Source organism: Planctopirus limnophila DSM 3776, from assembly GCF_000092105.1.
Lineage (GTDB): Bacteria > Planctomycetota > Planctomycetia > Planctomycetales > Planctomycetaceae > Planctopirus > Planctopirus limnophila.
In genome coordinates this window covers 2,998,085-3,040,000 of sequence record NC_014148.1, presented here as the reverse complement: position 1 = coordinate 3,040,000, position 41,916 = coordinate 2,998,085, and the positions used below count along the sequence as shown (strand labels likewise).

Genomic DNA, 41,916 nt, shown 5'->3' with positions numbered 1-41,916 from the left:
ATCCCGTGACGGGGCGAAGGCTCTGGAAGCAGCCACTGGCATTTGCTGATCAACTCGTGAGCGAAGAGCGAGATCGTTTTTTTCAGGCGTGCCTGCCTGCGGTCAGTCGGGGGATTGCTGTTTGCCCCACTCGAACGGGAGTGATTGTCGCTTTCGATCTGGCGACGCATCAACTGCTGTGGCACGCGAGGGAATACGAAGCGAATGCCGAAGTGAACGGTCGCTTCGGGAATTCGGCCAGCCACCGCCGTGGTGCCAGGGGCATGCTGGATGGCCCCCTGATTTCCGGCGATCGAGTGGTCTGCCTCCCGGACACATCGGATTTTATCCGCTGTTTCCAACTTGAGAGTGGTGAAGTTTTATGGGCCAAACACCGGATGGATGCGGAGTACATCGGGGCCATCGATGGTCAGGTTGTGCTGGTGGTTGGCAGGCAGCAGACTCGCGGTCTCAGTCTGAATGATGGCAGCGAACTCTGGAAAATAAATACGGGTTTACCCAGCGGCACTGGAATTCTCCTGGGAGATCGATATGTCTTGCCGCTGGATGACGGGCGGTTTGGCACATTTGAAATTGGGACAGGGGTTTATCGCACTCACAATCTGCAAGAAGATGATTCTGGCCTGGGGAATCTGATTCCTGCAGGAGATCTGGTTTTATCCATTGGTCTGAAAGAGGTGAAAGCTTTCCCACAGGCACAGGCCAGGCTTTCGGCTTTAGACCGAGAGTCGCAAGAGGCTGTCAGTAACAATGCAGAAAGAGACCTCGAACGTGCGGAACTGGAGGCCGTCCTGGGCCGGGCAGATCGAGTGGAGGCGGCTGTCATGCTGGCCTTGCGGGGTTCACTCTCGACCGCCAGTCGCGAGCGTGCTCAAAGACTGTTAAGAAGCACGTTGAGCCAGCAGTTGTACGAAGGCAAGCGGAGCTCCAAAGAGATTCTGGCTTTGCTGCGTCCGCTGGCATTGTCGCCCAGTGATCGACTGCATGACGTGGCGTGGCTTTCCAAAATCAGCCTCGATGAAGGAGACCGACAGACGCTCGAACAGGCTCTCGATATTCTCATGAACCTTCCGGAGGAGGCACTGACATTGGCCCCGGGCGAGAATGTCCTGCAGGTCTCTGCCACAGCCTGGTTACAGCGATTGGCAGAAGTCATTTCGGGAACTGGTGAATCCCGAACAACTTTGAAAAGCCCGGCACTAAAGGCCATGCTGTCGGAATGTCTCGATCGCTGGGCACAAAAGGCCACTGATGCCGCTTCGATCGATTTTTCCCGAAGATGGCTGGCGATTGCCGGAGATCATGGCGAACGGGCCAAGGTTGTGGCTCAATTGGCAGATCGACTGATCATTCAGGGAGATTTGCATGCTGCGGAATGTCTTTTGAAAGCCGAGTTCACTCAGAGCGCGACAGCAGTCAATGCTCGTCACTTATCAAGTCTGTACGAATTGGCGGGGTATCCCGCGAGTGCGAGGCAAATTGAAAGGCAGTTTTCGCAGACTGGCGATTCATCGCGCATGCCGCTGAAAAATATCACTTTGCCAGCAAAAAAATCGATCAAAGACGCGAGTGATCAGGACGTTCAGGAAGTACGAATCTCCGTACGAAACGGACAGGGGCTGGGGAGTGCTCAACTGGAATGGAACGGGCTCCCTGCCAGTGTGAACTCGCCTCAATATGAGGTGCTGAAGAGCCCGTATCTGGAAAATCGCCGGCGCTCATTTCCTCCCGCCGGATTTCCTGTGGATTCATTGGTGACCGGTGATGAACAGGCATCGCGGCTGATGCTGTTTGATAAATCGACTGGTGGAAACTCCCGCTGGACAACGATCGAAGGGCGTTATAGCGCACCTTCGGCTGGAAGTCAGGCGTTTTATGGTCACACGGCGACTATGGCTTGGCCGGGGGGAATTTCGCTCTTGTCTTTGCTGCAGCAGGGTGATGACGGGCTGGTGTGGAAATGCCGCCTGCCTGATCGAAAAGGGCAGAGTGTCACCCCGGCTTATGGACCGGCGGGTGCCTCATTTTTGACAATTCAAAGCCAGCAGCGTCTGTATATGATCGATCCGGCAACAGGTCTAGTAACGTGGCGTCGAGACGATCTGGAGCCTCTAAGTGGCCTGCAAGCCGACTTGAGCAGCGGGATTTTTGGCGATGATCGAGTGCTCGTCGTACGTGGGACGGATCGACTTAGTTATACGCTCCTGGAGACTTCCACAGGCCAGAAGCTGGAGACTGGGCGTATTGAACAGGAGTTGAGGCAGCCTTCGTTTCTCTTTGGACGCAAACTGTTTTGTGTGGTCAGTACCAGAGAGCAGGGGACATGGTTGAGATTGTGGGATCCGATCGGTCAACAGATTCAGATTAACGAGCCAGCCGGCGAACGTGTGCTGTTCAATCGGATCGGTGATCACGAAATCGCTTTGATCAACGCCCAGAAAGAACTCAAAATCTACGACGTTCGCGGCCCTGTGCTGAAAACCACAATTCCTTTAAGCAAAGGCGAGTTTGAAGGGATTGTGCAGATCCGCGGATTTGTGGATCGAGAACGATATTACGTCAATTTTGGCCGCAGCATGATCGTGGTGACTTCGCTGCACCACAACAATCAGATGAACGATGGCTATATTCCTGCCATTGGGCTGAGAGACGATCTCATGGCGATTGATCGACAGACCGGGGAGAGCCTGTGGGTGAGAGCTGTTCCCAATCGATCTGTGCTTAACCCTCCCGAAATGCCAGACGATCTGCTCGTCCTGGCGAGTCGAGTTCGTGACCGGGATGATGGAAACCTGGAATGGCTGCTGGTGGAAGTTCTGGATGCGAGAACTGGGGCAACGCTGGCTGTTAAAGACAATATCCGTCTGAAGTTCGGGATATTCTTGCCGGATCGAAACGGCGGGAGTTCGGAAAATGATCGACTGATTACGTCATTCCATCACGTCGATCAGCAGAAGTTAACGCTTTACGGGGTCGATAAGACCATCGAGATTGATTACCGGCGGTTGAAAGCGAATGCGTCCGAAAATCTGTTGCCCAGCCGATGATCTCGTCTCGTGAGTTTTCTTTTGTCTCGAGTTGATCCTGTTCTCGGGCGAGTCGCTTTCGATATGCTTGACCTGTGCTCATTGGCTGATGTAGCCTTATAGCCACGCGGGTGTAGTTCAATGGTAGAATGAAAGCTTCCCAAGCTTTAGGTGAGGGTTCGATTCCCTTCACCCGCTTTTCTTGGTCGATGCCGTGCTGTGCGGCAATTCCTGATGTTATGAAACATCACCATCTGACCAGTGCTACGACTGTACTAGTAACTCGGTACCAGCCCCGCTGATGTGAGTGGATTAGTGCCGACGATCCATTTCGATCAGCCGTCCGACAAAATCACGCTCTTGTGATGAGTTTTGATCTTCAGCCATCCCAGGCTTGCCAGTCAACTTTTGATGGCGTGGGAACAGATCGCACGCACATGCTGCCCTTGGCTGTCATAGTGACCGAAGAAGACCCGTCCAGAAGTTGGACTTTCCGACAGTCCATAAGCGATGCCTGAAAGAGCCCGGTTTCTGAGGATCGTTGGTCGTCAATCGTTGCAAAATGGCCAAAAACCCGCATGATACAACAAGATATTCTTGCTCGTTGATTTGAGAGGGTTGTTCATGATTCGCCCCTTAAGACTCCTGTTGCTGGTCACAATCTGTGCGACCAGTTCCCTGGCCTGGGCTGCTGAAGAGACTGTGTTCGTCGAAGCAGAAAGTTTTCGCGAGCCGGGCGGGTGGTCGCTCGATACTCAGTTCATTACAGAGATGGGATCACCCTATCTGTTGGCACATGGGCTGGGAAATCCTGTCGCAGATGCCACAACCACTTTCAAAGTGACTGAGGGTGGGAAATACCGTGTCTATGTGCGGACTAAAGACTGGGTGGCTCGCTGGAAAGCCCCAGGCAAACCGGGCCGGTTTCAATTACTGATTAATGGCCAACCTCTGGCCACTGAGTTTGGAACAGAATCAGCAAACTGGTTCTGGCAACCTGGTGGGGATGTCGAACTCAAACCCGGCGAGCATCGATTGGCGCTGCATGATTTGACAGGTTTTGACGGTCGCTGCGATGCGATCGTATTGACGAAGTCCTCTCAGGTTCCACCGATAGCCGCAAAAGAATTAGCAGCCTATCGCGCCAAAGGTTTAGGACTCAGTGAAACTCCAACGATTAAGAAGGGTTACGACCTTGTCGTTGTGGGTGGCGGTTATGCCGGGGTCGGTGCAGCACTCTCGGCAGCTCGGATGGGTTGTAAAGTGGCTCTGATCCAGGACCGTGGTGTGTTGGGCGGAAATGGTTCGAGTGAAGTTCGTGTCTGGTCGATGGGCCTGATTCGCCGCGGCAAATATCCCCGAGTGGGCGAAATCGTCGAAGAGTTCTGCGATCACGCGAAGAAATCGCCCGGCACAGCAGACGAATTCGAAGACGCCAAGAAAGAACGAATTGTCAGTGCTGAAGACAAGATCGATCTTTTTCTCCACACGTTTGCCAACGGGGTCAAAAAATCTCAGCCAGCACGGATTGACGCCGTCAAGGCGTTTAATGTCAAGACCGGCGAGCAATTTGAGTTCTGGGGTAAGCTCTTTGTCGATGCGACAGGTCATGGAACCATTGGGGCTCAAGCGGATGCCGCCTGGGAGATGACCGACAAGGGCCGCATGGGCATGAGCAATATGTGGACATGGGATGAAGTCCGTTCACCTACGACATTCCCGGAGACTCCGTGGGCGTTGCCACTGACCATGAAGGATTTTCCTTACCCTGTGGATCATCACGGCCAGTGGTTCTGGGAAAGTGGTTACGACAAAGATCCTCTGCAGGATGCTGAAGGGATTCGCGACTGGAACCTGCGAGCCGTCTTTGGTGCGTTTAATGCCATGAAGAATGGCGATGGAGCTGAGAAGCATCGAAACGCCATTCTGACCTGGGTGGCATTTATCGGCGGGCCGCGAGAATCGCGCCGGTTAACAGGTGATGTGGTGCTGACTCAGGAGGATATTGTCAGTAAGCGAGAGTTCCCGGATGGCTGCGTGCCGAGTACCTGGAGCATCGATCTGCACTATCCCAAGAAACAGTTTGCCGAGAAGTTTGTCGACAATCCTTTCATTTCAATTGCAGTGCATGATCAGCGGATCGATCGGGCTTACGGTTATCCCGTTCCCTATCGCTGCTTCTATTCGAAGGATATCAACAACCTCTTTATGGCAGGGCGGAATATCAGTGTTACCCATGAAGCCTTAGGGACAACCCGCGTCATGAAAACCTGCGGCATGATGGGCGAAGTTGTCGGCAAGGCGGCCTATCTGTGTGCTTTACATGACTGTCAGCCACGTGATGTTTATGAAAGCTACTGGAAGGAGATGGACAAACTGCTCCAATTGCCCGGCAAAGCCCGCCGGCAATCGCTTTCGAGCGATGTGGTGATTCCAGCAGATGCGATGTCATTACCCGGCCCACCGGGACTCGATCCAGCCCGGATGGAAGGTGTGGTGATTGATAACCGTGATGCCAAGGTCTCTGGCAACTGGACGAGTGGCAGTGGTCTCAATGGATACGTGGGCTATGAGTACCTGTACGCTTCTGCCAATTCCGGTGCCAAGGTGAAGTATTCCTGGAAGACGGCTGAAGAAGGGCTGATTTCCTTCCGGCTGATTTATGGGGCTCATGAAAATCGGGGCAAGGCTGTTCCGGTCACCATCCAGATTGGCAATTCGACCAAGCAGGTGTTGGTTGATATGACCAAAGCTCCCGCCGGGAAAGATGGCTCGCATGAGCTTGGTCGCTTCGAGGTCAAGAAAGGTGAGGAAGTCTTCGTCGAGATTGGAACTGAGAATGCTGGAGGGGTTGTGCATGCCGATGCACTTCAACTGGTGAAGATCGTTCCGCCCGTCAAGACTCCTGCCCCATGAGTGGCGTTCGCCACGACCTGCTGCCGATTGTCGACCGGGAAGCTCTTTCAAAACCAATGAGAGGGCCCGGTCGATTCTTTTGGAATACAGTCATCCATACAGGCCGGGTTCTGCTGCTGGTGCTGCTGATCCTCATGATTCGCTGGCAGGCTGAGCAGATCAAATCTCGGGCGCAAGCGAAGGACCTTACCGCACGATATCTGCCAGTAGTGCAGAAGTTCTGGCCGGAAGCACAGAGGTTGGTACCGCGGGGAAAGGCCGAAGAGATTTCGGACGGTGGATTGCCCGGCAGCAATTCCCCGAAGTTCGACCAGCTTGTCGATTTTGTCGTGCTGGGTGCACAATCTGAGCCTGTGGGATTCGTCACACAGACCACACCGGCCAGTGATCGTTATCTGGGGTTTTCCGGGCCAACCAACGTATTGGTGGGCTGGGATGTCGAAGGCAAGGTGGCGTGGGCTGAGATCGCAGACAGTCGAGATACTCGTGACCATGTTGAGCTGATTGTCAGGGATGGAAAATTCCTGGCCCAGTGGAATGGGAAGGGCTTTCAGACAGTCAGTGAAGACATCGTTGATCAATCAGCCATGCGGCATGTGGCTGGGGCAACTCTAACATGTCTGGCCATCCTCCAGGGGTTGGAAGCTCGACTGAATTCACAACAGGTGGTGGCTGCCAGACCGGCGGATTCGACGCGCTTTCCTTTGGCTGTGACAATTGAGGATGTGCAGAGGCTCTTTCCAAAAGCTTCACGATTTGAACCTCATGCCGAGACATCTTTGCTTCTGGATGTCTTTGCTGCCGATGGCCAAACGTTAGGCCAGATTTTTCGCACTGTACCAGCAGCCGATCAATTGATTGGTTATCAGGGGCCGACGGAAGTGCTGGTCAGTCTGCTCCCTGATGGACATCTGGGCCAACTGCTGGTCGGTCGCAGTTTTGATAACGAGCCCTATGTGGGATATGTTCGCGACGACGCCTGGTTTGCCGAACTCGTTAAGGGCAAGACGGTGAAGGGACTTGCCGAGACGACTTTTGAAGAGTGGGGTGTCGAAGGAGTCTCTGGTGCCACAATGACCAGCCAGACGATTGCCCGGGGGTTGCTGGCTGCTGCGATCGAATTATCAAAAGAGATGGAAGCTCAGCAGAAACAGCCGTCGATTGACTCGAAAAATCAGGCGACGGGCATCTTTGGCTTGATCAAAACCATCAACTGGTCGTCGCCGCGACTCTGGCAACAAACGTTGACGGGACTTGTTGTCCTTCTGGCTTGTCTGGTGGGGTTAACCCATCTGCGGGGAAACCTATGGGTCCGACGGGGATTGCAGCTTTTGGTACTGGGATATCTGGGAGTGATGAACGGCGAACTCCTGTCGTTAGCCATGTTCAGCGGTTGGGCTCAGAGTGGGATCCCGTGGAATAGTGCGGGAGGATTGATTGCCATGTCGATGGCTGCTGTGGCATTGCCACTGGTGGCTCGGACGAATGTCTATTGCTCGCATCTCTGTCCACATGGTGTGCTCCAGCAGTGGATGGCGGGTCATCGACACTGGCGTCCGAAATTACCAGCCAGGGTGGTTACGGTACTGAAACTGGTGATACCGGCTTTACTACTGGTGGCGTTGTGTGGATCGATGGGAGTGCTCTCGATCAGTCTGGTTGATCTGGAACCATTTGATGCTTATTCGTGGAGAGCCGCTGGCTGGATCACGACAGTATTGGCGATAGGAAGTCTGGTGATCTCGTGGTTCATTCCGATGGGATATTGCCGGTTTGGCTGCCCGACAGGAAGTTTGCTTGAGTATTTGCGTCGGAATGCCCGGAGTGGCCAGATTCAGCCGGGAGATTTTCTGGCGATGGCCTGCCTGATCATTGCGGGTGGCTTGATGCTATGGGATGTGGTGGGACCATGAGAGGGACGCCATTTCAGACAGAGAGGGCGATGGATGGTCAAATGCAGATCCGCATGGGCCGACCATCTCTGAATAGACTGCTCGTGGTGCTGGCCTGGTGTTCGCTGGCTGTGATCTATCGTTCGTCAGAACCTGATCATGCGAATCACCTTGTTGGGGTGGCTTCTGATAAACGCGAATCAAAGCCATCTCCAGATAGCACGCTTGGCGTGCAGCCCCTTCACTCGAAAAGGAACTCGTCTCAGGTTCCAATGGCAGTTTCAGCAGAGACAGGGGCGCCTATCGCTTCTTGTGAGCTATCCGGAATGGCCATGGGGATGGGGTGGAAGGTTCACGTCTGGTATCGGGATGACGTCGCCTTCGATCGACTGGCTCTGAAGCAGCAGTTACAGGCGGAACTGGAGAGGCTGGAATCCATCTTTTCGCTGTATCAGAGCCAATCAGAGATCAGTCGGTGGAATCACCATAGGGCGACCGATTGGCAGGTTGTCTCGCCTGATTTTGCACGACTCGTGCAGGAAGCGTTGCGGCAGGCCAGACAAAGCGACGGAGCCTTTGACCCAACGGTTGCCGGCGTCATGGAAGCCCGAAAGTTTCGCTCGATCTGGCCCACTTCCCGTTCGAAGAATCCTCAGCCTCGTCAACAGAATTCAGAGGTCATTCCCATTATTGATTGGCAGGCTGTGGAGGTGACGACTGAACCACCACAAGTTCGAAAAAATCATCCAAAGATCCAGCTCGATTTGAATGCTCTGGTCGAAGGTCTGGCGCTGGAGAAGATGAGAGGCTGTTGTCAGAGAGCAGGCGTGTTGGCTTGCCTGCTCTCCTTAGGTGGAGAGTATTTGATCGATTGCGAGCGATTATTCTCGCAGACCCAAAATCAGGCCGGAGTTAAGATCTTTGTCGAATCGCCCGTTGATGCGACAAAAAGCCTGGCCGTTGTTCGTTCTCTCAAGGGCTGTGTGAGCACATCGGGGACATATCGACAAACATGGCCCGATATCAAATCACCTGATCAGGTTTCTCATCTGATTGAACCACAGACTGGGCAGCCACTGAAAGCCTCAGCCTCGCTGGTGAGTGTCTATCATGAAAACCCGATTCTGGCAGATGGCTGGGCGACATCACTCATGGTCGCTGGTCGAGAAAAAGGGCTCAGGCTGGCGGATGAATATCAATTGGCGGCTTTGTTCTATTCAGCCGAAGAGGATGAGCCTCTGATCATCAGCAAGGCAGGGAAGGGAATCTTCGAGCCATGGGAAACTGCTCTGGTATCTGCAAATCCATTCCAAGCTTGCCCCTCGGACGACGGTCGAACTTCCAGAGAGAATTCAAGTCCCGTTGTGAGTGGATGGTCGTGGAGTTGGAAAATCATCCTGTGCATCGCAGGAGTTATCGCCCTGATCAGGTTCGCGCGTTTCGCTGCCGGACGTGTGGATGGATGAGCGGCCGAAACATGATTCTTCAGCTCATCTCAGGCGGCTTAAAGTCGTGAGTTACTGTGCTGAAGGATCGTTGGGGCGAGTATAGAAAATATCTCCTTCGAGCGAATTGTAGCGCAGCAGGGCATCGCCATCGCTTTTGTGTTCACCAAAAGGAACGCCGAGTGATAACTCGTGGTCGGTGACTTCGAGAATGGGATCAGCCCAGACATGTCCTGGCAGCACCTTTTTGAGCCAGGCTTCATGCTGTTTGGCCAGTTGCTGATTTTCTTCGGGAGCCTTCATGAGCCACTCGTGACGATGAACTCTGGCGAGTGCACGCGCATCGCGGAGAATCCGATACCGCTCTTCAGGCGTCAGCGTGGAGAACATCCGTTCGTCGGTTTCCAGCTTACGCAGTGACAAAAGTGCCTCTTTGCGGAGATGATCCGACAGATTGCGAGGGCTGGCGACATTTCTCATGGCCGCTAAAGCGAGGGCCTGTGTCCAGGCGGCAAACTGTTCGGGAGTCACCTGCTCGATCCGTAGTGCCCGCTGAAGTGCTGTGGAACGATTCCATTGAGCTCCCAATTCTGTCGGGTTCCATTTTTTGGCCAGCAGGCCCGTTTCCTCCTTGAGCAGATCAGAGATCGAAATGGTCCGCTGATCTTTCCATTGAGGAGGCGGTGCGAAGAGCGGGCCAAAGGCCGGGAGTTTTTCGCCCGGCAAGGATTTAACAATCCGCTCGAAGGTCGACCAATCTTCCGGGGCCAACGGTTCGTCCGGGCGAATTATCACAACCGGCCCAGGTGGTGCAGATTCGCAACCCAAGGCGGTGATCGTACCAATGGAAAGGAAGAGCACCAGAAACTTCATGGCTGCCCAGGTAAGCGGGATGAACAACGTGGGGCAAATGCAGCGAAACATACAGACTCCTCCAGTGTATGCTTCAGCTTGCCCTCATGTGCGGCGATGGGCTGGCTTCTTTCGGCAAGAGTGAGCGATGATGGCCCTGCACTCTGCCAGATTTGCCGGAAAGTTCGAATACGAGGGCGGGCAGACAATCCATATCTGTTGCGAAATGTCTACATGTTGATGGGCAGGAAGGAACCTTCAAAGTCTTTAATCAAACAAACCGCCACCAAAGTCGAATCCCGAGATGCGCCAAACGGTCAACAGGCAGACGATGATCTGCGCCGTCAGCCAGATGGCGGGGCCGGTTGGTTCCCACCACGCAGATTCGGGTTTTGGCAAACCAGGTGTTCTTCCCGTCCACTGATCGGCTCTGGCCAGCGTGGGCACCCAGAGCAGAATCGGCATGAGAAAAATCCACAGCCGAGCTGCTTCGCCACTGTTTTTCCCGGAACACCAGAGCCACAACCAGACACTCAGGCAACAGGCTGCCAGGCGCCATCCATCGGCAATACGGGTGGGCTTGGCGAAGGATTGCCCAAGCAGTTGCCAGTGACTTTTGAGGGTTTGTTCGTTACCAGATGAATCCGGAAAACGCATAGAAATAAGAAATCGCAAAAAGACAGGCCAGCCCACGGCAAAAGCCAGTTCAACTGGTGAAACAATGAACCATAACCATGTGGTTCTCGGGGAGACTTCATAAAAGCGGCTGTGATTGATCGAATTTTGCCACCAGATGAACCCCAGGTTGGCACCTGAGAGGACTGAAAAGAGAATGGTCGATCCCAGGAATCCACCAAGCACAGCCAGACCGGCGACGAGATTCCTTACGATATGCGACCACCCATCGTGATCGCTCCGGTGGATGTAACAGGTCGCAATCGTGACCAGACCATAGAGGAAGCACATCAATAGAACCGGAGCGAAGGCCAGCGATTGCAGCATTGAGATCATGGCCAGAATCCCCCAGAGGAATCCGACAATCGTGAATTGCCAGACGGGTCTTGTGGATCTGATCTGGCAGAGCCAACTGATCCCCAGGAGGAGCATGGTCGAAAGCCAGGGAAATGCGGCATCAGACTTAGGGATAAAGACCAAACTGGCAGGTACCAGCGGCCAAAGAGCAGCGCTGAGCCATGCACAGCGGGGTGATGAAAATTGTGCACAAAGCAGGTACAGAGGGAGCGTCGTCCCCGCAGCCATTATGAGGACGAGCATGGTGGCCAGCCAGAGAATCGCCGCATCTTTTGACGTCATGGGGTGAGGCGTGTTTTGCCCATTCTCTTCAATGATTCCACAGGCGTCATGGAATGAAACGGGCATGGTGGCAATCGCGAGATTCCTGACGAAAGGTGCGTTTTCCACAACGTACGAAATCGCATGAAAGACCAGAAACAAGCCTGGCGGATGAGTGCCGACATGCAGAACATCACCTTGCCGCACGCGCTCAGGGTAAGTTTGCAAAAACTGATCGACTTGAGGACTCTCGTGCCTGGCAATGGTGAAGTACCCGGAAGAAGCCGGGTAATAGAGCACAAAAGGGGCTTTGCCGAACCGCGCAGAAGAGGGGGCCAGCTCAATCACCAGGAAACTCCAGACGAGAGCTGCGATCAGCAGGCCGCCGATCCAGAGTTGTTTTCTGGCGGATGATAGGTGATCGATTCGGCGTGCGCCGGCCAGCACAAAGGCCAGATAGGCCAGGCCAGCGATCAATCCCAACAGCAGATTGATCCATCGATCGGGTTCATTCCAGTCGATTCGCCACCAGACCCATTCACCGGGAATTCCTAGCGGCCAGCGAAAATACCAAAGAATCATCCATGTTAAACAGATGGCGATTCCTGGCAGAAGAAATGATTTGGCAAGTTTCTGTGGAAGCGAATCATCTTTCGTCGCTCGTTGAGTGTGTCGGATCGCACGCTCGCTCTGGCTGGAAAATTCACTGGATTTCGTCGGCTTGTTCACCATGCCAGAAGTTTAGCCCATCCCCCTCCATGCTGCACGGTGTCGGGCGGGAGTGTGTTTGGCCGGAAAGTGTTCGACCAGTCAGCAGTCAACCAGACACTCTCTGGCCTCACTGATACTTCCAGTGAAGACAACAATCTCCTCTCCGGTCGAACAGGCTCATCGCCAGTCGATCGAGTAAAGAGATGGTTTCGTCTCGCCTGATGGATGAATCATCGCAAGGAGAAACGCTCTTCGATCAATGAGGGATGAGGTGCATCGACCGATGCCACCGCGTTAAGTGACTTTCGGGCTGTGGCCCAGGCCGCATCCTGACCTTCGTCGAAGCCTGCCTGATAACCGGCGGCCCAACACATAAAGCAGCCCCAAGCGAGGGCTGGAACACTCCAAATCATCCAGGGTCTCGTGAGCATCTTGCCACTCCTACCACACAGACAGATTCGGCGGGCGGCGTCTTGCCGTTCGTCGATAATTTATTATTCGTTCATTGTATTTTCATAATGTGTCGAACTATCGTCAACGTTACTTCGTCGGAATTAACAATTCTGATGCCGCGAATTCGAAGATGTGATGAAAATTGAAAAATTTTCAGCGTTTTGCCTCAGTTGTGAGTCCTTGGCATGGCAGATCGATAGGTTGGTTCCCGTTAGCAGCTATTGAGGATCGATTGTGAAGATCCTTTGACGATGCAGATTGCCAGACTGCTGGGCACCATGCTCGCTCGTTGAGCGAGTTTTTGGGCAATATGCGGATGCACATGCGGGTGTGCAACTCGCGAACTTCAGGTGAGATGATCGTTGTTGGTGGGAAAGTGGGCGGGTGACTGGGGTTGAGTCTTCGAACCCCCGGCGATCTTTGGCACGAACTGGGGGTTCGCGAAGACGCTCAACCCCGGTCACCCCATATTCGCGAGCGCAGTTGATGATCTGAACTGCCATCACCATTTGCGAGACAGTCAGTCAGTTGAATCAATGTTCGTCTTCATCGAGAGGGATGGGCCCGGCCATGCGAAAAATCGCTCCCAGAGTGGGGAGGGCATCGCGATTTCCGTGGTGGCTGCATTTGATCGCTCCAGCAGCGCAGGCAAAACGAAGTGTGTAGTCGGCAGGCCAGTTTTCAAGCCAGCCATGCACAAAGCTGCCACAGAAGACATCCCCCGCACCATTGGTATCCCGCGTCACAACGTGGAACGCTTCCTGCTCGACAACATGGCTGCGGGTATGTAAGACCGCCCCCGCTTCCCCAAAGGTGGTGATGACCCAGCGTGGCCCCAGAGCCTGTAATCGCGCAGCGGCATCTTCCAGCGAATCCGTTCGCAAAAACTCCTGGATCATTCGTCGGGAAGCATTAAGCACATCAACATAGGGCAGCAGATCCTCCAGCCCAGGGCGATAACTTCCCGCATCCAGAAAGACTCGTAATCCACATTCTCTGGCAAGTTTGGCGGCAGCAATCGAGGAATTCACAGGCCAGCCGTCGAGATACAGACACTTGGCTCCTACAAACATTGGACGCTGAAAGTCTGCTGGTTCGAGATGTTGCCTGGGGCGGTGACTGACCACTGTCCGTCGGCCAGTCTGCTCATTGATCCAGATGTGGGCTAAACCCGTCTCGCGTTCTGCTCCCACCAGAGCGTACTGTAGATCGATCCCTTCCGATGTCAGCTGCTGGGAAATGAATGCGCCGGCATCATCTTCACCCCAACTACCAATCATGCGGCAGGAATGCCCCAGGCGCCTGAGCATCGTAAGGCCTGTGGGAACAGGCCCGCCCACCTGACGGGGTAAAGCCTGCCCCGAGATTTTCGTATCTTCCTGAGGATAGTCAGGGACAATCATGCGGTAGTCGGCCACAACGAGGCCTGTTCCTACGATTTCGACCTGATTGACCACGCTGCTTTCCGATGCCGACATAACCCGGGATTCCTCGATCGCCTCATTTGTCCGTGTGATGAGCACAGAAATTGAGGCTTTTATGTGAATAACAATCGACGTGATTACTGATCTTCGTTGATAAGTTTCCAGAAGGGGTCGTCATCGGCCAGAGAGGATTTCTGGGTTTTCACTGATGTCCCTGACTGAGGGGTGGAATTCACCACTCTGGCTTGTGCCTTAGGCTCCTGGATCTCGGAAACATCAGCGTCTTCCAGAAGAATGATTTCTTCTTCCTGAGCGGCCCGCTCGCCGGGAAGTGCTGTTTTTTTGATGCTTTCCTGACGGATGACTTCGGTATGGGCTGAATGACCCGTCTTGCGGACTTTGGCAGAGACCTTCACGCGGGCATCGGCTCCGTATTCCAGCTTGACATCGATTACTGAACCTTCTGGAAGACCGGGTGGGAGCGAACTGATCTCGCATTCACCCACGGGGACAAAATCGCGATCGACGGCATTGCCGCTTTCGACAAGCCGCAGGGTGACTTTGCTCTGATTGGCAATCACAGTTCCATAAGTTTGAGTGCAACTGGCCGGGAGTGGGGTATTGGCGGGAATGAGCCAGTTGGGCTCACGCTGACCCGAGGTTTCATTACGCACGAGGATCCCGAGAGATCTTGAGTTGACATCAATCTGTTTGAATTTGGAAAGTTTGGAAATGGCCTGAGAATTCAGAACCGAGCGGGCAAAATCCTGATCGGACATCAGCATGCCCGCAAAGTAGGTCGCACCGTGGGCAATCGACAGATCGGGAGAAAGTGTCGAATTCAGAGTCTTGTAGCCCGCCATTTTCTTCAGCAGTTGCTGAACCATGGGCATACGCGACGCACCTCCAGTGGCCAGCACCACATCGACGTGAGCCCATCCCAGTTTATTGTCGCGCAGTAACCCTTGGGTGATCGATTCGATCCGCTCCAGCAGCTTGGCAGAGAGTTTTTCGAATTGTCCCTGCTCGACAAGATAAGTCTTGCGATAACCTTTATGGGCCACGTTCAGGGCAGCCTTGGGGCGTACGGAAAGACTGCGTTTGGTCTGTTCAACTTCGAGTGCCAAGGCCTGCAGGCTTTCGCGGTCATTGCGTGGATCGAGTCCAAATTCCTTCTGAAACTGACGGGCCAGACCATTGAGCAGCACCTGGTTAAAATCAAGACCACCGAGATTGAGATCGCCCGATGAAGCGATAACGCGGACTTCGTTCTTGCGATAAGAGACCAGCGAAAGATCGTAAGTGCCGCCCCCCAGATCGACGACTAAAATCCGCTGGTCTTCAGCAAGCTCGGTAAACCACATCCCTTCGCTGCCAATCACATAACATAATGCGGCAGCCACAGGCTCGTTGATGATATCAACCTGTTTCAGTCCCGCCTTGAGGCCGGCTTCAGCAGTTCGCGAACGTGAAAGATCTGTGAACTGGGCGGGAACTGTAATTACGGCGTGTTCAATTTCGCCAATCACCTGGCGAGCCTGCTTCAGCAGCGATTCAAGAATATAGGCGGAGACATCGACGGGGGTGATTTGTCGACCATCAATCTCCCAGGTTTTGGTCGGGTCGCCCATGTATCTTTTGGCAGCCGAAATCACTCGCTGCGGGGCACGGATCGAATTGCGAAGAGCTTCTGTCCCGACAATCACCTTGCTCTTTTCAAACAGCACGACCGAAGGGGTGGTCATCTCTCCATCAACATTGGGAATGGTGACGGGTTCACCATGTTCATTGAGATACGCAATGGTTGAATAAGTTGTTCCCAGGTCGATGCCGACGGCGTGGTGTCCAGCCATGGATGTTCACTTCATGAAAGGATGTCTGCTGCAGAGGGGTTTTTCAAGAACAACATCATACGCAATCAGGCAGGTTGCAGCGATGAAAATCAGGAGACGTTCGCGGAGTCAAGTTTGAAGCTTCGGCCTCGACTCAATTGTCATGAATCTGCCGTAGGAGATCCCGAATTCACCGGATGAATTGCACAGCAATTCATGAGATCGGGGAACCCTGTTTCAGCCAAGGTATGCTGTTACAAGGGAGTTGGCGGGCATAGCACCAGTCGATTTGCGGGATGTGTCCCGCCAGTCCGGGAAAATAAGGATCGACAATGCCTGTTCGAGAGGCTTCGAGAACTGGCATCTTGTCTGGCACAGGAATCGATTTGCAGAGGAGAAGATGTCGGGCTTGCCAGCGGCAGGCAAACCAGGCGGCAATCGAGTCGCTGGTCACATCCCAATGATGAGGAAGGGGTTCCGGTTGTTGGCCATCCTGTGACGAACTCTCTGCGAGCTGCAGAGCTCTGCTGGTTCGCAGTACAGGGAAAAGCCCCCTTTTCCAGGCCTCCAGTGAGTGTTCGAGATGATCCACCAGAAGAGATTCAGGCAGCAGGGATTGGATCAGGCGGGCATTCAATTCGAGAGACTCACAAGCCAGCCAGTGAGCCGCTTCCTCCTCCACGTGATGTTGTTTCTGCCAGTCACGGATCACATCAGCGGTCGCACCGCCTCCAGGAATCAGCAGTGGGCTGCCATCTGAATAAGCTTTCCCCGGTTGAAACCAGCTGCGAATCGAAGCCAGCACTTCCCGCAGACTTTCATAATCATAAAGGCTGCCACCGACCTTAATGACCACCAGCATTTGGGAAGGATTCTCCACCAGCATTCAATCAAATGATCAAGGGACGCTAGTCGATGATTTTATTGATGGGATATTCGACAAGCCCGCGAGCCCCGGCCTGTTTCAGCCTGGGAATGACAATCCGGACATACGATTCATCGACAATCGTATTCACGGCGACCCAATCAGGATCAGAAAGCGATGAGATGGTGGGCTTTTGCAGAGCGGGAAGTTGCCCGAGGACTGTCGGCAGATCTCCCCGGCGGACATTCATCATCAGGCCGACCTTCCCCTCTGCAGCGAGACAGGATTGCAGCATGAGTGCGATGTTTTCGAGCTTGCCACGCTTCCACTCGTTGGCAAAAGCCACTTTGTTGGCGATAAACCGGGTCGTACTCTGGAGGACTTCATCCAGAATCCGCAGATTATTGGCCCTGAGCGAACTGCCGGTCTCGGTCACTTCGACAATCGCATCAGCCAGTCGCGGCGGTTTGACTTCCGTCGCTCCCCACGAAAACTCAACATCAGCAGTGACATTATGTCGTGCCAGGTAGGCTTTCGTTAAGCCGACGGCTTCCGTCGCGATGCGTTTCCCTTGAAGATCCTGCACCGTCTTGATTTCAGAATCGTTGGGCACACAGAGAACCCAGCGGACAGGTCGGCGGCTGACCTTCGAGAAAACGAGTTCACAGATTTCATGAACGTTGGCCTGAGTTTCAAGGACCCAGTCGTGACCGGTCATACCCGCATCGAGAATGCCCTGTTCGACATAGCGCGCCATCTCCTGAGCACGAATGAGCATGCACTCAATTTCAGGGTCATCAATTTCAGGGAAGTACGATCTCGACGAAAACTTGATGGTATAACCTGCCTTCCGGAACAGTTCGGCTGTCGCTTCCTGAAGGCTGCCTGCGGGAATCCCTAACTTGATGACTTGTGACATCGCATTTCACTCGGCTGTAAGTAGATCACTGAAAAGTTGATGTATTGGAACAGATCACTGGCTTCAAGGGGAGACCTTGAAGCTCAAATGTTCGCAAATTCACGGTCTGACAACGTTTTGGAGAGTCTGATGACGATTTGCAGGTCTGGAATGCCCGATTACTTGTGATAGACAACTTTCGGGTCAAAAACACGTTCGCCGATGACGGTGACAGCACCGGTCTCAGGCTGAATCTGGCGGAAGAAACAACTGCGGTAACCTTCGTGGCAAGCCGCCCCACCAATCTGTTCGACTTTTACCAGCAGAGTGTCGGAGTCACAGTCGAAGTACAACGCTTTGAGAAGCTGCACGTTGCCGCTCTCTTCGCCTTTGCGCCAGAGCTTGGAGCGACTCCGGCTGAAGTAGACGACTCTGCCTGTGGATAAAGTTTCCTGATAGGCCTCGGCATTCATGTAAGCCAGCATCAGGACATCGCCCGTGGCGTGATCCTGAGCGATGACAGGAATGAGCGGATGTTTTTCAAAATCCGGGCCATTTGGATTACCGGTGCTCCCCATGCTGAATGCTCTTCTCCCAGTCAGTCGATTGACCACAAATTTTCAGTGATTCTGGTGATTTCCTTGCGAAAGTCAGCGAAGCGATTCTAGCGAACGCATTCGCACCAGAGGCAAAATGTGAAAGACCATGTTCTGCCAGAGAAACTCGTGCAGGATCGGATTAAGATCGTAACTATCTGCGCTGTTCGAGGCGAATGATGCAGGCAAAATTGATGCCTGTGCATGTCAAAGATTGATCTGCCGCTCAAGTTGACCTGATCGTCCCGACACAGTGGGGAGAAGACAGTGGAGACGACACCGTTCAGCAGGGGGAGGTTCTGCGTTCGTCACCGAATTTCGGGAAACTCGTCTCTTCTGACAACCCGCATCGAGGGAATTTTGCAGCTAAACCGGTGGCGTTTCCCGGGGGTAACGATGTTTGGTGAGAGTGACTTCGTTCCCCTTTTTGCTGTAAGTCACTTCATCCATAAAGGCACGCATAAGGAGCACCCCGCGACCGCTGGGCCTTTCGAGGTACTCGGGATTTGTGGGATCGGGAAGTCCCGCAGGGTTAAAGCCCGGGCCTTCATCATGAATCACGAATTGTGCCATGGTCGGCTGAATTCTCGATGAGATGCGGATGACTCGATCGCGCCAGGGGGATTCTTTGCGACGCATCTCGGACATTTCATGGAAGGCATTGTGATCCTGCTCTTTGAGAGTTGAACTGACTTCCAGATTTCCATGGTAATAGGCGTTGAGCAGGGCTTCTTCAAGGGCTGTGCCAATCCGTACACGCTCGGTGGTATCACATTCCCAGATATTGGCCAGCGATCTCTGGAGGTGATGAGAAAGGGACATGATGAGAGGTAGGTCGTTCGGCAGTACGAACTGCTCGATTTGCTCGGTGAGTCTGCTGAACAGCGCGACTCGTGACCGATCTTCGTCTGTGGCAGCGAGCACACGGGTGACGACACCTGTCAGTTCCTGAGCGAGGAGCCTTTTCGGAACGTAGCTGGCTGCCCCTTGCTGAAGAGCTTTGACAGCCAGTTCCTCGCTTCCCTGGGCGGTCATCAGGATGACAGGAATCTGCGGGAATTCTTTGCGAACCTCGGTCACGACGTCGAGCCCGGTTTTGTCGGGCATTTGCATGTCGGTCAAAACCAGTTGCGGATGAAAGTGTCTCACCTTCTGGAGACCTTCTTCACCATCGGCAGCATACAGGACAGTCCAGTCCGATCTCCCGGCCAGAAGCTTACCAGCCAGTCGCCGATCAATTGGAGAATCATCGATCACGAGGAGCGTGGTCATGGTCGTCTCTCGCGTATCTGTTCAAAAGGCAGTTGTCATATTCGCACGATAAAATATCGGCTGCATCAGTTAAGGCCTGATGTTCTGCACACAGTCTGGCGAGAGTATCCCGCGACTTTCAAGAGACAGTTTGTTTGCATGAAGAATTCATCATGACAAAGTCCCTGCGGGTGTCCCCAGTTTTCCATCCCGAATGCGGACAATGAAATCATCCTCGTGGACGTATTCCTGCTCGTGCGTGACGACAACCACGGTGGTTTTCAACTCCTGGCTGCAATTGCGCAGTAATGCCAGAATCTGCTGACTGTTCACCGAATCAAGTTCGCCAGTGGGTTCGTCGGCCAGAATCAGTTTTGGTTTTTTGAGTAAAGCCCGGGCGATAGCGACACGTTGCTGCTCGCCGCCGGAAAGTTGACTGGGGCGATGATCAAGTCGATCCTTCAAACCAACTCTTTCCAGCAATTCGATGGCTTCCTGACGCTGCTGGGTCGAGGCACCGCGGGCTAAGTAAGGGACAAGAACGTTATCCACCGCATTGAGATTGGCCAGCAGATTGAAGCTTTGAAAGATAAAACCGACGTCATTTCGTCGGTAGGCGTCTTTTTCGGTGGCAGTCATTTTTTTCAGCGACTGCCCATTGACGAAGATTTCTCCCGTCGTCGGTTCATCCAGGCAACCGATAAGGTACAGCAATGTGCTCTTTCCGCTGCCAGAAGGTCCCAGAATAAAACTGAATGCACCGGCGGGAATCTGGCAGGTCACTTCGCGAAGTGCGTAAACCTGCGTTTGTCCTCGAACATGAATCTTGGTGACCTGCTGGACTTCGATCATCAATCCACTTTCAACTTACCTGGCGAAAGTCATCACTCTTTGAGTCAAGTCGCAATACGCTGAACTTGCACCTCCGGGAAGAATAGCAGAGTTCCAGCCAATCTGCGAAACGCCAGCGAGTTTCATCGTGAAAACGGGGAACTTACTCGGGGCAGCCAATGGGAAGAACTCCAGAAAGGTGGCAACTTCACTCGAATTTCACAATAACTAATGAGGCTGACCGATCAGAATGTGGCGATTGAAGATGATTTAAACTGGTCTGGTCTTTTCCTTAACCCGTGGCAATCAGCCTGCATTCATCGCCGGGAGTACGCCATGAGTTCTCCATCAATTTCCAGTGTTCGGCTTCCCTTATGGGCACTGGAGAGCAATCCTTCGGTCTTTGGGCGACTGCATGAATGTCTATTGAATCTCAAGCCGGGTGCCCAGGTTTCGTCACTGCCACTGGATGACTGGCAGGTCACCGCACAGACGCTGACCTGCGAAGTGGTTGAACTCTTTGAGAAGACACCTGAGTGTATTGGCATCATGGTCATTGAAGACCAGGAACTGGTCGGAGTCATCTCTCGAAGTCAGTTGCTTACGTTACTGAGCCGGCCTTTCGGGCTCGATTTGTACTTGAAACGACCAGTCCGCCACATGATCGATTCCATCGATGTGGTGCAGGCTGTGCATCCTGGCAGCCTGCCGATTCCGCAGGGCGCACAGATCGCTTTGAACCGTCCCTGGCCGCACAGCTACGAACCATTGGTCATACAGATTTCTCCCAGTCAGTTTCGGTTACTCGATTTTCATACGTTGTTGCTCGCTCAATCACGGCTTCTCGAACTGGCCAACAACGAAGTACGGCGACAAATGGAAGTAGCCGATCGTGCGAATCGTGCCAAAAGTGATTTTCTGGCTCATATGAGTCATGAAATCCGCACACCGCTGACGGCGATTCTCGGCTTTGCCGAGTCTATTCAGAAAGAAGAAGTTTCAGCTGCAGAACATCGCAGTGCGGTCGATACGATTTTGCGCAATGGCGAGCACCTGTTGAGTTTGATCAACGACACGCTCGATCTTTCAAAAATCGAGGCCGGGCGACTGACCATCGAACAACTGGAATGTCGTCCTCTAGTGATTGCAGCGGAAGTCCTGCAGTTGTTTCGCAGTCGCTTGAAATCCCAGCGTGTGCAACTGGAATTGAAAGGCGAAGGCTTACTCCCGGAAATGATTGTGAGCGACCCTACACGGCTGCGGCAGATCCTGATGAATCTGGTGGGCAATGCCGTAAAATTCACAGAATCCGGGATCGTTCGCATCGTGGCCAGAGTACGCAAGCCACCGTCAAATCCTGTGACGGGTGGCTCAGAGAAATCGGCGAATCATGGACATGACAATGCGCCTGCTCGACTCGTACTGGAGGTTCAAGATAGCGGGATCGGTATGACAGAGGCACTGTTGGAAAAACTGTTTACGCCCTTTACACAGGCAGAAACATCGACGGTGCGGCGGTTTGGAGGGACTGGGCTCGGGTTATCGATCAGTCGGCAATTGGCCCGATTGCTGGAAGGGGATCTCACGGTACGCAGTGAGTTTGGTAAAGGAAGTGTCTTTACGCTGGAACTCCCGCTGATTGGATCCAAAGAAGAAAACTGGCTGCCGCTGGAGCAGTTGGAAAAAACGCATCAACTTTCCGGTCGATATCCAGCCATCAAAGAACGTCAATTACCCCGATGTCGGATCCTGCTGGCAGAAGATGGGCCAGATAATCGATTGCTGCTGAGCTCCTGGCTGGGGCGATTGGGCGTGGATTTGCAGATGGTGAGCAATGGTCGAGAGGCCATTGAAGCTGTGCAGGGAAGTTTGCAGGTCAACCGGCCATTTGACCTGATTTTGATGGATATGCAGATGCCGGAACTGGATGGTTTAGAGGCGACGCGTGAATTGCGGAAGCGAGGTTGGTCAGGCCCGATTATTGCGTTGACGGCCAATGTCATGGCCAGTGATCGTCAGCAGGCACTGACCGCGGGTTGTACTGATTTTGCGACGAAGCCGATTCATCGCGAGCAACTATTCAGCCAGATCGAACAGGCATTGATGCAGAATTTGCAAACGACGCACAGTTCGTCGGTTGCAGCTCCGGGGGTTGATCGGCCCGTCGATTTGAAAAGTCGGGAAACATCACATTCAACAGGAGCCAGGCGGCATTCTGGTCAGCAGGCAACTCCAGTACCCACTTCGAATAGTGATCTTTGGCTGGATCGTGAAGCTGGTCTTGAAAGAGTCGCTTACGATGAAGAACTTCTGGATGAGTTGCTGGTGCTGACGCTGGAGAATCTTCCAGGATGGCGGCGGGATCTGTGTCTGGCTGTCGAGGCCATAGATCTACGGGCCATCAAGCGGATTGCGCACACGTTGCGAAACACTGGGAGTAACATTGGCTGCGAGAAATTGCAGCAGGCGGCAGGTGTGCTCGAAACTCGGATTGCGAGAAACGAAGCTTTGGAACCGATTCGCAAAGAATGTGCTCAGTTAGATGCGGTGGCGGCTGGATTATCGCAGCATCTCTCGCAAAAGTTTCATTCCCAGAGTCGAGCCCAGCGATAGGCATCTGTCGCTATGGCTGGGAACCAGAAGACTCACCGATCGTGAGCACTACTCTTCCAGCTTGAGAAGTTCTGGAGGAGTCTGGGGTGGAACCAGTTTTTCGAGTGTCTTTCCTGACATTCTCAGCAACGTCCCGGGGCCTAAAGCATCCACCGCTTCTCGATTCAATTCCGATTGATACGCCACGACAGCCCCCGCCGACGTGTCAAAGGTCAGTTCTCCAGTCACAAGGAAGGGTGTGAGCCTGGAAATGATTTCTGGCTCAGAGTGTGGAACTGCCGGTTCGACGACAAAGCCAATCTGCACCAGTTTCTGATTGTTTGGAGTCACTGAGATCGAAGTGACCTGGAATTTGCGGGCGAGTTGAACGGTTCGCGGCTGGTTATCAACACCCAGAACTTCGACTTGAAATGTTTCCTGCCAGGTACTCCCTCTCTGGACGGGACTTGCCGGAAATGAGGGAAGGACATCATGCCGGGGTGTGGGACCGGCTGCAGGAATCGCGACAGGCGTCCCGTCCGGCTGCAGGGCGACGGCTTTAATGATTCGACCATCAGGTGACAAGGTAATGCGAGAAGTCGTTTTTCCAATGCTCTCAGCAGCCATTCGGAAAGGGAGGGGCACTGGATCAGTTTGACTGCTGTCGTAATCCAATTGGCCACCGCCCGGAAGTGTCGCCTTGATGAGAATTCGCTTGACGCTGGACTCGATCGTAGCGAGGCCTTGTTGATCGACTGCGACGATTTTCAGTTCTTTGATGGAACTCGACTGATTGGTGGAATCCTGTTCGGCATTCTGCACCTTGGTGGTCGCCACCATCTGCGATGCCACCAGATAGTTTAAGGATTGCCCCGGTTGAAACTTGTATTTCAGGAGAGCTGATTCCTCCTGAGCGAGCAGCAAAGTCGGGAAGAGCACCCAGAGAAGAGGACTCAGACTGCGAAAAGGACTCAGACTGCTCTGGAGCATGCATCGCCTGAGGAACTGCCATTGTTTTGGTGCGGCGATCATTTTCAAACGGGATGATCGAGTTTTCATCAGGGGAGATCCGTTCCCGGGGACAAGACCGTTTTATTGCGAGGGACTTTTGAAGATTCAAGAGCCATTTATTCCATGAAGTTAGACTAATCGTAACAGCAACTTGATTGTGGACAAAGGCCACTCTGTTGCAGTCCGTCGTGGCAATACTCATGCTCAGCAAGTTAGACTGATGGATATGAAATTCCGTTCCAAATGCTTCCATCGATTGAACAACACGATCCATGAAGTTCAGAATTCCTGATGAAATCATCTGAGCTGATCCACTGGTTTCACCACAGCAGCAGAAAGTAGCAAACTATGCACACCATCTCCCGAATTGTCGTTGGTGTTGATCTGCATGAAGGGGATCGTCTGGTTGGTGATGAACTTCCTGCACCCACCCAGGCCGCGATTTCGCAAAGTCTGGAATTTGCAGCCAATCGAGGTGCAGAACTCATTTATTGTGCCTGCCTCGATCTCTCGCCACAGGCTGAAGAATTAATCCATGCAGACGTCACCAATATTTATACCACTGTGGAAGATTTCGCCAATCAGGCTCTCACTCGGCTGGTTGAAGCAGCCACGGCTCGAGGTGTGAAGGCTCAATACCAGTTACGTATGGGTGGATCATCGCGTGAGTTGACGCTGCTGGTTCAGGAAGTGAAGGCCGATCTGCTGGTGGTCGGTGCCCGCAATCGATCCGTCCTGTCGCATACATTGTTTGGCAGTACTTCGACCAAACTTCTGCAGATCTGCCCGTGCCCGGTGTGGGTCGTTAAACCCGAAGAACTGCGCGAAATCCGCGAGATTGCCGTGTGTACAGATCTCTCCGAAGATTCTTTGCGGGCTTTGCATGCGGCTATTGCTTTTGCCCATCATCTCGATGCGCGGTTGTTCATCCTGCACTCCATCGAGTTTCCTCTGGCAACTTATCTTCGCAGTGCAGGGAGCGATGAAGCCGCAGTGGATGCTTATCACCAGCAGGTGAAAACGGCTTCCCACAATACGATTCATGCCCATCTGCATCAGACGGATTGGCGAACTTTGAATCATGGTGTACGCGTGGAACTGTTGGAGGGGAGCCCTTTGGCCACAATTCCAAGGTTTGTTGAAGAGCACGGTATCGACCTGACTGTCTTCACGACACATGGGCGGACTGGATTCAAACAATTCATTATGGGCAGTACCGCCCAAAGTCTGTTGCCACATTTAAAATCATCAGTTTTAGCGCTCAAGCCGACGGATTTCGTCAGCCCTGTCGAGCTGTAATGGCCACTCGAGGGTTCATCTCCACACGTGAGAAAAGATCAGTTTGGAATGCGTCATTTGGTTGATCGATGTCATCAAAAGGTTGATGTCAGTATAGCTCCTGTGAGGCATCAGGTTGCCCGCATGATGGCCCGCTGAGATCCGCAGATGCTTGCTGGAAAGAGATCGACATGCAACCCACATGGCGGGAACTGATTGAATCCCTGCGAGATCCTGATCAGTCTGCGCAAGTTGAAGAATTCCTGGCCAGGCTGGAGTTTGAAAATCCGTCTCAAGCCCGGCAGAGACTCACTCAATTGCTGCTGGGTGGAAGTCGTTCTCTTTATCCCGGAGCCGAGCGTTTCACAGGGTCTGGAGCCAATTCTGCGGCTGGAGCGAGCAAAGCCTGGGCTGATGCGGGCAGGGCAGGTTCCCAGCCGGGTTCTGTGACTCCGGATCAGGTCTTGGAGCGATCGCAGTTGATCCATCTGGGGAGGAATCGCCAGACCAGCGAAATCGTGCGGATGGCAACGCTGGAGCAGTTGATTGCCATTGTTTCTTCGTTACCACACCCCGATCAGTCGATACTGAACTTTGAACGGTATATTCAAAAGTACCCGGATCCGGATCATCTTTATTCCTATCTGGCAGCTCATCCCAGAGCTGTCGAGATCCTGTTGAAGCTTTTCGTCGGCAGCCAGTATCTGACTGGGATTCTTTTAAGGCGGCCTGCACTGCTGGAGCAACTGACACATCATCATCGACTGGCCGATTTGCGAAGTCGGCAGGAGTTTTTTGAAGGTGCTGTCGAGGCGGTGAGTGCTTTGCAGCCGGGGGCTGATCCAGCAAATGCCGTGCGGCGATTTCGACATAGTGAAATGTTGCGCATCGGCGCTTGCGATACGTTTGGATTGATGGATTTTCGCGGAGTTGTCAATCAGCTTTCGCTGCTGGCGGATGCTGTCGTGGAGTGTGGTTTACGCTTAGCTGCCGGAAATCTTTACGCTTCGGTCAATGGTTTTACGGTCTTAGCGCTTGGCAAGCTGGGTGGCGAAGAACTGAACTACAGTTCGGATATCGACCTGGTCTTTCTGCATCGAGGAAATGCGGATGACTTGCTGGTGGCACAGCGCCTGGTGCGATTTCTGAACGATGCGAGCGATGAAGGCTTTTTGTATCGAGTCGATACGCGTCTAAGACCCTGGGGGCGTTCGGGGAATCTGGTTTCGACTCCTGAAGCTTATCTGACGTATCTGTCCCGCCATGCCGCCATCTGGGAGAAGCAGGCATTGATCAAGGCTCGCGTCATTGCCGGTGACTTTGCCCTGGGTGAAGAGTTTCTGGGGTTGATTGAAAATGTCATTCATGGTGCTCCTGAATCGGCAGTGCGAGCCAGCATTCGAGAATCGAAACAGAAGATTGAGCAGGGCCTGGTTCGGCGCGGTCGGCAATGGGGAGAAGTGAAATCGGGTATGGGCTCGATTCGAGATATTGAGTTCATCGTGCAGTACCTGCAGATGACTCGTGGATTGACCCATCCGCATATTCGTTCGAGGAATACACTCGATTCACTGGTCAGGCTGGCCGATCAGGGGTTTCTGCAGGCAGATGAATATCGGCAGTTGACAGTGGGATATGTCTTCCTGAGAACGATCGAGCATGCCATTCAGTTAATGCACAATAAGCAGGACCACGCGCTTCCAGAGAACGAGCGGGAACTGTCTTATCTGGCGAGAAGGCTCGATTTTCCCGATGCGGCAACGTTTATCCGCCACTATGAGGATCATAGCCGGGAGATTCGACGTATCTATGAGAAGTATCTGCTGACAGAGTCTGTTGAGCCGATTGAAATTCAACCTTTGCGTACCGCAAGTGTCGAGACATTTGGTCTTGTCAGTTACGAAAAGGCCTTCTCGAAAGAAGAGCGTCAGAAGCATCGGGATTGGCTGCAGGAGCTGACAATCGAGCAATCGGTGCGGGTCGATGCCACCTCGATGCCAGATGGTGCGTATCGGGTGACAGTTCTGGGAGTGGATGAGCCCGGCGATCTGTCGATGATCTGCGGACTGTTATTCGTCTACGGATTTGACATCTGCAGTGGTGATGTATTTACCGATTGTCATCCGTCCGAAATCCTCTCGCGTTATGCCCAGTCTCTTCGAACGAACAAGCGCGGCAACAGGGAAGTTCATCAACAACAACTCCGGGATTTTGTCGATGTCTTTCACGCCAAACCTTTGATTGATGCTGTCGTTCCTGAACTGTGGCAGCGCTATGAAGATGATCTGCGGACTCTCAAACATGTCGCGAGAACTAAAGGCCATGCGGAGGCTCAAGGCTTACTGGCGAAGCGAGTCGCGGCAGCTCTGCGCGGGAATGAATCTTCAGGTTCCCGGTTATTGCCAGTAGAAATTTCAGTCCAGGATGCCCGTGAGCGGCAGGCGACACTCCTGTGCCTGAAAGCCGATGACTCGATCGGCTTTTTGTACGAATTTACGAACGCCCTGGCGATCTGTGGTGTGGCCATCGAACAGATGGCGATCCGCAATGAAGGGCATCGAGTTCATGATACACTTCTGATTACCGATGCCAGGCGAGGTGGCCGGATTCAGGATGATCGGCATGTGGAAGAACTGAAAGCGGCCATAGCACTCATTCAGCAGTTCACGCACCTGTTGCCTAAGGCTCCGAATCCGGAGGCGGCACTGGTCCATTTCCGCCAGTTCTTGCAGGAACTTTTTCTGCAGGAGGCGTGGTGGGAGCAGCTTTCGTCGCTGGAACGGCCGGAAGTGCTCGATGCGCTGGCCAAACTCCTGGGGATCAGTGATTTTCTCTGGCAGGACTTTCTCCGTTTGCAGCATTCGAACCTATTCCCTGTGCTGGCAGATGTGGAGGGGTTGCAGGTTGCGAAAACGAAAGAGCAACTGGCGGAGGAATTGAGGCAGGAGATCTTTCAGGGGGCCGATCTTTCCCGCTGGCAATTGCGGCTGAATTCCTTCAAGGATCGCGAAATGTTCCGCATCGATATGCGGCATATTCTGGGACACATCGGCCCGTTTGGTCACTTTTCGAATGAGTTAACCGATCTTGCGGAAGTGGTCGTTTCGCGTGCGTTTGAAATGTCATTGCGGGAACTGACATGGCGGCACGGCTCGCCACTTTTACATGCCGGAACCCCGTGCAGTTGGACAGTGCTCGCGTTAGGAAAATGTGGGGGCAAAGACATGGGCTTTGCCTCAGATATTGAGCTCATGCTGGTCTATGAAGGTGAGGGGAAAACGGATGGACCTCGCCCGATAGCCACGAGTGAATTCTTTCATCGTCTCGTGGAACTGTTTTCTCAATCGATCTTCGCCCGGCAGGAGGGGATCTTTCGGATTGATTTGCGATTAAGGCCTTATGGCAAGGCTGGCAATCTGGCGGTCTCGAAAGAGGCCTTCATCAGCTACTTCGGGTTCGGTGGCCCCGCCTGGCCCTATGAACGTCAGGCGCTGGTGAAGCTGCGTCATGTGGCGGGAGACCAGGAACTCGGAAAAGCGCTTGAAGCATTTCGTGATCAGGTGTTGTACTCGGGTCAAAAATTTGACTTTGCCGCCATGCGGGCCTTACGGGAAAGGCAGGTGAGGCAGCTTTCGAACAGTGATGGCTTTAATGCCAAGCTGAGTCCCGGTGGTCTTGTGGACTGTGAGTATCTGGTTCAAGCCCTGCAATTGACGTGGGGCTCGACCCATCCCGAATTGCGGACGACGAACACCCGCGAAGCTCTCAGAATGATGCGGGATTTGGAGCTTTTACCATTTGATGATGCTGAAAAACTTAAAGCCGCTTATCGCTTTCACCGGGCATTAATCGATGCTTTGCGCATGGTGCGAGGCGATGCACGCGATTTGACAGTCCCTCCTGCCAGCAGCGAGGAGTTCGAGTTTCTGGCCAGGCGGCTGGGTTATCACGACCGGGAAGCTGAACTGGCGAGTGAAATGGAAAAGCATATTCAAGTCGTGACGGAACTGGTGCGCAGGTGGACAGATCCGCATCTGGACTCTCATCCGACCGTTGAACTGGCCAGTGTGCCGGGAGCTGTTGTCGAAGAGGGGACACACGGATCAATTGGGTTGTAGCAAAGCTTAGTGGGGTTGTAACACAGCGATCATCTGAGGGATGAACTGTTCAAAGGCACGGGCTCTGTGGCTGATGTGTCTTTTGACAGCCGGGGCGAGTTGCCCGAATGTCAGGTGATATTCGGGGACGAGAAAGAGTGGATCGTAGCCAAAACCATGGTCACCGCTGGGCTGGGTCAGAATTCTTCCCCAGCAGCGACCCTCCACCCGGACACGAATCTGACCCGCTGGATCACTCAAGACGGCATGGCAGACGTAGTACGCCGCGCGATCATCTCCTTGCAATGATGACATTTCAGCCAGGAGCTTCGTGTTGTTTCGCTGATCATTCGAGGGCTCACCGGCATAGCGTGCTGAGTAAACACCGGGGGCATGGCCCAGGGCCGGTACACATAGCCCGCTGTCTTCAGCAATGGTCCAACGATGGAGTTGTCTGGCGACCGTCGTCGCTTTGAGATCGGCATTCTCGGCAAAAGTGCTCCCCGTCTCTGCGACATCCCGGATCGATTCAAATTCAGAAACACCCTGAACCTGAATCTCCCAGGGGGCGAGCAGTTCCATGACTTCGCCAATTTTCTTGCGATTACGGCTACTAAGAACGACAGATTCAGCAAGGTGCATCTGGAAGAAATCTTTATTCATGGGGAGTCAAAAAGTGTGAGGGTCCGGTTGACCCTGTCGAGAGTTGAGTGTTGTTTGTTTTGGCCGGGTGACTTCACGATGGAACTGCGAAGCATTCCGTTATAGAACGATGGAAAATCTGTTGCCACTCTTCGTTCATCACGCGGAGATCGGTGACAGGCTCTGACCAGCCATGAATGTCCATCCGTCGTGCAATCATCAGGTGATCCATGCAACAACAGCGTGATCTGGCACCTTCCCCAAGTGGTGGCTCGGCCCTTTCAGCAGAACCATTTCGCTGGTTTGTACCACGCGATCTGGACGGTTTTTTCGGATTGTTCGTCGATAATCTCGTCCAGTTGATTCTGATCGTGACGTTATGCGGTGCCATGTGCGGCATGAGCGGTGAAGCGGCTTTTCTGCTCTACCAGAGAATTCTGCCCGGGGTGGCAGTCAGTTTGCTGGTCGGAAATCTGTTTTATGCGTGGCAAGCCCGACAACTGGCCAGACGAACCGGCCGCAATGACGTGACGGCTTTACCCTATGGGATCAACACCCCTTCATTACTGGTCTATGTCTTCTTTGTGATGGTGCCAGCGTATGTGGCAGCGACATCCAAAGGAGCCAGCTCTGTCACTGCGGCAGAACAGGCCTGGCGAGTGGGATTGGTGGCTTGCCTGGGCTCTGGCTTGATTGAGTTCTGCGGGGCATTTGTGGCGGAATCTGTTCGCAGAAGAACGCCCCGGGCAGCATTGTTATCCACGCTGGCAGGGATCGCCATTGGCTTTATCTCCATGAGCTTCACACTGCAACTTATTCAGAAACCACTGATCGCCATGCTGCCACTGGCCATCGTGCTGGTGACCTACTTTTCGCGAGTCTCGTTTCCGTGGCGACTTCCGGGCGGTTTTGTTTCGTTACTGGCCGGCGTGCTGCTCGCATGGGGATTGACGTTTTTGCATCAGGTCTGGGCTGATGGACCAGTCTGGATCGCGCGTCATGCCTTGAATTCAAGTGCCGTTCGTGAATCTTGGCAAGTGATAGGATTTGCGCCACCGCAGTTGTGGCTTGGTGATCTGTGGCAGGTGGTGGCTGATCCGGGGCAGTGGCTGGGACTGCTCTCTGTGATTATCCCGATGGGGTTATTTAATCTGTTAGGAAGCTTGCAGAACATTGAATCAGCAGAGGCTGCGGGCGATGCATACGACACGAAATCATCTCTCGCGATGAATGGGCTGGGGACTTTGGCTGCGGCAGCATTTGGCAGTTGTTTTCCCACGACCATTTACATTGGGCATCCCGGCTGGAAAGGCTTAGGAGCCAGGGCCGGATACTCGATCATCAATGGGGTGGTGATCACTATTCTCTGTGTCACAGGGACTGTGGCGCTCATTCAATCGTTAGTACCCATTGAAGCGGGCGTGCCGATTGTGCTCTGGATTGGCGTGGTCATTACGGCGCAGGCATTTGTGGCTTGTCCGCCAGCGCATGCACCAGCCGTGGCCATCGGGCTATTTCCTGCCATTGCAGCGTGGGGAATGACTGTCGTGCAGGGGGCGTTTCTCGTGGCTGGCGGAGTCACAATGCAGTCGCTGCTTAGCAAAGATTTCTCGCAACAGGTCAATGGTTTTCTGCTGCATGGTCTGATCTCCATGGAGCGGGGGTATATCTTTACCTGCGTCATTCTCGCGACCATTGCGGTAGAACTGATTGAGCGAAGGTTTCTGCGGGCAGCCTGCTGGTCATCAATTGGAGCGATTTTTGCGGGAGCAGGCTTAACGCACAGCTACCAGCTTTCGGGGAATCTGGTCGATTTTTTGTTTGCAGGAAGCCGCGCACCGGAAGGATCCATGCTTTATCATGCTACGGATGTGGCCATCGGTTATGGATTGATGGCGATCGTGTTTCTGTTCTTTGCCTTTCGCAAGGTTGAAAGCGTGCCGGAGCAAGCTCCTGTTTTGACTGAGAGTGATGCCCATCGAAGTCTGGAGTTTCATTAAGTGGACAGCTCACCCGGATGCAGACTTCTGATCATGATCAAAACGAAATCCCCCTCACTTTGATTCTCTGCCCAGGTGTAGTGAAGTGTGAGAAATTCCTGAAGCAACGGAATCTCTTGAAACTGATTTGTGTCAGGCCAGCATGGATTTTCCGCGATAGTCCTTGACTGAAAAAAATGAATGAGCCCAATCGGGCAGTCAGTTCAATTCAATAGAAAGTGCTCGCTATGTATCTCGGCAAAGTCCAACTGGTCGATGGGGAAGTTCGTGTCGCACTGGGAGAAGAGGGAACCTGGAAGCTGCTGGATTTGTTGCAGGTCGATCATGTCCGCAGTCTGGCAGATATCCTGCATGCTCCCGATCCGTTGGGGTTGGCGCGATATCTGGTGGATGGGTCATTGAGCCCTGTACCAGTGGAAGAACTCAAATTCCTGGCCCCCGTTGACAGGCAGGAAGTCTGGGCAGCTGGTGTGACCTACCGGCGTAGTCAGGTCGCTCGTATGGAAGAGTCCGAAGCGGGTGCTTCGCATTACGACAAAGTCTATACAGCCCCCCGACCTGAGATTTTCTTCAAAGCCACACCAGCTCGAGTTTCGGGGCCTGGCCAGGCGTTAAGAGTTCGTTCAGATAGCCAATGGTCGGTTCCTGAACCCGAACTGGCTCTGGTGATTTCACCCGAAGGTAAACTGGTGGGCTACACCGTGGGCAATGATATGTCGGCACGGGATATCGAAGGTGAGAATCCTCTCTATTTGCCACAGGCTAAAGTCTATAACCAATGCTGCGGGCTGGGCCCCTGGGTACGACTGGCGAGCAACCCTTTAACACTGGAGGGGAACGCCGTTCGACTCAAGATCCGCCGCGATGGGCAGGTTGTCAGTCAGGATGAAACTCATCTGGGCATGCTCAAGCGATCTTTCAGCGAACTGATTCACTGGCTGACATTTGAGAATGATGTTCCCCAAGGTGCCTTCCTGCTGACAGGGACCGGGATTGTTCCTGAAAACAATTTCTCTCTGGAGCAGGGAGATGAAGTCTCGATTGAGATTGAAGGGATCGGGACATTAACCAACCCCATCGTGAAAGCTGCTGCTCAAGCCTGATGCGGGGTATCTGCCTGAAGTGACAGTTCTGAGGCCGAGGTATAGGCTTGCTTGCCCCGTATGGTTTGGGATTGGTTTATGGATGCGAGTGTCTGGATTGCCGAACGTTTGTCTCCGGTTGATATTTATCAGCATGGAGTCTCACAAATGCTGATGCATAAGCAGACGGCCTTCCAGGAAATGTCGATCGTCATCAGTGAGAGTTACGGCAAAGCTCTGGTACTGGATGGGAAGTGGCAGACCTGCACGGGAGATGAGTTCATTTATCATGAACTGATTGCGCATCTCCCGTGTGTTCTGCATGGAGCACCCAGAAAAGTGCTGATTGCCGGTGGAGCTGATGGAGGTGCTGCGCGGGAAGTTCTCAAGTGGAAGACAGTCGAAGAGGTGGTCATTGCCGATCTGGATGGCGAGGTGATTGATGCCTGCCGGGAGATGTTGCCAGAGATTCATCAGGGATCGCTGAATGATGCCCGTGTGAAGATTCAGGTCGCCGATGCCTTTGATCTGATTGAAGCGAGTTCGAGTGAGTATGATGTCATCATTGCGGACTTGACCGATCCCATCGAAGAAGGCCCGGCTTATCCGCTATTCACCCGCGAGTTTTTTGAGGCATGCCGGGCAGCACTCACACCCGATGGGGTGTTGATCAATCAGGCGGGTTCGATGGCTCCTCCGTGGGTCAGATTGCTGGCGAGAGTCACTAAAACGATGGAATCGGCTTTTGGGTATGCGGTGGCTGCAGCTGCTCCGGTGCCAACTTATGGGTCTTTGTGGGGATTGACGATCGCCCGAACAAAGCCGATTGAAACAGGCATGGCACCTTCAAAAATCGATGAACTCGTGCAGGAGCATGTGCAAGGTTCGTTGCGGATGTTCGATGGATCGGCTTTTGTGGCGGCATTGCAGACACCGCGGTATGTCCGGCAGGCCATCGATCATGAACAGACGGTTTATACGCTGGAAAATCCTCCCGCATTGAGTGCCGAGGGTGATCGTCGAGAATAATTCCAGCAGGCTGCCAGTCACTGCGGCAGAGTTCCTGCTGCCAGATTTTTACCACAGAGACTTAGATCAAGTCTGAGGAATTTCCATGGTTGAAAAGACAAAACTGAGCGTGAATGTGAACAAGGTGGCATTGCTCAGAAACTCTCGACATCTGGGGATTCCCTCCGTGTTAAGGGCAGCTTCGCTCTGTATTGCTGCTGGAGCCGAAGGGATTACTGTGCATCCCAGGCCAGATGAAAGGCATATTCGCCGCAGCGATGTTCGTGAGCTTTCGGCCTTAATTCGACAGCACCACCCGCACATCGAATTGAATATTGAGGGGAATCCTCTGGCGGACGGTTTTCTCGATCTGGTGTTCGAAGTGGTGCCGGATCAATGCACGATGGTGCCGGATTCGCCTGAGCAATCGACGAGTGATCATGGTTGGAATGTGCTCGCTGACCGTGAAAAGCTGGTCCCTGTGTTGGAAAAGCTCAGAGCAGCCGGGATTCGTTCGAGTCTGTTTCTGGATCCGGATGTGACTCAAGTTGCCGCGGCCAAAGAGGTCGGGGCTGATCGCATCGAGTTATACACAGAGCCTTACGCTTCCAGTTACGGAAAAGAAAACGCTGGCGAGATTCTTGAGCAGTATGTGGCGACAGCGAAAATGGCCCTGGAACATGGATTAGGGGTGAATGCGGGGCACGACTTGAATCTGGAGAATCTTGGAAAGTTTCTCAGAGAGGTTCCTGCTGTGCTGGAAGTCTCGATCGGGCATGCCTTGATTGCGGATGCTCTCGAATTGGGTTACGCCACGACCGTGGCTGCGTATCGGAAGGTCATTCGCGAAGAATCGGTCAAAACTGCGGGTTGATCGAGCGAGAACTCTCAGGCCATCCAATGTCGCATGCCGAATCTGGCATTGAGAGACATAAACGACTCTTGCCCGGGAAAAGAGGTCGTCGAAACATTCAATGAGTGGAATCATTTGATTTCCCCAGCGAATGTGAGTCGTCGTGTCGATGCCATCAAGGTTCTTCTGGGCATTCCGGTTCTCGTCTGCTGCAGACTTCGTAGCCATAGTTTTGATAACTGTTGCAGCGTGCTGTGGGGCGGGATCTTGTGACGCTGCGCCTTCTCAGAATGTTGTGAAACGAACAGCCTCATCAGATGTCGATGACGCTCCGCAGGATGAAGAACCTCGTTTGGTGACGGAGGTTTTTGAACAGTCATCAAACGGTGAGTTCTCTCTGCAGAGTTCAGAGATCTTCCCGGCATCCCGTACAACGCAAATTCCTACGCCAGTGGCACTTCCAGTCACTGCCATCATCCCCGCCCAGAAAAAGCCATTGGCTTTTCCTCCACCTCAGGTCGTGAACGAACCGGGGCCTTGGAAGACATTGTTCTACGAGAATGACTTTTCCATCCTCCAGCAGCCAGAACACGCATGGCTGCCAGGTGAGCATTTGAAGAATCGGCAGGGAAGTTTTCTTGGGGAAGATTGGCGAGTTTCAGCCGGTGGTGAAATTCGCTTTCGTTATCTGCAGGAAAAAAACCGTATCCGGCGTGGGCCCGCCACATCCGAAGATTACGCATTAATCCGCTGGCGAAACTATGTTGACGTGCATTACAGCGATTGGGTTCGAGCCTATGCAGAAATACTGGACGGTTCGGTTTATGGCGATCAGGCCGCCCGCCAGGGAATTGATGAAAATCGCTGGGATCTGACGAACGCTTTTGTCGATTTCGTGCTTTTTGCTGATGACGAAACGTCCTCGGTCTTCAGGTATGGCCGGCAGGAGATGTTGTTCGGAAGGCAGCGGCTCATCTCGCCCCTCGATTGGTCGAACTCCCGGAGGACATTTCAAGGATTTCGATATCTCCACAAGGAAGGTGACTGGAAACTCGATTTGTTCACAGTGAATCCAGTCAGTGCGTCCTCAGGCTTTAATGATCCTGATATTGCCGGGACGAACTTTGATCAGCCGAACTACAACGTCTATTTCAGTGGGGCTTACGCAACCTACACAGGGATCGAAAACACAGTTTTTGAAGCTTACTGGATGTGGATGCATAACAGTGAACCTCGAGTGGGTTATGCCGATGGCAGTCGTCATCTGGTGGGAACACGGGCAGCCCATCTCATCCCCGTCTCGGATGGGATCGCTGACGATGACCGAATCTGGGATCTCGAAATCGAAGGGGGTTATCAGTTTGGGACAGATATCGGAGATCGGGTTTCTGCAGGATTTGCCACCACTGTGATCGGTCATACCTGGAAACGTCGCCCGTGGCAGCCTCGATTGTCGGGATTGTTTTACTGGAGTTCAGGCGATATCGATCCCAATGACGGCATCGACAATACGTTCTACACTTACTTTCCTTTAGGACATGCCTACTGGGCTCTCTCGGACAACGTCTCCGGGCAAAACCTGATTGACTATTCTCTCCAACTGGATGTGAAACCCACGACCAAAATGACGGCCGCAACGGCAGTTCACTGGATGCAACTCGCCAGCGGGCAGGATACCGGTTATCAGGTCAATCAGGTCCCTTTCGGCACCGCAGGGAATGGTACAGGACTCGGATCGGCTCTTGATATCTACGGTGTGTACAACTTCCAGCCGTGGTGGGATCTGCAGGCGGGCTACTCGTGGTACTGGTTCGGCAAGTATGTCGAGCGGACGATTCCCCGAGGTGACTGCACCCAGTTTTATATTCAGACTTCACTACGCTACTGATGTCTCAATGTGGCATAGCGGATGTTCAACGCGCGGAAAATGCCAAAAGCGTGTTTTCGCAAATCTCGTATTGTCCCCAGGTTGCCTGTTGTGAATTGACCCAAAGTAACGATTTGAGATAGCGTCCCTTGAGAATGCATTTCAAGGACGAATGGCTTGAATCGGGCGGAATGGAAGCAACTGCTGCTGGTGCTGCTGGTCGGCGGAGTGATCCGTCTTGGTCTGGCTCTGGGTGTCGAATGGGTGTTAAGCGGCCAGCCGGATCGCTTTTTTCTGGTGCCTGGGGATGCCGAGGGATATTGGGATCTGGCTGGTGATCTGCTGACGGGTGCAGACTACGAAGTTTATGGGCGGTATGTGCTGCGGATGCCGGGTTTTCCCGCGATTTTGGCTGTGGCCAGATGGCTGGGGCATGATCAGCGTCTCGTGGTACGGCTGGTGCTGATTGCCGTGTCACTGGCTGGTATTGGCGGCGTTTATCAACTGGGACGCGTGCTCTACAGCCACGCGGTAGGAATCTTGGCAGCCACGTATGTGGCGATATCACCCCTTCTGGCGGGATTTGGCGTACTGATTCTCAGTGAAGGGGCATTTGCCACGGCTTTAGTGTGGGCTCTCGTCGCCATGGCCTGTTGGTTGAAAGCCATGGAGCTTCCCGGCTGGAGTAGGGCAATCATTGTTTGGGCCATGATCTCGGGGCTTTTCTCGACGGCAGCAATCCTGATGCGGCCGACATGGTTTGCCTGTGCCGGTTTGATCCCCGCCGCTGCTGTGGTCTGTGCGATCATTTCCGCTCGTGAACATCGCCTGCAATTGCTGCTGAAAAGTGGACTATCAGCAGTCGTGATGGGCGGGACGATTCTGCTCCTGCTTTTACCCTGGGCCCTGCGAAATCAAGCAGTTTCGGGAAAGTTCACCTTCACCACACTCTGGGTGGGTGCAAGTCTTTATGATGGCTTGCATGCAGGTGCGACTGGTGACAGTGACATGACATTCTTCGAGACCGATGGAGTGGCCAACCGTCTTCAAGAACGCGAAGTCGACGAAGAGTATCGTCGTCGGGCATGGGCATTTGTGGCTCAGCATCCCTCGCGAACGTTTGAACTCGCGATCATCAAGCAGATTCGCTATTGGAATCTCGTGCCGAATTACCCGGAATTTCGGCATTGGTGGATCCTGATTCCTGTGGGTCTCTCGACGACCTGGCTGTATGCCGGGATCTTTTTTGAGCTGATCCGAACTTCGAGGCATTGGCGAGCACTCTTGTTTTGTGGCATGCCAGTGCTTGTCTTTGCCGGGATTCATCTCCTGTTTGTGGGCTCGATGCGTTACCGCCTGCCTGCCGAACTTCCCATGGCAGTTCTGGCTGCCAGTGGGTGGATCGCTGTATCAGGAAAATATTTTAGTAACAAACTAGACGCTCAACCGGATGGTGCTTTATTAGCGAAGAACGGGCAGGAGGAAACTCCATGCTGAGAACGTTTCGCTGGATATTCGGGATTGTCGTTCTTTTGGGAATCGCCGGAGCTGGTGGGGCTGGGGCACTTTATTTCCGCAGTGATGCCATGCTGCGAGAAGAAGCCTTGCGGCAATTTGCCAGAGCCTGCCCTGATTCCATCATTACGCTGGATGGCGCCCGATTTGATTTCAGTGGACGAATTCGCCTGTTTAATCTGCAGATTACGCCCGAAGGTCAGGAATTACCGCTCGCGGTGATTCCTGAATTGATTGTTTCTTTAGATCGTGAGCAGCTTTCTCAACATCAACTGATTGTCATCGAGCAGCTGAGGCTCATCCAGCCTCATATCCACCTTAAACGTAGTGCAGATGGTCACTGGAATTTCGAGAGCCTGGCATTGGCCCGGCAATCGGCTATGGCGATGCCCGAGATTTTTATTGAGAGCGGACGTTGCCAGATTGAACTCGAGTCCCAGATACAGCCAGCATCCGCGCAAGTCGCTCATGAACTTCATTCGGTGGTGGGGGAAGCGCATTCGAAATCAATATCGCTCACGATCGATGACATGGCGTGGTCGTGCTTCCCGGTATCAGCCAAGCAGGTTTCAATTCGAGGTGAAGCCAGGATCGGTGACATCGGGCGGTTGAATATCGATAATGCCACCATCTCGACAGAGGAACGTTTCTGGTCAGTGCATGGCACCTGGCAAGGTCTGAGATTCACGAATTCGATCTGGAGTTTCGCTTCACGTTTTGATCCAGTGATCGATCAGCAATGGAAGCGAATCTGGAGTCAGCTCATGCAGGGGCTCGATGCTCCTGAGGCATTTTCTGAGTTACCAGAGATCCCACCAGTTCAACTGCATGCCAATTTAGCATTCAAGGCCATGCAAAAAACTGCAGATGTTCTTCCTGAGTATGAAGTCCAGGCTCAGATTGTGAACGGTGGAGTGGCTCATGCGGCATTCCCCATGGCGTTGACCGGACTCAAGGGCAACTGTGTCGCTACACACCAAGAGGTCAGACTCGAAAACTTAACAGCCGCCACAGGCTTTACCCAATGGATGGCACGAGGTGACCATCAGTGGAAAAGTGGCCGTACGAGCATTTATTCAGCAGTTGAAGAACTCGAACTCTCCGACGGTTTACGCCAGAGATTGCCCCCGGCTGTCCGCAAATGGGCAGAAGAATTGCGGCTGACAGGATTGTTCCGGGCGGAATGCCATATCGAGCATGACGCAGGGAGTCCGTGGTTGCCGCGGATGATTATTCATGGCCGGGAATGTGCCTTTCGATACGCGAAATTTCCTTATCCTGTGGCGGAAGTGAGTGGGCAGATCCAGGTGCAAGGGCGGCAACTGGAAGTCGATGCTCGTGGCATGGCGGGTGGAGTTCCTGTGATTTTCCGAGGGATTGCAATCAATCCTGGCCCCATGGCCGATGCCGCCATCGAGATTCGCACTCGAGGCGTGATCATCGATGAAACACTCAAAAGCAGTTGCCCTCCGGCGATTGCCGACACGTTGCGATTGCTGCAGATGGAAGGAAAGTCAGACATTGTCGCACGGATCATCCGGCCGCCAGGCCTCGGAAGTAAATGGGAGACTCAACTGGCGGCGAAGGTGTTTGACGGACGCCTGAAATGTAAGCCATTCCCTTATGAAATGCAGAATGTCAGCGGTGTCGTGACCTGGCTGAACAATCGACTCGAAATGAAAGATGTGCGGGCCACTCATGGGCAGACCGCACTCGAAGGACGAGGTGTTTTTCAGCGGCAACCCGAGCAGGATCGTCTCGATCTCATTGTTGATGTCCATCAGGGAAGTTTTGATCAATCATTATTCGACGCCTTGCCAGCCCATCTGCAAAAGACATGGCAGGAGATCAATCCGCGAGGAGGTTTCGATTCGAACATCGAACTGGCCTGGTCACCGGGAATGGAAGTTGATGTCGTGATCCCCAGTCTCCGCCTGACAGGTTGTGATCTCGCTTTGAAGCAGTTCCCTTATGCAATTACTGATGTGCAGGGAGAGCTGAAATATCAGAAGGGAGATCTCAATATTCTCCGCTTGAGTGGTCGGCATGATGACACCACCATCCGGTTGAAAGGCTTTGGCGAGTTTCATACAGGGAGATCGCGAGTCGTTTTCGAGGAGTTTTTTGCAGATGATGTGCTGGTGACGACGGCGTTTCGTCGTGCAGTCCCCGCTTCATTGAAGCCCACGTTAGACGCACTGAATCCTGCGGGGACTTTCTCGGTCAATGGACAAATCGAATTTTTGCAGGAACGACAGGATCAGGCGGCTCTGGATGTGGCCTGGCGGTTGGAATTCGTATTGCCAGGGAATGAATTGACGGCCGGCCTGAAGCTGGAAAAAGTTTCCGGGAAAGTGCAGTGCGATGGTTCAACTTCTACGAAAGGCACTGAACTCAAAGGCTCGATAGATTTTGATCTTGTCCGCGTGATGGGTTACCAGGTTGGCGTGGTTCGCGGCCCTTTCCGGTTATCGAATGGTGAACTCTCGATTGGCGCCCGGGAAATGATCACGGGGAATCAAGGTGAGTTACCACCCAGACGCATCCCGCTGGAAGAAAGACTCAGCGGTAAAACTTGCGACGGGATTGTCACACTCGATGCGATTGTCTGGCTGGATCAGGCAGTTCCTGCATGGCAACTCAAATCGACGATCTCACGGGCCAGTCTGGAACGCTACGCGCAGATGTATTTGAACGGCCAGTCGAATCTGCGGGGAACGATGAATGGCTGGATGGATTTGAAGGGGAGGGCGGGCGATACACAGACAATTATTGGTGCCGGTCAATTACAGATCAGCCCCGCAGCGATTTATGAGTTACCCATCTTTGTGCAGATTTTCCGTTCATTGCAGCTGGATGGTAATGCGTCGAAAGCGGCGTTTGATTATGTCGATTTGAACTTCCGTGTTGCCGATGAACGATTCAATTTCAGCAGTATCGACCTCGTGGGGACTGCGATCAGTCTCAGGGGGCGTGGCTCGATCCGTTTCGATGGTGGAATCGTCCTCGATTTTTATTCGATGCTGGCGAGAAATCAGGTACGCATTCCTGTGATTCATGAAGTGGTCGGTGCACTCAGTCGTGGCTGGGTCGGGGTCGAAGTTCGAGGAAATGTGGGCAGCCCCGTTTCCCGCATGAAACCAGTGCCAGAACTGGATGATGCATTGAAACAGTTTCTGAGTGCCTTTAATCCTGCGAGCAACGTTCGGCCACCACCTTTACAAACCTTCCAGCCGATCCCCTGACATACAGGGCTGTGTGCCATGCTTGCAGCTCTGGGCAAGCATGTTCCGCAATCAACAGCCCACTCTGATTTCGTGGGATATGTAGAAGATACGTAGATGTGATCATGGCTTCGGGGCAGGGGTTGGCGATGGAGGTGCGGGTGTTGCAGATTTTTTCTGAACACCACGTGTGTAGGCCTCAAATCGCTGGCGATATTGTTCCGGAACCTGTGAACGGCGACTTCCGGCCTGGTCGATATCGCGCTGTGGCACAGCTTTTCCTTGAGCTTCCACTCTCTGTCGGGAAATCCTGGCCGATTCGAGCATCTCTTCAAACTGACGTTTTCTCAACAGATCTTCTGGTGTGGGATCTGTCGATTTGGCGGCATTTATCTGCTCTCGCATCCGCTTCGCAAACGATCGCATCTGCTGCTCATTCCAGCCGAGATCATCCAGTAGTTT

Annotated in this window: 27 protein-coding genes and 1 tRNA gene (2 of these 28 only partly in view); 15 read left to right on the top strand and 13 right to left on the bottom strand. The window is 53.3% G+C overall.

What is annotated here, in order from left to right; all coding sequences use genetic code 11:
• The 5 genes from PLIM_RS23690 to PLIM_RS12035 all read left to right on the top strand — a co-directional run.
• Window positions 1-3,047, top strand: the 3' portion of a protein-coding gene (locus PLIM_RS23690) for an outer membrane protein assembly factor BamB family protein (protein ID WP_196349445.1). The gene continues 1,333 nt to the left of window position 1, outside the view; 3,047 of the gene's 4,380 nt are visible here — the last part of the coding sequence; its start codon lies off the left edge, out of view; its stop codon occupies window positions 3,045-3,047.
• Between the two features lie 106 nt (window positions 3,048-3,153).
• Window positions 3,154-3,224, top strand: a tRNA-Gly gene (locus PLIM_RS12050).
• 426 nt (window positions 3,225-3,650) lie between these two features.
• On the top strand, window positions 3,651-5,942 hold the full coding sequence (locus PLIM_RS12045; RefSeq protein ID WP_013110597.1) for an FAD-dependent oxidoreductase: 2,292 nt from the start codon (window positions 3,651-3,653) through the stop codon (window positions 5,940-5,942).
• The gene (locus PLIM_RS12040; protein ID WP_013110596.1) at window positions 5,939-7,855 is read left to right on the top strand and encodes an FMN-binding protein; all 1,917 of its coding nucleotides are present in this window, start codon (window positions 5,939-5,941) and stop codon (window positions 7,853-7,855) included. The genes PLIM_RS12045 and PLIM_RS12040 overlap by 4 nt, the downstream gene beginning before the upstream one ends.
• Before the next feature lie 311 nt (window positions 7,856-8,166).
• Window positions 8,167-9,300, top strand: coding sequence for an FAD:protein FMN transferase (locus PLIM_RS12035; protein WP_196349444.1), 1,134 nt, complete (start codon window positions 8,167-8,169; stop codon window positions 9,298-9,300).
• A gap of 51 nt (window positions 9,301-9,351) precedes the next feature.
• On the opposite strand, the gene PLIM_RS12030 is transcribed toward PLIM_RS12035, so the two are convergent.
• The 10 genes from PLIM_RS12030 to PLIM_RS11980 all read right to left on the bottom strand — a co-directional run bounded on the left by PLIM_RS12030 (window position 9,352) and on the right by PLIM_RS11980 (window position 20,306).
• Window positions 9,352-10,203, bottom strand: coding sequence for a hypothetical protein (locus tag PLIM_RS12030; protein WP_013110594.1), 852 nt, complete (start codon window positions 10,201-10,203; stop codon window positions 9,352-9,354).
• Window positions 10,204-10,398: 195 nt separating this feature from the next.
• On the bottom strand, window positions 10,399-12,156 hold the full coding sequence (locus PLIM_RS12025) for a hypothetical protein (RefSeq protein WP_013110593.1): 1,758 nt from the start codon (window positions 12,154-12,156) through the stop codon (window positions 10,399-10,401).
• 209 nt (window positions 12,157-12,365) lie between these two features.
• On the bottom strand, window positions 12,366-12,566 hold the full coding sequence (locus PLIM_RS12020; protein WP_013110592.1) for a hypothetical protein: 201 nt from the start codon (window positions 12,564-12,566) through the stop codon (window positions 12,366-12,368).
• 555 nt (window positions 12,567-13,121) lie between these two features.
• Window positions 13,122-14,066, bottom strand: coding sequence for a carbohydrate kinase family protein (locus tag PLIM_RS12010; protein WP_013110591.1), 945 nt, complete (start codon window positions 14,064-14,066; stop codon window positions 13,122-13,124).
• 83 nt (window positions 14,067-14,149) lie between these two features.
• The gene (locus PLIM_RS12005) at window positions 14,150-15,865 is read right to left on the bottom strand and encodes an Hsp70 family protein (RefSeq protein ID WP_013110590.1); all 1,716 of its coding nucleotides are present in this window, start codon (window positions 15,863-15,865) and stop codon (window positions 14,150-14,152) included.
• A 193-nt stretch (window positions 15,866-16,058) separates the two neighbouring features.
• Complete coding sequence (locus PLIM_RS12000) at window positions 16,059-16,706, bottom strand: amino acid kinase family protein (protein ID WP_013110589.1); 648 nt, start codon at window positions 16,704-16,706, stop codon at window positions 16,059-16,061.
• 46 nt (window positions 16,707-16,752) lie between these two features.
• Window positions 16,753-17,628, bottom strand: coding sequence for an ATP phosphoribosyltransferase (hisG, locus tag PLIM_RS11995; RefSeq protein WP_013110588.1), 876 nt, complete (start codon window positions 17,626-17,628; stop codon window positions 16,753-16,755).
• A gap of 158 nt (window positions 17,629-17,786) precedes the next feature.
• A complete protein-coding gene (hisI, locus tag PLIM_RS11990) occupies window positions 17,787-18,185 on the bottom strand; it encodes a phosphoribosyl-AMP cyclohydrolase (protein WP_013110587.1) in 399 nt (132 codons plus the stop codon).
• A gap of 384 nt (window positions 18,186-18,569) precedes the next feature.
• On the bottom strand, window positions 18,570-19,475 hold the full coding sequence (locus PLIM_RS11985) for an ATP-binding response regulator (protein WP_013110586.1): 906 nt from the start codon (window positions 19,473-19,475) through the stop codon (window positions 18,570-18,572).
• 150 nt (window positions 19,476-19,625) lie between these two features.
• On the bottom strand, window positions 19,626-20,306 hold the full coding sequence (locus PLIM_RS11980) for an ABC transporter ATP-binding protein (protein WP_013110585.1): 681 nt from the start codon (window positions 20,304-20,306) through the stop codon (window positions 19,626-19,628).
• Between the two features lie 315 nt (window positions 20,307-20,621).
• Between PLIM_RS11980 and PLIM_RS22875 the strand changes: the two genes are divergently transcribed.
• Window positions 20,622-22,898, top strand: coding sequence for an ATP-binding protein (locus PLIM_RS22875; RefSeq protein WP_013110584.1), 2,277 nt, complete (start codon window positions 20,622-20,624; stop codon window positions 22,896-22,898).
• A gap of 48 nt (window positions 22,899-22,946) precedes the next feature.
• Here PLIM_RS22875 and PLIM_RS11970 read toward each other — a convergent pair whose 3' ends face one another.
• Window positions 22,947-23,867 carry a hypothetical protein gene (locus PLIM_RS11970; protein WP_013110583.1) on the bottom strand — a complete coding sequence of 307 codons (921 nt, stop codon included), beginning with the start codon at window positions 23,865-23,867 and terminating at the stop codon, window positions 22,947-22,949.
• Window positions 23,868-24,236: 369 nt separating this feature from the next.
• Between PLIM_RS11970 and PLIM_RS11965 the strand changes: the two genes are divergently transcribed.
• Together PLIM_RS11965 and PLIM_RS11960 are read left to right on the top strand one after the other, a co-directional pair.
• Window positions 24,237-25,187: a universal stress protein gene (locus PLIM_RS11965; protein ID WP_013110582.1), complete on the top strand. Its 951-nt coding sequence runs from the start codon at window positions 24,237-24,239 to the stop codon at window positions 25,185-25,187.
• A 170-nt stretch (window positions 25,188-25,357) separates the two neighbouring features.
• Window positions 25,358-29,284, top strand: coding sequence for a [protein-PII] uridylyltransferase family protein (locus PLIM_RS11960; protein ID WP_013110581.1), 3,927 nt, complete (start codon window positions 25,358-25,360; stop codon window positions 29,282-29,284).
• 6 nt (window positions 29,285-29,290) lie between these two features.
• On the opposite strand, the gene rdgB is transcribed toward PLIM_RS11960, so the two are convergent.
• Entirely contained in the window at window positions 29,291-29,905 is a 615-nt protein-coding gene (gene rdgB / locus PLIM_RS11955) for an RdgB/HAM1 family non-canonical purine NTP pyrophosphatase (RefSeq protein WP_041401655.1), read from the bottom strand.
• A 230-nt stretch (window positions 29,906-30,135) separates the two neighbouring features.
• Here rdgB and PLIM_RS11950 point away from each other — a divergent pair, with 230 nt between their 5' ends.
• The 7 genes from PLIM_RS11950 to PLIM_RS11920 all read left to right on the top strand — a co-directional run bounded on the left by PLIM_RS11950 (window position 30,136) and on the right by PLIM_RS11920 (window position 41,475).
• The gene (locus PLIM_RS11950; protein ID WP_013110579.1) at window positions 30,136-31,905 is read left to right on the top strand and encodes a permease; all 1,770 of its coding nucleotides are present in this window, start codon (window positions 30,136-30,138) and stop codon (window positions 31,903-31,905) included.
• A 227-nt stretch (window positions 31,906-32,132) separates the two neighbouring features.
• Window positions 32,133-33,008: a fumarylacetoacetate hydrolase family protein gene (locus tag PLIM_RS11945; protein ID WP_013110577.1), complete on the top strand. Its 876-nt coding sequence runs from the start codon at window positions 32,133-32,135 to the stop codon at window positions 33,006-33,008.
• A gap of 60 nt (window positions 33,009-33,068) precedes the next feature.
• Window positions 33,069-34,016: a polyamine aminopropyltransferase gene (gene speE, locus PLIM_RS11940; protein ID WP_230849453.1), complete on the top strand. Its 948-nt coding sequence runs from the start codon at window positions 33,069-33,071 to the stop codon at window positions 34,014-34,016.
• A gap of 85 nt (window positions 34,017-34,101) precedes the next feature.
• The gene (locus PLIM_RS11935; protein WP_013110575.1) at window positions 34,102-34,869 is read left to right on the top strand and encodes a pyridoxine 5'-phosphate synthase; all 768 of its coding nucleotides are present in this window, start codon (window positions 34,102-34,104) and stop codon (window positions 34,867-34,869) included.
• A gap of 274 nt (window positions 34,870-35,143) precedes the next feature.
• A complete protein-coding gene (locus PLIM_RS11930; RefSeq protein WP_041401652.1) occupies window positions 35,144-36,736 on the top strand; it encodes an alginate export family protein in 1,593 nt (530 codons plus the stop codon).
• A gap of 156 nt (window positions 36,737-36,892) precedes the next feature.
• On the top strand, window positions 36,893-38,212 hold the full coding sequence (locus PLIM_RS11925) for an ArnT family glycosyltransferase (protein WP_013110573.1): 1,320 nt from the start codon (window positions 36,893-36,895) through the stop codon (window positions 38,210-38,212).
• Window positions 38,206-41,475: a hypothetical protein gene (locus tag PLIM_RS11920; RefSeq protein ID WP_013110572.1), complete on the top strand. Its 3,270-nt coding sequence runs from the start codon at window positions 38,206-38,208 to the stop codon at window positions 41,473-41,475. Before PLIM_RS11925 ends, PLIM_RS11920 begins: the two co-directional genes overlap by 7 nt.
• A gap of 102 nt (window positions 41,476-41,577) precedes the next feature.
• On the opposite strand, the gene PLIM_RS11915 is transcribed toward PLIM_RS11920, so the two are convergent.
• Window positions 41,578-41,916, bottom strand: partial view of a midas domain-containing protein gene (locus PLIM_RS11915; RefSeq protein ID WP_013110571.1) — the end only. It continues 4,272 nt past the right edge of the window; 339 of the gene's 4,611 nt are visible here — the last part of the coding sequence; its start codon lies off the right edge, out of view; its stop codon occupies window positions 41,578-41,580.

Bases quoted from the DNA above. Each gene is read 5' to 3' on its own strand.
- PLIM_RS12000 (WP_013110589.1), bottom strand. From the start codon at position 16,706: ATGCTGGTGGTCATTAAGGTCGGTGGCAGCCTTTATGATTATGAAAGT.
- PLIM_RS11935 (WP_013110575.1), top strand. From the start codon at position 34,102: ATGGTTGAAAAGACAAAACTGAGCGTGAATGTGAACAAGGTGGCATTG.
- PLIM_RS12020 (WP_013110592.1), bottom strand. From the start codon at position 12,566: ATGCTCACGAGACCCTGGATGATTTGGAGTGTTCCAGCCCTCGCTTGG.
- hisI (WP_013110587.1), bottom strand. From the start codon at position 18,185: ATGGGGAGCACCGGTAATCCAAATGGCCCGGATTTTGAAAAACATCCG.
- PLIM_RS11920 (WP_013110572.1), top strand. From the start codon at position 38,206: ATGCTGAGAACGTTTCGCTGGATATTCGGGATTGTCGTTCTTTTGGGA.
- hisG (WP_013110588.1), bottom strand. From the start codon at position 17,628: ATGTCACAAGTCATCAAGTTAGGGATTCCCGCAGGCAGCCTTCAGGAA.
- PLIM_RS11960 (WP_013110581.1), top strand. From the start codon at position 25,358: ATGCAACCCACATGGCGGGAACTGATTGAATCCCTGCGAGATCCTGAT.
- PLIM_RS12035 (WP_196349444.1), top strand. From the start codon at position 8,167: ATGGGGATGGGGTGGAAGGTTCACGTCTGGTATCGGGATGACGTCGCC.
- PLIM_RS11985 (WP_013110586.1), bottom strand. From the start codon at position 19,475: ATGACCACGCTCCTCGTGATCGATGATTCTCCAATTGATCGGCGACTG.
- PLIM_RS11945 (WP_013110577.1), top strand. From the start codon at position 32,133: ATGTATCTCGGCAAAGTCCAACTGGTCGATGGGGAAGTTCGTGTCGCA.
- PLIM_RS11970 (WP_013110583.1), bottom strand. From the start codon at position 23,867: ATGCTCCAGAGCAGTCTGAGTCCTTTTCGCAGTCTGAGTCCTCTTCTC.
- PLIM_RS12030 (WP_013110594.1), bottom strand. From the start codon at position 10,203: ATGTTTCGCTGCATTTGCCCCACGTTGTTCATCCCGCTTACCTGGGCA.
- speE (WP_230849453.1), top strand. From the start codon at position 33,069: ATGGTTTGGGATTGGTTTATGGATGCGAGTGTCTGGATTGCCGAACGT.
- PLIM_RS11965 (WP_013110582.1), top strand. From the start codon at position 24,237: ATGCACACCATCTCCCGAATTGTCGTTGGTGTTGATCTGCATGAAGGG.
- PLIM_RS12045 (WP_013110597.1), top strand. From the start codon at position 3,651: ATGATTCGCCCCTTAAGACTCCTGTTGCTGGTCACAATCTGTGCGACC.
- rdgB (WP_041401655.1), bottom strand. From the start codon at position 29,905: ATGCACCTTGCTGAATCTGTCGTTCTTAGTAGCCGTAATCGCAAGAAA.
- PLIM_RS12025 (WP_013110593.1), bottom strand. From the start codon at position 12,156: ATGGTGAACAAGCCGACGAAATCCAGTGAATTTTCCAGCCAGAGCGAG.
- PLIM_RS12010 (WP_013110591.1), bottom strand. From the start codon at position 14,066: ATGTCGGCATCGGAAAGCAGCGTGGTCAATCAGGTCGAAATCGTAGGA.
- PLIM_RS11950 (WP_013110579.1), top strand. From the start codon at position 30,136: ATGCAACAACAGCGTGATCTGGCACCTTCCCCAAGTGGTGGCTCGGCC.
- PLIM_RS12040 (WP_013110596.1), top strand. From the start codon at position 5,939: ATGAGTGGCGTTCGCCACGACCTGCTGCCGATTGTCGACCGGGAAGCT.
- PLIM_RS12005 (WP_013110590.1), bottom strand. From the start codon at position 15,865: ATGGCTGGACACCACGCCGTCGGCATCGACCTGGGAACAACTTATTCA.
- PLIM_RS22875 (WP_013110584.1), top strand. From the start codon at position 20,622: ATGAGTTCTCCATCAATTTCCAGTGTTCGGCTTCCCTTATGGGCACTG.
- PLIM_RS11980 (WP_013110585.1), bottom strand. From the start codon at position 20,306: ATGATCGAAGTCCAGCAGGTCACCAAGATTCATGTTCGAGGACAAACG.